Source organism: Bradyrhizobium sp. HKCCYLRH3097 (assembly GCF_051167875.1).
GTDB lineage: Bacteria > Pseudomonadota > Alphaproteobacteria > Rhizobiales > Xanthobacteraceae > Bradyrhizobium.
Map to the genome: position 1 here is coordinate 115343 of NZ_JBNPTX010000002.1, position 57671 is coordinate 173013.

The 57671-nt window shown below is 65.7% G+C and carries 50 protein-coding genes and 2 tRNA genes (2 of these 52 running past the window's edge); 30 read left to right on the plus strand and 22 right to left on the minus strand.

Annotation, left to right across the window (positions count from 1 at the left end; genetic code table 11):
- The 6 genes in view from ACQR0U_RS06140 to ACQR0U_RS06165 are tightly spaced (at most 50 nt apart) and all read left to right on the plus strand, a layout consistent with a single transcriptional unit that may run on beyond the window.
- Nucleotides 1-685 carry the end of an efflux transporter outer membrane subunit gene (locus tag ACQR0U_RS06140; RefSeq protein ID WP_315712618.1) on the plus strand. It extends 770 nt beyond the left edge of the window, so the window shows 685 of its 1455 coding nt (coding positions 771-1455); its start codon lies off the left edge, out of view; the stop codon is at nt 683-685.
- Nucleotides 675-2075: an efflux RND transporter periplasmic adaptor subunit gene (locus ACQR0U_RS06145; RefSeq protein WP_315711857.1), complete on the plus strand. Its 1401-nt coding sequence runs from the start codon at nt 675-677 to the stop codon at nt 2073-2075. Before ACQR0U_RS06140 ends, ACQR0U_RS06145 begins: the two co-directional genes overlap by 11 nt.
- A gap of 29 nt (nt 2076-2104) precedes the next feature.
- Complete coding sequence (locus ACQR0U_RS06150; protein ID WP_434843056.1) at nt 2105-5233, plus strand: efflux RND transporter permease subunit; 3129 nt, start codon at nt 2105-2107, stop codon at nt 5231-5233.
- On the plus strand, nt 5233-8337 hold the full coding sequence (locus ACQR0U_RS06155; RefSeq protein ID WP_434843055.1) for an efflux RND transporter permease subunit: 3105 nt from the start codon (nt 5233-5235) through the stop codon (nt 8335-8337). The genes ACQR0U_RS06150 and ACQR0U_RS06155 overlap by 1 nt, the downstream gene beginning before the upstream one ends.
- 39 nt (nt 8338-8376) lie before the next feature.
- Entirely contained in the window at nt 8377-9114 is a 738-nt protein-coding gene (locus ACQR0U_RS06160) for a tRNA-uridine aminocarboxypropyltransferase (protein ID WP_434843054.1), read from the plus strand.
- Nucleotides 9115-9164: 50 nt separating this feature from the next.
- Nucleotides 9165-9338: a hypothetical protein gene (locus ACQR0U_RS06165; protein ID WP_316170212.1), complete on the plus strand. Its 174-nt coding sequence runs from the start codon at nt 9165-9167 to the stop codon at nt 9336-9338.
- Between the two features lie 50 nt (nt 9339-9388).
- Here ACQR0U_RS06165 and ACQR0U_RS06170 read toward each other — a convergent pair.
- A tRNA-Cys gene (locus ACQR0U_RS06170) sits at nt 9389-9462 on the minus strand.
- A 453-nt stretch (nt 9463-9915) separates the two neighbouring features.
- Here ACQR0U_RS06170 and ACQR0U_RS06175 point away from each other — a divergent pair.
- Together ACQR0U_RS06175 and ACQR0U_RS06180 are read left to right on the plus strand one after the other, a co-directional pair.
- Nucleotides 9916-10491, plus strand: a complete 576-nt coding sequence (locus ACQR0U_RS06175) for a ubiquinol-cytochrome c reductase iron-sulfur subunit (protein ID WP_316170213.1) — start codon at nt 9916-9918, stop codon at nt 10489-10491.
- Between the two features lie 91 nt (nt 10492-10582).
- Nucleotides 10583-12316, plus strand: coding sequence for a methanol/ethanol family PQQ-dependent dehydrogenase (locus ACQR0U_RS06180; RefSeq protein WP_316170214.1), 1734 nt, complete (start codon nt 10583-10585; stop codon nt 12314-12316).
- A gap of 114 nt (nt 12317-12430) precedes the next feature.
- Here ACQR0U_RS06180 and ACQR0U_RS06185 read toward each other — a convergent pair whose 3' ends face one another.
- The 6 genes from ACQR0U_RS06185 to ACQR0U_RS06210 form a co-directional block, all read right to left on the minus strand.
- A complete protein-coding gene (locus ACQR0U_RS06185) occupies nt 12431-12610 on the minus strand; it encodes a hypothetical protein (protein WP_315711867.1) in 180 nt (59 codons plus the stop codon).
- A gap of 369 nt (nt 12611-12979) precedes the next feature.
- Complete coding sequence (locus ACQR0U_RS06190) at nt 12980-13384, minus strand: response regulator (RefSeq protein ID WP_315711868.1); 405 nt, start codon at nt 13382-13384, stop codon at nt 12980-12982.
- Nucleotides 13362-13826, minus strand: a complete 465-nt coding sequence (locus ACQR0U_RS06195; RefSeq protein ID WP_315711869.1) for a response regulator — start codon at nt 13824-13826, stop codon at nt 13362-13364. Before ACQR0U_RS06195 ends, ACQR0U_RS06190 begins: the two co-directional genes overlap by 23 nt.
- Nucleotides 13827-14056: 230 nt before the next feature.
- On the minus strand, nt 14057-14902 hold the full coding sequence (locus tag ACQR0U_RS06200) for an EamA family transporter (protein ID WP_316170215.1): 846 nt from the start codon (nt 14900-14902) through the stop codon (nt 14057-14059).
- Between the two features lie 15 nt (nt 14903-14917).
- Nucleotides 14918-15421 (minus strand): NUDIX domain-containing protein, encoded by a 504-nt coding sequence (locus ACQR0U_RS06205; RefSeq protein ID WP_315751108.1) that lies wholly within the window; start codon nt 15419-15421, stop codon nt 14918-14920.
- A 168-nt stretch (nt 15422-15589) separates the two neighbouring features.
- Nucleotides 15590-15664 (minus strand) — tRNA-Asn (locus ACQR0U_RS06210).
- Between the two features lie 257 nt (nt 15665-15921).
- Between ACQR0U_RS06210 and ACQR0U_RS06215 the strand changes: the two genes are divergently transcribed.
- The 5 genes from ACQR0U_RS06215 (at nt 15922) to ACQR0U_RS06235 (ending at nt 22871) form a co-directional block, all read left to right on the plus strand.
- Nucleotides 15922-16107, plus strand: coding sequence for a hypothetical protein (locus tag ACQR0U_RS06215; RefSeq protein WP_316168012.1), 186 nt, complete (start codon nt 15922-15924; stop codon nt 16105-16107).
- Between the two features lie 133 nt (nt 16108-16240).
- Nucleotides 16241-16906 carry a protein-L-isoaspartate O-methyltransferase family protein gene (locus ACQR0U_RS06220; RefSeq protein WP_434843053.1) on the plus strand — a complete coding sequence of 222 codons (666 nt, stop codon included), beginning with the start codon at nt 16241-16243 and terminating at the stop codon, nt 16904-16906.
- A 282-nt stretch (nt 16907-17188) separates the two neighbouring features.
- A complete protein-coding gene (locus ACQR0U_RS06225) occupies nt 17189-18574 on the plus strand; it encodes a TolC family outer membrane protein (protein WP_315711873.1) in 1386 nt (461 codons plus the stop codon).
- A 379-nt stretch (nt 18575-18953) separates the two neighbouring features.
- A complete protein-coding gene (locus ACQR0U_RS06230; RefSeq protein ID WP_315711874.1) occupies nt 18954-19697 on the plus strand; it encodes a PopZ family protein in 744 nt (247 codons plus the stop codon).
- Between the two features lie 309 nt (nt 19698-20006).
- Nucleotides 20007-22871 (plus strand): valine--tRNA ligase, encoded by a 2865-nt coding sequence (locus tag ACQR0U_RS06235; RefSeq protein WP_434843052.1) that lies wholly within the window; start codon nt 20007-20009, stop codon nt 22869-22871.
- A gap of 108 nt (nt 22872-22979) precedes the next feature.
- On the opposite strand, the gene ACQR0U_RS06240 is transcribed toward ACQR0U_RS06235, so the two are convergent.
- Nucleotides 22980-23603: a DNA-3-methyladenine glycosylase gene (locus tag ACQR0U_RS06240; protein WP_434843051.1), complete on the minus strand. Its 624-nt coding sequence runs from the start codon at nt 23601-23603 to the stop codon at nt 22980-22982.
- A 135-nt stretch (nt 23604-23738) separates the two neighbouring features.
- Between ACQR0U_RS06240 and lipA the strand changes: the two genes are divergently transcribed.
- Entirely contained in the window at nt 23739-24698 is a 960-nt protein-coding gene (lipA, locus tag ACQR0U_RS06245; protein WP_434843050.1) for a lipoyl synthase, read from the plus strand.
- 10 nt (nt 24699-24708) lie between these two features.
- The gene (locus ACQR0U_RS06250) at nt 24709-25182 is read left to right on the plus strand and encodes a type II toxin-antitoxin system RatA family toxin (protein WP_316225488.1); all 474 of its coding nucleotides are present in this window, start codon (nt 24709-24711) and stop codon (nt 25180-25182) included.
- Nucleotides 25183-25555: 373 nt separating this feature from the next.
- On the opposite strand, the gene ACQR0U_RS06255 is transcribed toward ACQR0U_RS06250, so the two are convergent.
- Nucleotides 25556-26818, minus strand: coding sequence for a methyl-accepting chemotaxis protein (locus ACQR0U_RS06255; protein WP_316200443.1), 1263 nt, complete (start codon nt 26816-26818; stop codon nt 25556-25558).
- 861 nt (nt 26819-27679) lie between these two features.
- On the opposite strand from ACQR0U_RS06255, the gene ACQR0U_RS06260 reads away from it, so the two are divergent.
- A complete protein-coding gene (locus ACQR0U_RS06260; RefSeq protein WP_315751115.1) occupies nt 27680-28237 on the plus strand; it encodes an HD domain-containing protein in 558 nt (185 codons plus the stop codon).
- 248 nt (nt 28238-28485) lie between these two features.
- Nucleotides 28486-28833 (plus strand): DUF1127 domain-containing protein, encoded by a 348-nt coding sequence (locus ACQR0U_RS06265; protein ID WP_434843049.1) that lies wholly within the window; start codon nt 28486-28488, stop codon nt 28831-28833.
- Nucleotides 28834-28869: 36 nt separating this feature from the next.
- Here ACQR0U_RS06265 and ACQR0U_RS06270 read toward each other — a convergent pair whose 3' ends face one another.
- The 4 genes from ACQR0U_RS06270 to ACQR0U_RS06285 form a co-directional block, all read right to left on the minus strand.
- Complete coding sequence (locus ACQR0U_RS06270) at nt 28870-29838, minus strand: alpha/beta hydrolase family protein (protein WP_316185072.1); 969 nt, start codon at nt 29836-29838, stop codon at nt 28870-28872.
- A 243-nt stretch (nt 29839-30081) separates the two neighbouring features.
- Nucleotides 30082-30414 carry a hypothetical protein gene (locus ACQR0U_RS06275; protein ID WP_315827593.1) on the minus strand — a complete coding sequence of 111 codons (333 nt, stop codon included), beginning with the start codon at nt 30412-30414 and terminating at the stop codon, nt 30082-30084.
- A complete protein-coding gene (locus ACQR0U_RS06280) occupies nt 30415-31026 on the minus strand; it encodes a CinA family protein (protein ID WP_315711887.1) in 612 nt (203 codons plus the stop codon).
- Between the two features lie 66 nt (nt 31027-31092).
- Complete coding sequence (locus ACQR0U_RS06285; RefSeq protein WP_434843047.1) at nt 31093-32274, minus strand: bifunctional 2-C-methyl-D-erythritol 4-phosphate cytidylyltransferase/2-C-methyl-D-erythritol 2,4-cyclodiphosphate synthase; 1182 nt, start codon at nt 32272-32274, stop codon at nt 31093-31095.
- 455 nt (nt 32275-32729) lie between these two features.
- Here ACQR0U_RS06285 and dusB point away from each other — a divergent pair, with 455 nt between their 5' ends.
- The 7 genes from dusB (at nt 32730) to hflX (ending at nt 42153) form a co-directional block, all read left to right on the plus strand.
- Complete coding sequence (gene dusB / locus ACQR0U_RS06290) at nt 32730-33683, plus strand: tRNA dihydrouridine synthase DusB (protein WP_434843087.1); 954 nt, start codon at nt 32730-32732, stop codon at nt 33681-33683.
- On the plus strand, nt 33680-34867 hold the full coding sequence (locus ACQR0U_RS06295) for a two-component system sensor histidine kinase NtrB (RefSeq protein ID WP_315751120.1): 1188 nt from the start codon (nt 33680-33682) through the stop codon (nt 34865-34867). Before dusB ends, ACQR0U_RS06295 begins: the two co-directional genes overlap by 4 nt.
- Before the next feature lie 9 nt (nt 34868-34876).
- On the plus strand, nt 34877-36319 hold the full coding sequence (ntrC, locus tag ACQR0U_RS06300) for a nitrogen regulation protein NR(I) (RefSeq protein ID WP_315711890.1): 1443 nt from the start codon (nt 34877-34879) through the stop codon (nt 36317-36319).
- A gap of 175 nt (nt 36320-36494) precedes the next feature.
- Nucleotides 36495-38840 carry a sensor histidine kinase NtrY-like gene (locus ACQR0U_RS06305; RefSeq protein WP_315711891.1) on the plus strand — a complete coding sequence of 782 codons (2346 nt, stop codon included), beginning with the start codon at nt 36495-36497 and terminating at the stop codon, nt 38838-38840.
- Nucleotides 38841-38857: 17 nt separating this feature from the next.
- Nucleotides 38858-40228 carry a sigma-54-dependent transcriptional regulator gene (locus ACQR0U_RS06310; RefSeq protein WP_315711893.1) on the plus strand — a complete coding sequence of 457 codons (1371 nt, stop codon included), beginning with the start codon at nt 38858-38860 and terminating at the stop codon, nt 40226-40228.
- A 269-nt stretch (nt 40229-40497) separates the two neighbouring features.
- On the plus strand, nt 40498-40746 hold the full coding sequence (gene hfq / locus ACQR0U_RS06315; protein ID WP_006613906.1) for an RNA chaperone Hfq: 249 nt from the start codon (nt 40498-40500) through the stop codon (nt 40744-40746).
- Between the two features lie 27 nt (nt 40747-40773).
- Entirely contained in the window at nt 40774-42153 is a 1380-nt protein-coding gene (hflX, locus tag ACQR0U_RS06320) for a GTPase HflX (RefSeq protein WP_315711897.1), read from the plus strand.
- A gap of 64 nt (nt 42154-42217) precedes the next feature.
- On the opposite strand, the gene ACQR0U_RS06325 is transcribed toward hflX, so the two are convergent.
- The 3 genes from ACQR0U_RS06325 to ACQR0U_RS06335 are packed head-to-tail and all read right to left on the minus strand — an operon-like array spanning nt 42218 to nt 47050.
- Nucleotides 42218-43951, minus strand: a complete 1734-nt coding sequence (locus ACQR0U_RS06325) for a thiamine pyrophosphate-requiring protein (protein ID WP_434843046.1) — start codon at nt 43949-43951, stop codon at nt 42218-42220.
- Nucleotides 43952-43967: 16 nt separating this feature from the next.
- Entirely contained in the window at nt 43968-45653 is a 1686-nt protein-coding gene (locus tag ACQR0U_RS06330) for an FAD-dependent oxidoreductase (RefSeq protein WP_434843045.1), read from the minus strand.
- A gap of 23 nt (nt 45654-45676) precedes the next feature.
- Nucleotides 45677-47050 (minus strand): MFS transporter, encoded by a 1374-nt coding sequence (locus ACQR0U_RS06335; RefSeq protein WP_434843044.1) that lies wholly within the window; start codon nt 47048-47050, stop codon nt 45677-45679.
- A 129-nt stretch (nt 47051-47179) separates the two neighbouring features.
- Between ACQR0U_RS06335 and ACQR0U_RS06340 the strand changes: the two genes are divergently transcribed.
- Nucleotides 47180-48082 (plus strand): LysR family transcriptional regulator, encoded by a 903-nt coding sequence (locus ACQR0U_RS06340; protein ID WP_434843043.1) that lies wholly within the window; start codon nt 47180-47182, stop codon nt 48080-48082.
- Here ACQR0U_RS06340 and mazG read toward each other — a convergent pair whose 3' ends face one another.
- Nucleotides 48083-48925: a nucleoside triphosphate pyrophosphohydrolase gene (gene mazG / locus ACQR0U_RS06345; protein ID WP_316191248.1), complete on the minus strand. Its 843-nt coding sequence runs from the start codon at nt 48923-48925 to the stop codon at nt 48083-48085.
- Between the two features lie 134 nt (nt 48926-49059).
- Between mazG and queC the strand changes: the two genes are divergently transcribed.
- On the plus strand, nt 49060-49776 hold the full coding sequence (gene queC, locus ACQR0U_RS06350) for a 7-cyano-7-deazaguanine synthase QueC (RefSeq protein ID WP_316191247.1): 717 nt from the start codon (nt 49060-49062) through the stop codon (nt 49774-49776).
- 52 nt (nt 49777-49828) lie between these two features.
- Here queC and ACQR0U_RS06355 read toward each other — a convergent pair whose 3' ends face one another.
- The 4 genes from ACQR0U_RS06355 to nthA all read right to left on the minus strand — a co-directional run bounded on the left by ACQR0U_RS06355 (nt 49829) and on the right by nthA (nt 52463).
- The gene (locus ACQR0U_RS06355; RefSeq protein WP_316172032.1) at nt 49829-50599 is read right to left on the minus strand and encodes a hypothetical protein; all 771 of its coding nucleotides are present in this window, start codon (nt 50597-50599) and stop codon (nt 49829-49831) included.
- A gap of 183 nt (nt 50600-50782) precedes the next feature.
- Nucleotides 50783-51169: a nitrile hydratase accessory protein gene (locus tag ACQR0U_RS06360; RefSeq protein ID WP_315751545.1), complete on the minus strand. Its 387-nt coding sequence runs from the start codon at nt 51167-51169 to the stop codon at nt 50783-50785.
- On the minus strand, nt 51166-51828 hold the full coding sequence (nthB, locus tag ACQR0U_RS06365; RefSeq protein WP_315711914.1) for a nitrile hydratase subunit beta: 663 nt from the start codon (nt 51826-51828) through the stop codon (nt 51166-51168). The genes ACQR0U_RS06360 and nthB overlap by 4 nt, the downstream gene beginning before the upstream one ends.
- On the minus strand, nt 51828-52463 hold the full coding sequence (nthA, locus tag ACQR0U_RS06370; RefSeq protein WP_315751547.1) for a nitrile hydratase subunit alpha: 636 nt from the start codon (nt 52461-52463) through the stop codon (nt 51828-51830). The genes nthB and nthA overlap by 1 nt, the downstream gene beginning before the upstream one ends.
- A gap of 278 nt (nt 52464-52741) precedes the next feature.
- Between nthA and ACQR0U_RS06375 the strand changes: the two genes are divergently transcribed.
- On the plus strand, nt 52742-54202 hold the full coding sequence (locus ACQR0U_RS06375; RefSeq protein ID WP_315751548.1) for a GH1 family beta-glucosidase: 1461 nt from the start codon (nt 52742-52744) through the stop codon (nt 54200-54202).
- A gap of 164 nt (nt 54203-54366) precedes the next feature.
- A complete protein-coding gene (locus ACQR0U_RS06380) occupies nt 54367-55386 on the plus strand; it encodes a hypothetical protein (protein ID WP_316206949.1) in 1020 nt (339 codons plus the stop codon).
- Between the two features lie 82 nt (nt 55387-55468).
- Here ACQR0U_RS06380 and ACQR0U_RS06385 read toward each other — a convergent pair whose 3' ends face one another.
- The gene (locus ACQR0U_RS06385) at nt 55469-56290 is read right to left on the minus strand and encodes a hypothetical protein (RefSeq protein WP_315711919.1); all 822 of its coding nucleotides are present in this window, start codon (nt 56288-56290) and stop codon (nt 55469-55471) included.
- Between the two features lie 322 nt (nt 56291-56612).
- Between ACQR0U_RS06385 and ACQR0U_RS06390 the strand changes: the two genes are divergently transcribed.
- Both ACQR0U_RS06390 and ACQR0U_RS06395 read left to right on the plus strand, forming a co-directional pair.
- The gene (locus ACQR0U_RS06390) at nt 56613-57467 is read left to right on the plus strand and encodes a DUF2167 domain-containing protein (RefSeq protein WP_315711920.1); all 855 of its coding nucleotides are present in this window, start codon (nt 56613-56615) and stop codon (nt 57465-57467) included.
- A protein-coding gene (locus tag ACQR0U_RS06395) for a site-2 protease family protein (RefSeq protein ID WP_315751551.1) crosses the window boundary here: on the plus strand, nt 57464-57671 show its 5' portion. Its footprint extends 518 nt past the window's final position; 208 of the gene's 726 nt are visible here — the first part of the coding sequence; the start codon lies at nt 57464-57466; its stop codon lies beyond the right edge, outside the window. The genes ACQR0U_RS06390 and ACQR0U_RS06395 overlap by 4 nt, the downstream gene beginning before the upstream one ends.

The window sequence follows — 57671 nt, forward strand, 5'->3', positions numbered from 1 at the left end:
GGCCGTGCTGGTCGCGCGATCGCCCGAAGGCATTCGGGTCATTGGCGGCTCGCTCGATCAGATCAGGACTCCGCGGGTCACGCCTGGTCTGCCGTCGGAGATCCTGACGCAGCGTCCGGACATCCGCCGGCAGGAGGCCCAATTGGCATCGGCAACGGCCAATGTCGGCAGCGCGCGGGCGCAGTTCTTTCCGAGCATCCAGCTCACGGGCAACGGCGGCTACCAGAGCGCGGCACTGGTGTCGCTGTTTCAGCCGCATGCGGCGTTCTTCAGCCTCGCCGGCAGCCTGACCCAGCCGATCTTCGACGGCGGCCGGATTCTGGGCAACTTCGAGAACGCCAAGGCGCGGCAGGATGAACTGCTGCAGACCTACCGCAAGACCGTGATCCAGGCCTTCACCGACGTCGACAATGCGCTGTTCTCGATCAAGCAGACCACGATCCGACTGCAATTGCAGCGCCAGGTCGTCGCCGCCTCGCGGCGTGCGTTCGAATTGTCGGAGCAGCAGTTGCGCGCGGGAACTGCCGACATCGTGACCGTCTTGAATACGCAATTGACACTGTTCCAGGCCGAGGACGCGCTATCGCAGGCGCAACTGGCGCGCCTGCAGGCGTTTGTGAGCCTCTACCAGGCGCTCGGCGGCGGCTGGGAGCCGCGCATGGAGAAGTCGGCCGATGCTCTTTAAACCGGACGAGAAGGGAGCAGCGGCAGTGAAGCGCGCGCGGTCCAGCGTGGCACGGCGACTGGTGTCGATCGCGATCACGCTGCTGATCCTCGGCGGCCTCGGCTATATCGGCTGGTCGGCGATGCAGCAGAAGCAGCAGGCCAATAACCGCTTCGCGCGGCCCGACCTTCCCGTTCCGGTCCTGGCTGCCTCGCCTGCCATCAAGGACGTGCCGGTCTATCTCGACGGCGTCGGCGCGGTGCGCGCGCTGAACACGGTCACGGTGCGCTCGCAGGTCGACGGCAAGCTGATCGCGGTCAATTTCGTCGAAGGGCAGGACGTCAAGAAGGGCGACGTGCTCGCGGAGATCGATCCGGCGATCTATCAGGCGCAGTACGATCAGGCCGTTGCCAAGAAGGCGCAGGACGAGGCGCAACTCGCCAACCAGAAGCTCGACCTCGCCCGCTACGAGCAGCTCGCAGCCAGCAATGCCGGCTCCAAGCAGCAGGCCGATACGCAGCGCGCGGTGGTGGCGCAGCAGCAGGCGCTGATCAAGGCGGATCAGGCCGCGATCGACAATGCGGCGACGACCTTGAGCTACACCAAGATCGTGGCGCCGCTCTCCGGCCGCGCCGGCCTGCGCCAGGTCGACCAGGGCAACATCGTTCATGCCTCTGACGCGACCGGCCTCGTCGTCATCACGCAGCTGCAGCCGATTGCGGTTCAGTTCAGCCTGCCCCAGCAGCAGATCATGCGCGTCAATGCGGCCGCCGCCAAGGGACCGCTCGCCGTCGACGTGTTCGGCAATGACGGCGTCACCGTCATTGACACCGGCACGTTGCGGGGCATCGACAACCAGGTCGATCAGACGACGGGCACGCTGAAGCTGAAAGCAGAATTCCCCAACGGCAGATTTCAGCTTTGGCCGGGACAGTTCGTCAATGTCCGCCTCAAGGTCGAGACCCTGTCGCAGGCGATCACGGTGCCGACGTCGGCCGTGCAGCGCGGGCCGGCAGGTACGTTCAGCTACGTGATCGGCGAGGGCGACATCGTCTCTGCGCATCCGGTGGCGGTCGTGCAGCAGAATGAGAGCGAGGCCGTGATCGCGAGCGGCTTGAGCCCGTCGGACCGTGTGGTGACGACAGGCTTTGCCAACCTCGCCGAGGGCGTCAAAGTGGTGGTCGGGCGCGCCGAGCAGACGCCGCAGGCCGATCTGGCGCCACGCAAACGCGGCCGCAATCCGCAAGCGAAGGATCAAGGCAAGGACCAGGCCAAGGAGGGCGGAGCTCCGCCTGACGGCGCGAAGGACGGCGAGCCGCGTCGCAGGCCTCAGGCCGCGGGCCAGACCGATGCCGGTGCAGCGCCCCAGGGAGGGAGTGAAGCAGGTCGCGGCGCGAAGGCGCAGCCATGACGCGACCGCAAGAGTGACGAGCAGTCGCGATGAGCGTCTCCGAACCCTTCATCCGCCGTCCTATCGCGACCTCGCTGCTCGGCGTCGCGCTGCTGATCGGCGGCCTGCTCGGCTATCTCGCGCTGCCGGTCTCGGCGCTGCCGCAGGTCGACTTCCCGACCGTCCAGGTGACGACGCAACTGCCGGGCGCCAGCCCCGATGTGATCGCCTCGCTGATCACGGCGCCGCTGGAGCGCCAGCTTGGCCAGATCCCGTCGCTCTCGGCGATGAACTCGACGAGCTCGTTCGGCGTCAGCCAGATCTCGCTGCAGTTCGATCTCGGACGCGACATCGATGGCGCCACGCAGGACGTCCAGGCGGCGATCAATGCCGCCGCCGGCGTCTTGCCGAAGTCGCTGCCCTATCCGCCGACCTACGCCAAGGTCAATCCGGCCGACGCACCGGTCATGACGCTCGCGCTGACCTCGGACACGATCTCTTTGCGCGCGATGAGCGACATGGCCGACACGATCCTGGCGCAGCGGCTGAGCCAGGTCTCCGGCGTCGGCCGCGTCTCGGTGCTCGGCGGACTCAAGCCCGCGGTGCGCGTGCAGGCCGACCTGGCGCGGCTCGCCGCCTATGGCATCTCGATGGAGGACCTGCGCGCCGCCATCGCAGGCGCCAACGTCTCCGGTCCCAAGGGATCGCTCGACGGTGCCCAGCAGGCCTATCTGATCACGGCCAACGACCAGATCGGAGCCGCCGACGCCTACAAGCCGATCATCATCGCCTACCGCAACGGCTCGCCGGTCACGATCGGCGATGTCGCAACGATTATCGATGGTCTGGAGAACGATCGGACCGGCGGCTGGTACCAGGGTGTCCCTGCGGTCATCCTCGACATCCAGCGCCAGCCGGGTGCCAACGTCATCGAGGTCGTCAAGCAGATCCGTGCCGAGATCCCGAAGCTGCAGCGCACGCTTCCCGCCGGCGTGAAGCTCGCCATCGTCAGCGATCGCACCGTGACCATCCGCGCCTCGGTGCACGACGTGCAGTTCACGCTGGTGCTCAGCGTGGTGCTGGTGACGCTGGTTGTGCTGCTGTTTCTGCGCTCGCTGCGCGCCACGATCATCGCCGGCGTTGCGCTGCCGCTGTCGCTGATCACGAGCTTCGGCGTGATGTACTTTGCCGGTTTCAGTCTCGACAATCTCTCGCTGATGGCACTCACCATCGGCACCGGCTTCGTCGTCGACGACGCCATCGTGATGATCGAGAACATCGTGCGCCACATGGAAAATGGCGAGAGTGCGATGAACGCCTCGCTGCGCGGCGCGCGCGAGATCGGCTTCACCGTGATCTCGCTGACCGTATCGCTGATGGCGGTGTTCATTCCGCTGCTGTTCATGTCCGGGCTTGTCGGTCGCATGTTCCGCGAGTTCGCGTTGACCTTGACGATCGCAGTCGTGACGTCGGCGGTGGTCTCGCTGACCCTGACGCCGATGATGTGCTCGCGGCTGTTGAAGCATGCCAGCGAGGAATGGGTGCTGCCGGGGCTGAACGCCATCAGCCGCATCATCGACCGCACGGTGGCGGTCTATCACCGCAGCCTGCTCTGGGTGCTCGACCGCCAGACCGAGACGCTCGTCGTGACCTTCGCGACCTTGGCGGCGACCTTGGCGCTCTACGTCGTCGCGCCCAAGGGCTTCCTGCCGCTGCAGGATACCGGCTCGATCACGGCGGTGACCGAAGCCGGCCCTGACGTGTCGTTCGCCGAAATGAAGAAGCGCCAGGCGGACGTCGCCGCCGCGATCCAGGCTGACCCCGACGTCGTCGGCGTCGTCTCGGTGATCGGCGCCGGATCGGTCAATCCGACCACCAATGTCGGCCGTCTCGTCATGACCTTGAAGCCACTCGGCGAGCGGCAGGACGGGGTCGCCGAGGTGATCGACCGGCTGAAGCAGAAGACCTCGGGCGTGCCCGGCATGACCGTGTACTTCCAGCCGGTCCAGGACGTCCAGATCTCGACCCAGGCGAGCCGCTCGCAGTACCAGTACACGCTGACTGGTGCCGATGCCGCCGAGGTGTCGAAATGGGCGAGGCAGCTTGTCGGAGAAATGCGCCGCGACCCTCTATTCCGCGACGTCTCCTCCGAAGCCCAGGAGGGCGGCCTGCGCGCGGAGCTGACCATCGACCGCCAGCGCGCCGGCCAGCTCGGCGTCAGCCTGCAGGGCGTCACCGACACGCTCAATGACGCCTTCGCGCAGCGGCAGATCTCGACGATCTACGGCCAGGCCAACCAGTACCGCGTGGTGCTGGAGGCGCTGCCGATGTATCAGCGCGACCCGTCGGTCCTGTCGAAGCTCTATCTGCCCGGCGCCGGCGGCCAGGTGCCGCTCTCTGCGGTGGCAAGCCTCATGCGCACCACGGCGCCGCTGGCGATCTCGCATCAGGCGCAGTTTCCGGCGGTGTCGCTGAGCTTCAACCTCGCGCCCGGCGCGGCGCTCAGCGAGGCGGTCGACGCGCTTCATGCGACCGAGAACCGCATCGGCATGCCCGGCAGCATCATCGGCGTCTACTCGGGCGATGCCGCCGAGTTCGCCAAGTCGCTGGCCGGCCAACCCTGGCTGCTGCTCGCGGCCGTGGTTACGATCTACATCGTGCTCGGCGTGCTCTATGAGAGCTACATCCATCCGATTACGATCCTGTCGACGCTGCCATCCGCCGGCGTCGGCGCCATCCTGGCCCTGATGCTGTTCGGCCAGGATCTCTCGGTGATCGGCCTGATCGGCATCATCCTCCTGATGGGCATCGTCAAGAAGAACGCGATCATGATGATCGACTTCGCGCTCGAGGCGGAGCGTCACGAGAACCGCACCCCCTACGACGCCATCGTGCAGGCGTGTCTCCTGCGCTTCCGCCCGATCATGATGACGACCCTGGCCGCGCTGTTCGGCGCGCTGCCGCTGGCGATCGAGAGCGGCACCGGCTCGGAGCTGCGCTTTCCGCTCGGCATCTCCATCATCGGCGGCCTGCTGCTCAGCCAATTGCTGACGTTGTACACGACGCCGGTCATCTATCTCGCGCTCGACCGCATCAATCGTCGCTTCGAGCGCGCGCTGCCGTCGGCGCCGGACCTGCCGTCGCCGCCGATCGCAGGTGCGACCGAAGGCATCCAGTGATGGCCTCGATCTCCGAGCCGTTCATTCGCCGGCCGGTCGGCACCACGCTGCTCTCGATCGGTCTGTTCCTGGTCGGGATCGTCGCCTATATCTTCCTTCCCGTCGCACCGGTGCCGAACGTCGACTTCCCCGCGATCTTCGTCAGCGCGTCGCGCCCGGGTGCGGACCCGTCCGTCATGGCGGGGACGGTCGCGGCGCCGCTGGAGCGGCGACTCGGCGAGATTGCGGGCGTCAACCAGATCACCTCGACGAGCTCGCTCGGCACCACCAACATCCAGATCCAGTTCTCGATCGGCCGCGACATCGACAAGGCCGCGCGCGACGTGCAGGCAGCCATCAATGCCTCGCTGTCGGACCTTCCGAGCGACCTTCCGGCGCTGCCGCGGTTCCGCAAGGCGAACACGGCCGCGGCTCCCGTATTCGTTCTCGCCCTGACCTCGAAGACGATGACGACGAGCGCGATGTACGACGTCGCCGACACCGTGCTGGCGCAGCGGCTGTTCCAGGTGCCCGGCGTCGGTAACGTCACTGTCAGCGGCGCCGATCAACCCGCCGTGCGCATCGCGCTCAATCCGGTCTCGCTCGCCAATGCCGGCATTTCGACCGACGATGTCCGGACGGCGATCGTCAATGCCAATCCGATCGGACCTGTCGGCATCTTCGAGGGCGGCCGCCAGAGCGAGACCATCGCCATCAACCGGCAGATGCGCAGCGCGGCCGAATTCCGCGACATCCTGATCAAGAGCAGCAATGGCAGCTTCGTGCGGCTGTCGGATGTCGCCGACGTCGAGGATTCCGTACGCAACGTGCGTTCGATCGCCTGGTTCAACAAGCAGCCAGCGGTGCTGATCCAGATCGCCAAGCAGGGCGATGCCAACGTGATCGAGACGGTCGACCGTGTGAAGGCGCTGATCCCGGAGCTCAAGCAATGGCTGCCGGCGGGCATCGAGATCTCCACTCTGGTCGACCGCACCGGGACCATTCGCGCCTCGGTCGACGACATGCAGTGGACCTTGCTCGCGACCGCCGTGCTGGTGATGGTCGTCGTGTTCCTGTTCCTTCGCCGCCTGGTGCCGACGGTCGCGGCCGGCGTCTCGGTGCCGCTGGCGCTCGCCGGTACCTGCGCGGCGATGTGGCTCGCAGGCTTCTCGATCGACAATCTGTCACTGATGGCGCTCGCGATCTCCGTCGGCTTCGTCGTCGACGACGCCATCGTCATGATCGAGAACATGTACCGCAATCTCGAGCATGGCCTGTCGCCGATGCGCGCCGCGCTCGATGGCGCCCGCCAGATCGGCTTTACCGTGTTGTCGATCAGCCTTTCCTTGATTGCGGCTTTCGTGCCGTTGATCTTCATGGACGGCGTCGTCGGCCGTCTCCTGCGGGAGTTCTCGCTGACGCTGACCTTCGCAATCGTCGTGTCGACATTGGTGTCGCTGACGGTGACGCCGATGATCTGCGCGCACTACATCAAGGAGACGCTGTCCGATCGTGCCACCTGGTTCGACCGCATCGTCGAAGGCGCGCTGTCCGGCATGGTCCGCTTCTATGCCTGGACGCTGCGCGGCGTGCTGGTTTATCCGTTTCTCACCCTGATCGTGTTCTTCGCCACCATCGCGCTCACGGTGACGCTCTACATCAAGGTGCCCAAGGGCTATTTCCCGACCGACGATTCCGGCTTCGTCATCGGTGCGACGCGCGCCTCGGCCGACATTTCGTTCCAGTCCATGCTTGGTCTGCAGCAGCGGCTCGCTGACATCGTGATGGCCGATCCCGCCGTGGCCGGTATCGGCTCGACGATCGGGGGCGGCGGCGGGCCGGGTGGCGCGACGTCCAACCGCGGCACCATGTTCATCAATCTCAAGCCCCCGGCGGAGCGCGAGGGCGTCTCCACTGAGCTCGTGATCAACCGCCTCAGGCGGAGCCTCGCGACGGTCCCCGGCATTCGGCTCTTCATGTTCGCCGCGCAGGACGTGCGCACCGGCGGCCGTCAGAGCGATTCCGACTATCAGTACACGTTGAGCAGCCCAGATCTCGACCTTCTGCAGAAATGGGCGCCGATTGTCGCCAAGCGCCTGGAGACGGTTGACGGCATCACCGACATTTCCAGCGACCGCGATCCCGGTGGCCTGCAGCTCGCGCTGCGGATCGACCGACAAAAGGCGGCGAGCCTCGGCGTCCGCGTCCAGGATATCGACAACGCGCTCAACAACGCCTTCGCGCAACGCCAGATATCGATCGTCTACAGCCAGCGCAACCAGTACATGGTCGTGCTGGAGATCGACCCGAAATTCCAGACCGATCCCTCCAATCTCGACCGCATCTATGTGGCCGGGGCAGGGGACGCGCAGGTGCCGTTGTCGGCGCTGGTCAAGGCCGAGCGTGGCCTGTCACCGCTGGCGGTGTATCACTCGCAATCGTTCCCTTCGACCACCGTGTCGTTCAACCTGCTGCCGGACGTGCCCTTGCAGACCGCGACCGCCAACATCCAGCGCGCCGTCGACGAGCTGCACATGCCGGAGGGCATCCGCGGCAGCTTCGACGGCAATGCCGGGGACTTCAACAAGAGCAGCGGCCGCCAGCCGCTCTTGATCCTGTTCGCCCTGGCCGCGATGTATATCGTGCTCGGCGTGCTCTATGAGAGCCTGGCGCATCCGCTGACCATCATCTCGACCCTGCCGTCGGCCGGGCTCGGCGCGCTGCTCGCTTTGCAGGTCACCAACACACCGCTGACAGTGATCGCCTTCGTCGGCATCATCCTGTTGATCGGCATCGTCAAGAAGAACGGCATCATGCTCGTCGATTTCGCGCTCGAGGCCGAGCGCCAGCGCGGCATGTCCTCGGCCGATGCGATCTTCGAGGCCTGCCGGGTGCGCTTTCGCCCAATCCTGATGACGACCCTCGCCGCGCTGTTCGCCGGCCTGCCGCTGGTGATCGCGACCGGTCCGGGCACCGAGCTGCGCCGCCCGCTCGGCATCACCATCATCGGCGGGCTGCTGGTGTCGCAGATCCTCACCCTCTACACCACGCCGGTGATCTACCTGCTGATCGACCGGCTGCGCCGCCGCTCGACCCCGGAGCCGCTCGCCGCGTCCGCTGAATGAGCCGTTGTGGCCCTGTCCGCGGGCGCGTATAGCCGCCGCATGCCAGAACCACACGACCATCCGCCGCTCGCCACCGAGGCGCCGCCCGATTGCCCGCGTTGCCAGAAACCGCTGCCGCTGTGCATCTGCGACAGCGTCACACCGCTGGAGAGCCGGCTGGGGCTCCTGATCCTGCAGCATCCGCAGGAGCAGGATCGCGCGCTCGGCACCGCGCGGCTCGCCGCCCTGCATTTCAAGAACGCGGTGGTCAAGGTCGGGCTATCCTGGCCGAGCTTCGCCAAGGCACTGGGACGGCCGGTCGCCGATCCCGCGCGCTGGGCCATTCTCTATCTCGGCTCGGCGAAGGCGGCCGAGCTCGATCCCGAGAGCGAGGTGGTCGCGGTGACCCGCAAGGGTGAGGTCGCCGACAACCAGCGCGCCATCCTCAAGTCGATCGAGGGCGTGATCCTGCTCGACGGCACCTGGAGCCAGGCCAAAGCGCTGTGGTGGCGCAATCCGTGGATGCTGAAATGCCAGCGCGTGATCCTCGGGCCGCGGCAGCCGTCGCGCTACGGCCGGCTGCGCCGCGAACCGCGCCGCGACGGGCTGTCGACCATCGAGGCTGCCGGGATGCTGATGGCCGCGCTGGAACGGCGGCCGGAGATTGCCACGGCCCTCGACGCGAGCTTCGAGCGCATGCTGGCGCGGTATCGGGAGGTGGAAAAAGCGCAGCCGGAGCTCACGCCCCGCCCAAAGGCCCGCAAGCCGGATTGGCGCAACCGTAAACGGCGGGTTTAGGAACCGGAGGTACGCTTCTTGCATTGCAGCATGGAACGAGGATGAGAGCCATGCCGGAAGCAGAAAAGTCCAACGTGGTGCAGCTCCGGGATTACGCGCCCCGGCTGGCCGGCAGATCCGGCTCGGATCGGACGGGCGTCTCGGCCGGTGAACGAGGGGCAATTCTGACTTGGCCGCGCGCGCAGGTCAGCTATCCCGGCGGCATCGACGATCTGCCCATCTAGCGCCGGTTCGCGGCCCCAATGGGTAGTCCAACCGCTTGATCTTGATTGAGTGGAGGCCACGACCAGAATTGAACTGGTGTAAACGGTTTTGCAGACCGCTGCGTAACCACTCCGCCACGTGGCCCCTGTGGGCGGAGCAATATAGGCAATCTCTCGGTTAGGCAACCACTCTCGTCGCGAAGGCCGACGTCGTCGATCCGGGCCTTCGGCCAGCTGGAATTTCGATCCGCCCAGCCGCGTTTCGAACTGGTCGCATCGGGCACGGCAGCGCAGAGAGGGATTGTCGCGCCGCCCTCATCGCGAACCCTGGTCCACAACTCGCGTGGTCGCAATTCCAGACGGAGCTGGCGACACCGTCGCTCCCGATCGCTAGGAGCTTTCGCCGAACTGCTGCACCGGCAATGGCGCGCAGCAGCGACGATAGTTGAAGACATCGCGGCGAAATCGCGCAACGCGCCTTGATTTCGTCAGGTTGTGTAGTTCTAATTGTTCTATGTCAGGGTGCGTTGCGGGGAGCCGAGCTCTCTAGAACAGCACGCCCGCGACTCGCACACAACTTCACACGCAAAGATCTGTCATGGATGATCACCCGACACGCCGCTCGGTGGTTTTCGGCACGCTTGCCGCATGCGCAACGGTTGCCAGCGCGGCGGCCGATGACGACGATCCGCGCAAGGAGAAGCGGCCGCAAAAGGGCGACCTGCTCGTGTTCTCGGAAGGGGAGCGCGAAGGGCAGACGATCACGCCTGATGACTTGAAGATTGGCGAGCCACCGGTTCATGGGTGGCCGAAGGATCCAGCGAATGCGATCGTGCGTGACGGGTCGCGATTGAACGAGGTGCTGCTCGTCAGGCTCGATCCAAACGAACTCGACGAAGACACGCGTCAGCGTGCGGCCGAAGGCATCGTCGCCTATTCGGCCATCTGCTCGCATGCGGGGTGCCCGGTCACGGCCTGGATCAAGGCGACCGAGGGCAACGACGATGTTTTCAAATGCATGTGCCACAATTCCGAGTACGACCCGAGGCGCGGGGCGCAGGTCGTGTTCGGCCCCGCGCCCCGGCGGCTCGCCGCGCTTCCCCTCGTGCTCAAGGACGGCGCGCTCATGATCGCTGCGCCCTTCATTGGAAAGGTAGGTGGCCAACAGGGCTGATGAGATCCCATGTGCCTATCGGAACTCGCATCGTCTCGACACCCGTCACGACAACAAGTGAATCGAAAAACGAAGCAGGGGAGGTTTGTCCATGTCCACCGCGATCAAGCAATGGCTGCTATCGAGCACCGTGGCGTTCACCTGTCTCGCCGCACCGGCAGCCGTGGCCGGCCCGATCGACAACTACAGTCCTGTCACGCCCGCACGGCTCGAAAATCCCGAGCCAGGCAATTGGATGCTCTATCGTCGGACCTATGATGGCCAAGGCTATAGTCCGCTCGACCAGATCAACACCACGAACGTCAAGGACATGGTGCCGGTCTGGACCTTTGCCACCGGCGTCGTCGAAGGGCACGAGGCGCCGCCTCTGGTCAACAACGGCGTCATGTTCATCACGACGCCGATGGGGCAGGTGATCGCGCTGAACGCAAAGACCGGCGACCAGTACTGGCGCTACAAGCGCGAGCTCCCCGAGGATCTGTTCCAGCTGCATCCGACCAATCGCGGCGTCGGCCTCTGGCAGGACAAGCTCTACCTCGCCACGACGGACGATCATCTGGTCGCGCTCGACGCCCAAACCGGCAAGGTGCTTTGGGACAAGAAGGTCCAGGACTACAAGAAGGGACAATATCTCACGCTGATGCCGCTGATCGTCGACGGCAAGGTGATGGTCGGCGGATCCGGCGGCGAGTTCGGCGTCCGCGGCTATGTTGCCGCTTATGACGCCGAGGACGGCAAGGAGCTTTGGCGCACCTTCACGATTCCTTCCGAAGGCGAGCCCGGGCATGACACGTGGAGCGGCGACGACTGGAAGAATGGCGGCGGGTCTGCCTGGATGACCGGCACCTACGACAAGGACACCAAGACGGTGTATTGGGGCGTCGGCAACGCCGCGCCCTGGCCGGGGGGCCTGCACCCCGGCGACAATCTCTACACCAGCTCGGTGATCGCGCTGGATCCTGCGACCGGAAAGATCAAGACGCATTTCCAGTATCACCAGAACGACTCGTGGGACTGGGACGAGGTCGATGCACCGATGCTGGTCGACCTGCAGCGGGACGGCCGCAGCTTCAAGAGCCTGATCCATCCCGGACGCGACGCCATCTTCTGGGTGCTCGAGCGCACGCCGGAGCGAATCAACTACGTCAACGGCTGGAACTTCGTCCACACCGATGTCTGGAAGGGAATTGAGCCCGAGACGGGACGGCCGATCGTCGATCCCGCGCACAAGCCGACGCTCGGCAAGCGTGTCGACTTCTGTCCCTCGTTGTGGGGCGGCAAGGACTGGCCGTCCGCGGCCTACAGCCAGAAGACGCGCTTCGTCTACGTGCCGGCGAACGAGAATTTCTGCGGCGGCTTCACCGGGGAGAAGCTGCCGCTCGTTCCCGGCCAGCTCTGGCTCGGCACCAAGGCCGAGGACATCGGGCTCACGGTGCGGCCCGGTGCCGACCATTTCGGGGAGCTGCAGGCCTGGGATCCGGCGACAGGCAAGAAGGTGTGGTCGCACAATTTCCCGAAATCCCAGCTGTTCGGGTCGGTGACCGCGACGGCGGGCGATCTCGTTCTGGTCGGCGGCACCAACGACCGGATGTTCCGGGCGTTCCATGCCAAGACCGGTGAGCTGCTGTGGGAGCAGAAGACGAACTCGGGCATCATGGGCATGCCCGTCGCCTATGAGGCGGATGGCACGCAGTACATCGCCGTGCAATCCGGCTGGGGCGTCGATGCGCAGCGCATCCAGGATGCGCTCTCGAAAGGCGACATTGGTCTGGAGGACAACGTCCCGCAGGGCGGCGTCGTCTGGGTATTCGCAGTCAGGAAGTAGCGCCGGTGATCTGAAGGGCGGCGGCCTCGGCAGTCGCCATCTCAGAAAATGAAGACCGCGGCAGCGTTCCGGCGTGCCGATCCCTTGGCTTGCATGACGACAGAAGATCGCGCGTCAGCAGGCCGCGAACCAGCCGTCCGGAAACGGGATCAGCGGCCAGGCGCCCTGGTTGTCGTTGGCCGCCGTGGGGAAATGCAGAATTGAGAACAAGCGGGCCATGGAATCGGTCTCGGTCTCGGGCGCAATAGCGGTTCTCACAACGTCCATCAACAACTCGTATTCGGCTTCGCTCATCTCGCCCTCGCGCAAACTGCGAGCCACGATGGCGAAATTCCACTTTTTTCAAATTGAGCGGATCGTTCAAATTCTAACGATCGGGCACGACGGACCCAATTGGTTAGCGGTGCCCTTCGTTCCAAATATACCGCGGTCCGCTTTGTTCCAGTGTGAACGGGCTCACATCCCAAGGCTTCGCGTCGTCGGTGACCCGTCTGCCCGCGCGGCAGGTGATGCCGTGCAGCGATCACGATCCGGCCCGTAGCCGACCGGGAGCAAGAGATCCGCAACGCCTGCCGCGAGTCGCAGGCCGCTTCACTGGCAAAGGCCGAAGAGGCGACCCGCTCCAAACGTCCGGCTCGACGCAAGCGGCAGAATCGCTGGCGGTCAAACCGCGACGGCGAGAAGCTCGGTGTCCTGCACCAGAATGTCGCGCATCAGCTGCGACAGGTCTTTCGGCTTGAACGGCTTCGCCAAACGATGAAGGCCGACCATTCTGGGCGAGGGGCCGAGCAAATCAGGCGTCCCGCGTCCTGATTCCAGCACCATGCCCGACATCATCACGATGGGCATCGTGGGCCGGGCCGCCCGTGCAGCCCGGATGACCTCGTTGCCGTCCATGTCGGCCAAGTTGAGATCGATCAGAGCCGCGGCGAAATCATCGCGGGACACGGCATCCATGGCCAGCCGACCGTCGGTGACGGCAGTGACCGCGTAGCCCTCGCGAACCAGAAGGTGCTGGATGACACAGCAAACGCCGACTTCGTCATCAACGACCAGGATGTTCATCATGAGCCCTTCCTGACAGACGTGGATGAGGAGCGACGTGCCGCGCCTCGCTCAGAAGTCGTTGGCGCACCTCGATCGCACGATCGACCGCTTCGAGCAGATCGAGGATGTCGAACGGCTTCTGCAACGCTGCCGTCGCTCCGAGCTTGATTGCCATACCGAGGAAGTCTGGAGCACCCAGTTTCTTGTCGGTGAACGCGTAGCCGGAGATCGCGATGAACGGGACCGTGGGATCGAGCTTGATGAGCTCGCGAATGGTTGCGATGCCGTCCATGCCCGGCATGAACATGTCGATCACGACGGCATCGAAGGACACGCTGCCGATCAATCGAATGCCGGTCGGACCATCCGGCGCGAGAAACACGCAGAACCGCTTCTTCTTCAATAATGTTTCCAGCGCAGCGCGCGTGGCACAATCATCGTCAATAATGAGGACAGTAGGCATGGGCCACCTCAGTATCAGCAGGACTGAAGGACGCTCACGCTACAAGGACAATAGGCTGAGGCTCGAAAATGGCAAAGTAGTTAACACTGAATTAGTTGTCCCGATTCTGCAACTAGCGGTTTTACGGAACTTTCCTGTCCGGGCCGCAGGCCGGCCGCCTGTTGTGCATCATGCGATGAAGATGGAACTATGATTTCCGGGAGTGGATGGCTCCGGTTGTTTGAAGAATCTCAGTCCGGCTTGAGCAGGGCGACCGTGACCAGCCCCACTGCGATCAACGCTGCGCAGCAGAGCCGTCGCGGCGTTGCACGCTCCTTCAGGAACAGCACGCCGATCAGCGTCGCAAACAGGACGCTGCATTCGCGAAACGCGACCACATTGGCAATCGGATTGCGGCTCAAGGCCCAAAGGAATACCACGAATGACGTCAGCCCCAGGGTGCCTGCGATCAGCACCGGAAGCCAGGCGTCTCGGATCTCCACCACCAGAGCAGGTCCTCGCAGCATCATCGCGACGAGAAAGAACACGACACTGTCGAGCACGATCATCCAGACCGTGAACGAAGCCCAGCCTTCGGTCTGCCGGGTGCCTGCCGCATCGACGACCGAATAGCCGGCGACCAGTGCGGCGGCGCAGACCGCGGCCCAGAACGCACGGCGGTCGATCGGACCGTGGATTCGGTCGCGCGCCAGGCCGGTGATGCCGAGGACGATGACGGCAATTCCGATCAACTGCCCGCTCCGTGGCAGTTGCTGCAGACCCAGCGAGGCAAATAGCGTTGCGAACAGCGGAACGATGCCACGCGCGATCGGGTAGGCGCGTCCAAGCTCGGCCGAGCGGTAGGCCATTGCGAGGCTCGCCTTGTAGCCCGCGTGCAAGACCAGTGAGGCCACGATGAGCGGCCAGGTCGCGAGTGCCGGAACGGGAACGAGAAACAGGAAGGGCAGGATCAGGGCGCTGCTGACCAGACCCATGCCAGCGAGGAGGGAGAGGCCGCTGCCGGTCTTGACGATGGCATGCCAGCTCGCGTGAAGCAGACCGGCCATCAGCATGAGAATTGCGGCGACAGGATCCAACGACTCGAGTCCGGTTCAGCTTTCGGGCCGCCAGCTCGCGGCAGCGAAGTAGGGGGTGGGGTCGTGCTGGAGCGCCTGCCGCGAGATGATCCGGCTCGATGGCGACACCGGGAGCTGGTCCCATTCCCCACGATCGACGAATCGAAGGCTCGCGATCTCCTCGCCATCGGGCGCAAGCGCGCCGCCTTCGATGACGGCCTCGAAGGCGATCACCGTGTAGTAGGTCAGATCACCGTTGGGATAGCGGATGAGGAACTCCGGGCCCCCGAACACCCCGAGCAGGCGAATCGGCCGGACCACGAGCCCGGTCTCCTCGAAGCATTCGCGGGTGGCCGCGTCGGCCGGGTGCTCATTCGGATCGATGGCGCCGCCGGGCAACGTCCAGAGGCCCGTCTCCGCGTCGCGCCCGAGCAGAATGCGGCCCTGGTTGTCGAACACGGAGATGGAAACCGCTGTGGTCGCCAAAAGATCATGGCCGATCTTGCTGCGGACGGCTCTCAGATGATCGGAAATCGGCATCGCTGGTCGTCACTTGCAAGAGATGCGCCCCGCTTGCCCGACGCTCCATGCGCGGTCAAGGCAAGACAGCGAAGATCGGCGCACGTTCGCGGCCAATCGGCGGATGTCCCGCGTCACAAGAAAAAGAGGGATTGGGAGGATATATAGAACCATTCGGCATGGCCAGAATGGCTCCCCGGGCTGGATTCGAACCAGCGACCATTCGATTAACAGTCGAATGCTCTACCGCTGAGCTACCGAGGAACAGGCGAAGCAATGTTCGCGAATGCGGCTGCGTATAACAAAGCCGTTTCGCCTTGCATAGAACGAAATCGCATCTTTGCGACGATTGCGGGCTCAGGAATAAAATACCGAAATTTCAGATGGTTAGATTGATTTTGAACGCTTGCTGGGCAGCGGTCGCCCACAGTTCGATGACAGGAAATTCACTTGGAAGGGAGCAAACCGGCCCCGATAGTTTGCTGGAACCGGCCAGTGCCCGCGGTCATGGAGTGTCGTAGATGCCAAACACCGTCGTCCCATTCGCTGAAGCAGTCTCCGCGCCCTCGTTGATTCCCGACCAGGTCGAGCGTCTCAGCGATGACGAATGTCTCACGCGGTTGGCCGACATGATGACGCGCGGTGATTCCGAACATATTGACGAGATCGTGCAGTTGCTCGGGCGACTGGCCGTGGTGATCGAGTAGCCGGCGGTCGGCTCACTCACAGGCGGCGTCCCAGCGGCTCCGTTGAAACCCGCATGTTGCCTTTTCCAGGGCCTTGTACCAAAAGATTGCGCAGATCGTCCGCGGTCCATCCGCTTTGCTTGCAGGTCTGCTCATGTCTTCATTCGCGACGGCGCGCCAGAAAATGGTCGATGGTCAGGTCCGGACCAACGACGTCACCGATCACCGCGTGCTGGATGCGTTGTTGACCGTGCCGCGGGAAGCCTACGTTCCCGCAGATCGGCAGGCGCTGGCCTATCTCGACTTGGATCTCGACGTCTCCGAATCCGCCTCGGCCAAGCGGTATCTGATCAAGCCGATGCTGACCGGAAAGCTGCTGCAGGCTGCCGAGATCAAGCCAACCGACAGCGTGCTCGTGGTTGGATGTGCGACGGGCTATCTCGCCGCGCTGGCCGCCCGACTCGCGGGCAGCGTGACGGCGACTGAGGTCGACTCTGCGGTCGAAGGGCGCGCCAAGCAGCTGCTTGCCGCCGTCGATGGCTGCCCGGTTACGATTCGAGTCGCGCCGGCCGCGCAGGGTGATCCGGCGGACGGCCGCTTCGACGTGATTCTCCTCAATGGAGCGACCGAGGTCGCTGTGGACGGTCTTTGCCGTCAATTGAAGGAGGGCGGCCGCCTGGTCGGCGTCTTCGCCGCCGCGCGTCCCGCCCGCGCCATGATCTTTACGCGATCGCATGGTGATATCGGCAGCAGGGTTCTGTTCGATGCTGCGGCGCCGGTCATTTCCGGTCTCGAGCGGGTCCCCGAGTTCGTTTTTTAAGTCGTCCGACGAGGTCCTTAGCGACCCCTCTGAATTGCCGAGCCGCCCGTCGCGCAGCACGGCTTGGTGCGTCGTCTTCGCGGCCGCGGGCGGGCAAAATTCTGTTTTAAATCAGAAGTGTGGCCTGGATGCTGCACGTTGACAGTTTTCGATACGGGTTCCAGGCTTGGGTGGTTCCGTTGCGCTTGCATGGGGAATAAGGTGCGAGGTGCGCGGGAGTCTCTTCAACAGGTTACGGCCCGGCTCTGGCGTTCGAGCCGGTAACAAATGAATGGAACAGGGATGTTTGGGGTGAAGCTCGTCACCGCAGCGGCGGCTGTGGTCCTCGTGATGGCTTGTGCAGGCCCGACGCCAGCGCTGGCCGACACGATCGAGGCTGCGCTGGTGCGTGCCTATCAGAACAACCCGCAACTGAACGCGTCGCGGGCCCAGGCTCGTGCGGTCGACGAAGGCGTTCCGCAGGCACTCTCGGGGTATCGGCCGAAGGTCAGTCTGAATGCGACGGCGGGCATTCAGTATACGGATTTGCAAGCGGCACCCGCTACGCCGGCCGTGAACGGCGTGCAGAGGCCGCGAAGCGTCGGCCTGACGGTCAACCAGAATCTGTATAACGGTCAGCAGACGGCAAACGGCGTGCGCAAGGCTGAGGCGAACGTCTCGGCGCAACGCGAGGCTCTCCGCATTCTTGAGCAGCAGGTGCTGCTAGCGGCGGCCACGATCTATATGGACTATCTGCGCGATGCGGCGATCGTCGAGGTCCAGCGCAGCAACACGCGGGTGCTGGAGCAGACGCTCAAGCAGACCCGCGATCGGTTCAACGTCGGCGAGGTCACCCGCACCGACGTCGCGCAATCCGAGGCTCAGCTCGCCGCCGGCCGCACGCAGCAGCTCACAGCAGAGGCCCAACTAACGGCGACCCGCTCGAACTTCCGCCGAATCATCGGCAACGATCCCCAGAACTTGGCGCCGGGCTCTCCTGTCGACCGTTATTTGCCGGCGACCCTCCAGCAGTCGGTCGAAACGGCTCTGACGGAAAACCCGAACGTAACCTCGGCGATGTACGGCATCGACGTCCAGTATCTGCAGGTCAGGATCAACGAGGGTGCTCTGCTGCCGACCGTAAACGTCCAGGCTCAGGCGCAGCAGGGCTATGAGTCGAGCCTGCAATCCTATCGTGGGTTCAGCGCGTCGGCTGTCGCCTCGGTGAACGTCCCGATCTACAATGGAGGGGCGGAATACGCGCTGATCCGGCAGTCCAAGGAGTCGCTGGCGCAGCAGCGTCTGGTCCTGGAGCAGACCCGCGATCAGGCTCGCTCCGACGTGGTATCTGCCTGGGGCAAGCTGCTCGCGGGCAAGGCACAGGTGCAGTCGGCACAGGCCCAGGTGGCGGCCTCCGAGATCGCCCTCAATGGTGTCCGCGAAGAGGCCAAGGCCGGGCAGCGCACCACCCTCGACGTGCTCAACGCTCAGCAGGCGCTGGTCAACGCGCGGAATTCGCTGGTGAACGCCCAGCATGACCGCGTGGTGGCATCCTATACGGTGCTTCAGACCGTGGGGCGGCTGTCACCGCAGGTGCTGAACCTGCCGACGACCACCTACGATCCCAGCGTGCACTACCAGCAGGTCCGGGATAACTGGGCGGGTGTACGGACGCCGGATGGTCATTAGTACATTCTTAATATCGACCCTGATCCCTCGGTCCTTGGCCGGGGGATTTTTTTGTGGCACATGCTGTGGTTGTGACGAATGGGCGACGCTTGACAGGCGACCTCCGTGCTCCACCGGGTTCGCGGCGGGCGTTGCTTGCATTCATTTGTTGCCATGACATAGCCTCAAAATGGCCGCCGAACGATTCGGACTGCGTCGGAAGTTCTTCCAAGAATAGACTCCGACATGGGCAGTATCGTTCTGTTGTTTTGCATCGATCAGGCCTTGTCCGGAGACAAGTTGGCATGCCCGTTGAGAACTCCAAGCCACTTGGATCCGGCGCCCGGGACTTTTGCGCTGAGCCGGTTCGTGCGGCAGCGTTGCTGATTTGGAGTCGGAAATGACGCAGCCTGCGAAGGTCCAAGAACCCTCCATGGAGGAGATTCTGGCGTCGATCCGGCGTATCATTGCCGACGACGAGGGTAAGCCGCCGGCGGCAGACAAGGCCGCCGCGCCGGAGCCGGTCAAGGCCGAGAAGCCGGCGGCCCCGGCTGCGAAGCCGGTAATGAACGACATCCCACCTTCGAAGATCGCTGCTGCGGCTCCCGCCAAGCCCGCACCTCCGCCTCCCGCGCCGCCGGCGGCGTCCGCAAGCAACAACCAGGATGACATTGACGCATTGCTGGCGGGTTTGGATGAAACGACTCCGGTCGCAGAGGTTCGGCCGGCAGAACCCGAGCCCGAACCTGAAGTACTCGAGTTGACCGACGACATGGCAGTGGCCCCACCGACTCCCGCTCCAGCGCCAGCCCCCGCCGCGGCATCCTTCCGAAAGGTGGATCCGCGGGACGATATCGAGTTCATCGAGGCCGGGCGGCTCAATCAGAAGGCTGCCAGCTTCGAGTCCGCGTTCGAGCAAGTCACACCGAAGCAGCCGATCCTGGCCCCATCGACGGTGAACGCCGTCGAATCGGCGTTCAACGCGCTGGCCAATACGGTGCTGAGCAACAACGCCCGGACGCTCGAGGACCTCGTCAAGGAGATGCTGCGTCCGATGCTGAAATCGTGGTTGGATGACAATCTTCCGGCCCTGGTGGAGCGCATCGTCAAGGCCGAGATCGAGCGCGTCTCGCGCGGCCGCTGACGCCAGGACGGCACGATCTCGTGTTCCGTTCTGGAGTGAGCCGCGGCGGGCGGTAGACGCTATCCGTCAATGTTCGCCGCTGCTGTTGACTTGGCGCGCCGCGGCGGCTTTCTAGCCCTGTCAAGCTGATCCCTGCCGGACGGATCGAGAGGGCTCTTCCGGGAGCGCGGTCCGCGGTCGGACATCAGTCCGAAAACAGCCCAAGCACCAACAGCTTGCGCGAGCTTTTTCAGGTCATGTCACAAAAGGCCCGGACGAGTTCCGCGACATCCCGAATTGGACAGCCGGCCCCGCGCCGCTGGAAATGCCATGATCGATAAGAATTATCAGCCCACCGATCTCGAAGGTCGCATGTCCCTGGTCTGGGAGGATGCCCGCGCGTTCTCCGCCGGTCGCCCCGATCGGCGCAATGCGGATCCCTTCACCATCGTGATCCCGCCGCCGAACGTGACCGGCTCGCTGCACATGGGGCACGCGCTCAACAACACGCTGCAGGACATCCTGTGCCGGTTCGAGCGCATGCGGGGCCGCGACGTGCTGTGGCAGCCGGGCACCGACCATGCCGGCATCGCCACCCAGATGGTGGTCGAGCGTCAGCTGATGGAGCGCCAGCAGCCCGGCCGCCGCGAGATGGGCCGCGAAAAGTTCCTCGCGCGCGTCTGGCAGTGGAAGGACGAGAGCGGCGGCACCATCATCAACCAGCTCAAGCGGCTCGGCGCCTCCTGCGACTGGGGTCGCGAGCGCTTCACCATGGACGAGGGTCTGTCCAAGGCCGTCGTGAAGGTGTTCGTCGAGTTGCACCGTGCGGGCCTGATCTACAAGGACAAGCGGCTGGTCAACTGGGACCCGAAGCTGCTGACCGCGATCTCCGATCTCGAAGTCCAGCAGATCGAGGTCAAGGGCAACCTCTGGTACCTGCGCTATCCGATCGAGGGGACGACGTTCAGCCCGGAGGATCCCACGAGTTTCATCGTGGTCGCGACCACGCGTCCCGAGACCATGCTTGGCGATAGCGCGGTCGCGGTGCATCCGGACGACGAGCGCTATCAGCACCTCGTCGGCAAGCGCGTGATCCTGCCGCTGGTCGGGCGTGAGATCCCGATCGTTGCCGACACCTATTCCGATCCGGAGAAGGGCACCGGCGCGGTCAAGATCACGCCGGCGCACGACTTCAACGACTTCGAGGTCGGCCGCCGCCATGGCCTGCCGCAGATCAGCATCCTCGATCGCGAAGGCTGCATCGCGCTGGTCGACAACGAGGACTATCTGCGCGGCCTTCCCGAGGGCTCCGAGGAGTTTGCCAGGGAGTTCCACGGCATCGAGCGCTTCGCTGCGCGCAAGAAGATCCTGGAGCGGCTGGAGTCCTTCGGCTTCCTCGAGCGCGTCGAGCCGAACACGCACATGGTGCCGCATGGCGACCGCTCCGGTGTCGTGATCGAGCCATATCTGACCGACCAGTGGTATGTCGACGCCAAGACCCTGGCGCAGCCGGCGATCGCGGCCGTCAGGTCGGGCGCGACGACGTTCGTGCCACGCAATTGGGAGAAGACCTATTTCGACTGGATGGAGAACATCCAGCCCTGGTGCATCTCTCGCCAGCTGTGGTGGGGTCACCAGATTCCCGCGTGGTACGGCCCTGACGGCAAGGTGTTCGTCGCCGAGACCGAGGAGGAGGCCGTCGGCCACGCGATCGGCTACTACGTCGAGCAGGAGGTCATCACGGCGGAGCAGGGGCGCGAGATGGCGCTCGACCGCAACAAGCGCGAGGGCTTCATCACCCGCGACGAGGACGTGCTCGACACCTGGTTCTCCTCGGCGCTGTGGCCGTTCTCGACGCTCGGCTGGCCCGACGCCACGCCGGAGGTGAAGCGCTACTATCCGACCAACGTGCTGGTCACCGGCTTCGACATCATCTTCTTCTGGGTCGCCCGAATGATGATGATGGGCCTGCACTTCATGAAGGAAGTGCCGTTCTCGACGGTCTACATCCATGCGCTCGTCCGCGACGAGAAGGGCGCCAAGATGTCGAAGTCGAAAGGCAACGTCATCGATCCCCTGGCGCTGATCGACGAGCACGGCGCCGACGCGCTGCGCTTCACGCTGGCCGCGATGGCCGCGCAAGGTCGCGACATCAAGCTGTCGACCCAGCGCGTCGACGGCTACCGCAAGTTCGCCAACAAGCTCTGGAACGCCAGCCGCTTCGCCGAGATGAACGGTTGCACCGTGCCGGACGGCTTCGATCCGGGCTCCGCCAAGGAGACGCTGAACCGCTGGATCGCCCATGAGGCGGCCGCCGCCACGCGCGAGGTCACCGAGGCGCTGGAGGCGTATCGCTTCAACGACGCGGCCAATGCGATCTACCGCTTCGTCTGGGACGTCTATTGCGACTGGTATGTCGAGCTCTCCAAGCCGACCCTGCTCGGCGAGGACGGCCCTGCCAAGGCCGAGACCCGCGCGATGGTGGCCTGGGCGCGCGACGAGATCCTCAAGCTCCTGCATCCCTTCATGCCTTTCATCACCGAGGCGCTGTGGGAGTCGACCGCCAAGCGCGACAGTCTGCTGACCCTGTCACCCTGGCCGCACCGCACCGACAGGCCGACGGTCGCCGAGATCGCCGCGCTGTCGGCCGCCAGCTTCGGCGACCCTCTGGTGCCGCCGCTGCTGGTCTCGTTCGACGCCGCCAGCTTCAGGGACGAGGCGGCCGAGGCCGAGATCGGCTGGGTGGTCGATCTCGTCACGTCCATCCGCTCGGTCCGCGCCGAGATGAACATCCCGCCGGCGACTCTGATGCCGCTCGCGCTCGTCGGTGCCTCCGCCGAGACGAGGGAGCGCGCACCGCGCTGGAGCGAGGTCATCAAGCGCCTTGCGCGTCTCTCCGACATCTCCTTCGCCGATACGGCGCCCGAAGGCTCCGCCCAGCTCGTCGTGCGCGGCGAGGTCGCCGCGCTGCCGCTCAAGGGCGTCGTCGATCTCGCCGCCGAGCGCACCCGCCTTGGAAAGGAAATCGCCAAGGCCGAGGCCGATATCGAGCGCGTCGACAAGAAGCTCGGCAACGAGAAGTTCGTCGCCAACGCGCCCGAGGAACTGGTCGAGGAGGAGAAGGAAAAGCGCGAGGCGGCATTGGCGCGCAAGGCCAAGTTCCAGGAGGCGTTGTCGCGGCTTCAGGGCGCGTGACGTAGTCCTCTCTCCTTCGTCATTCCGGGGCGATGCGAAGCATCGAACCTGGAATCTCGAGATTCCGGGTCTGGTCCTTCGGACCATCCCGGAACGACGGCCAGCGGCTTAGCGCGGAAACCGCTTGCTCACGAACCTAGAGCCCTTGAGCCCGAACCGCCACAGCAGCTCGACCGCCTTGGTGATGCCGATGCGGACGCCGGTGACGACCTCTACATCCTCAGGTCGGGCGAACAGCTCGATCGGTAGAGCATCCAGCGCCAGGCCATTATGGGCGATCGTGATCCCCATCGCCTCGGTCAGCTTGCCCGGCCCCGAGCATAGTGCCCTGACATCCTCCAGTCCGCGCCGCCGCCGCATCTCGTCGATCCCGAAGGTCGGCTCGATCGCCCGGATCAGGACCGCGCTCGCCGAGCCCTCCACCTCGCAGACGAAGTTCATGCACCAGTGGATGCCGTAGGAGCGGTAGACGTAGGCGAAACCGGGCGGGCCGAACATCACCTGGTTGCGCGGCGTCGGGCCCCGGAACGAATGCGCCGCCGGGTCGGTGTGGTGATAGGCCTCGACCTCGACGATGGTCCCGCCGACGCCGTCGACCAGAAAGGTCGCCCCGATCAGCTCCGGCGCCACCGCGAGCACCTCGCGGGCGAAGAACGCCCGCGTCAGCCGCTTGGCCGCAGCATTGCGCCGGGGCCGTGAAACCCCGGGGGCTTTTGCCGGTTTTTGCGCCATTCTCAAGGAAATCCGCCGTGCTGAGCGCTGTTCCGCGCTGCCCATATCTGCCATGCCCTGGTATCCTCGGCCAGCCGGTTGCGGCGCGCCGCGGCACGGAATAGCTAGGGCGCAACAGAGGTTTGTGCGAATCCCATGGTCACCATCGTCGACATCAACGCGAACACGCCGCTGCGCCCCCGCCACCCCGAGAAGGCGAACCGGCCGGACTCGATCTCGCCGGCGAAGCCTGCCTGGATCCGCGTCAAGGCGCCGACCACCCGCGGCTACGCCGACACCCGCAACATCGTGCGCGAGAACGGCCTCGTCACCGTATGCGAGGAGGCCGGCTGCCCGAATATCGGCGAGTGCTGGGACAAGAAGCACGCCACCTTCATGATCATGGGCGACACCTGCACGCGGGCCTGCGCCTTCTGCAACGTCAAGACCGGCCTGCCCGAGGCGCTCGACGCCGGCGAGCCGGAGCACGTCGCGGAGGCGACCTTCAAGCTCGGCCTCGCCCATGTCGTCGTCACCTCGGTCGACCGCGACGATCTCGCCGACGGCGGAGCCGGCCATATCGCCGCGACCATCCGCGCCATCCGCGCGAAATGTCCGACCACCACGATCGAGGTGCTGACGCCCGACTTCCTGCGCAAGGACGGCGCGCTGGAGCAGGTCGTCGCCGCCAAGCCCGACGTCTTCAACCACAATCTCGAGACCGTGCCATCGCGCTACCTCTCGGTTCGGCCCGGCGCGCGCTACTTCCACTCGATCCGGCTGCTGCAGCGGGTCAAGGAGATCGACCCCACCATCTTCACCAAGTCCGGCATCATGGTTGGCCTCGGCGAGGAGCGCCACGAGGTGCTGCAGGTGATGGACGACCTCCGCTCGGCCGAGGTCGATTTCCTCACCATCGGGCAGTATCTGCAGCCGACCAAGAAGCATCGCGCCGTGATGCGCTTCGTCACGCCGGAGGAGTTCTCCGGCTATGAGACCGTCGCCTACACCAAGGGTTTCCTGATGGTGTCGGCGAGCCCGCTCACGCGCTCCTCGCACCACGCCGGCGAGGATTTCGCCAAGCTGAAGGCCGCGCGCGAAGCCATGGCGCGCTGATCGAGACGAGATGCCGAGATTTTCCAACAAGCGGCGCGTGCCGCACACGGCCGAGCAGATGTTCGACCTCGTCGCCGATGTCGAGCGCTATCCGGAGTTCGTGCCGCTGTGCGAGAAGCTGGTGGTGCGCCAGCGCAGCCAGAAGCCTGACGGCATCGAGGTCGTCGTCGCCGACATGACGGTGTCGTTCAAGCTCGTGAAGGAGACCTTCACCAGCCGGGTTACGCTGGATCGGGCCAAGCGCAACATCCTGGTCGAGTATGTCAGCGGGCCGTTCTCCAGCCTGGAAAACCGCTGGAGCTTCGAGCCGCGCGAGCAGGGCGCCTGCGAGGTGACGTTCTTCATCGCCTATGAGTTCAAGAGCCGTATGCTGGCGATGCTGATGGGCTCGATGTTCGACACCATCTTCGCGCGCATGTCGGCGGCGTTCGAAAAGCGCGCCGATGCGATCTACGGCCGCAAGCCAGCGGTGTCGTCGACGTAAGTCTTTCTCCATGTCTTCCAGTGGTAGACGATAGAGGGCGCCTCACCCTCCGTCGTCATCCCCGCGAAAGCGGGGATCCATAACCACAGGACTGCTTGTGGCGGCAGGCAGGTAACTCCGAGCTCGTCTCACCACATCTGCTGCGGCGTATGGATCCCGGGTCGGCGCCTCCGCGGCGCGTTGCGCCGCTGCGGCTTGCCCGGGATGACAGCGGAGGGTGAGGCTGGCGGCCTGCCAACTCACAGCAAGTTGCACCCACGAAGCCGTGGCCAGCGCAACTTGGCTTCAAAATCCTATCCACGCTTCAAACAGCTGCTCCGCGACATCGCCGCGGAGCCGTGCAATTGCGGACACGTCGAGCCGCGATCGAACCCTACGCCGCCTGCACGGCGGTCAAAAAGTCCTTCACCTTGCCGCGCAGCTCGTCGGCGTGCTTGGCGAGCTGGCCAGCTGCCCCCAGCATCTGCCGCGCTGCGCCGCCGGCCGATTCCACCGTCTGGCTGACCGAGCCGATGTTGGTGGCGACCTCGCGGGTGCCGCTGGCGGCCTGGCTGACCGAGCGGGCGATCTCCTGCGTCGCGTGGCCCTGCTGGTCGACCGCGGTCGCAATGGTCTTGGCGATCTCGCTGATCTGGCCGATGGTGCCGCCGATGCCCTGGATCGCAGCCACGGTGTCGCTGGTGGCGCGCTGCATCGCGCTGATGTGCGCGCTGATCTCGTCGGTCGCCTTGGCGGTCTGGCTCGACAGGCTCTTCACCTCCGAGGCCACGACGGCGAAGCCGCGGCCGGCATCGCCGGCGCGTGCCGCCTCGATCGTCGCGTTCAGCGCCAGCAGGTTGGTCTGGCTCGCGATCGCGTTGATCATGTCGGTGACCGCGCCGATCTTGGCCGCGGCGTCCGCCAGGCTGTTGACGAGATCGTTGGTGCGCGAGGACGCCTCGACCGCCTCGGCGGCGATGGTCGAGGAGGTCGCAACCTGACGGTTGATCTCGCTGACCGAGGTCGACAGCTCCTCGGTGGCGCCGGCCACCGACTGCACGTTGGACGAGGCGGAGTTCGACGCCGACGCCACCAGCGCCACGCGTTGCGCGGCCTGATCCGCGGTCGTCGTCAGCGAGGCCGCCGTGGTCTCGACCTCGCGCGAGGCGCCGGAGATCGCATTGGCGATGGCGCCGACCGAGGTCTCGAAATCCTTGGCGATCCGGTCGAGCGCGCGCTTCTTCTCCTCGCGAGCGGCGACGAGGTCGGAGAGATCGCGGCGGAAGCTCATGACGTAGGTCTGGCCCTCGACCTGGGTCGGCACCAGCGTGATCTGGACCAGCGCCGGGCTGCCGTCGGCGCGCTTGGTGGTCCACTCGAACGTCGCGTGGCCCTCGCGCCTGGCCTTGGCATCCATCTCGCGCACCACGTCGGCGGAGCGCTTGCCATCGGGCTGGAACTCCGGCGCCATGGTCGCCGGCGAACGCGACAGCAGGTCCTGCTTGCTGCGGAAGCCGCCGAATCGGACCGCGGTCTCGTTGCAGGCGATGATCTTGCCTTCGGACATCACCAGGATGGCGTCGCGATGACGTTCGAACAGCTCCGTCATCAGGAGGTTATGCGTGCGATCAGCCGACTTGCCGGAGAAGAAAGCCATGGGGTCCCGAATCCACTGTCAGAGAAGAATGCGCGAGACGTAGCAGGACAAAATTAACCAAAACCTTTAGGCCAGGGCGGCGCGTACGATAATCGTCGGGGATGACTGGCCGGACTGTGAGGGACGGCATCCAGCGGACGAGCAGCCGCATCCTCCGCGGCGCCATCGCGCCCGGGCTCTGGTTGTCAGCGAACCCTCTGAGATCACGAGGGCGCGGGGAATGCCGGGAGCTCGCCGCCCCCATGGCCCGCCTGCGAAAAAAATGCAGGCGGCAGGTACCACAGGTGCAGCCGAGACATCCCGGCATTCCCCGCGCGACGGTCTTCACGCTTATACGCAGTCTCCCCGGGGACCGGCTGTCTTGCCCCCGTGACCGGCGGATCATCATCTCCACCGGCGTGACACCAGCTTCGGGGTGTCAGGACGCTGCGACTTCACGTCCGCCAAGAGCCGTTCGTCCGCACGTCCAAGACGCGCTGCGGCCCCTCGGCGGCCATCGCCTTCCCACCTCGCGTGTCGTGACGATCGCGATACGCCCCTCGTGTCGAGGCGGGATGAGGGGAGGGAAACACGAATTCTGGAAAATAGAAACGAGAATATTTTCGTCGGTAGGGCTGGACAGTGAGTCGGACATTGAACGGATTGAGGAAATCAGTGTCTTGGCGCACGCCCTCGCGATGCGCTTCGATCGCAGCAAGGCACCGGAAACGGGCTCTCCGCTATTCCGCACGCCAGCTGATTTGCCCGACGGGTCGGCTAGGATGATGCTCGACGTGGTGCCCAATGATTGGAACAATGCCGATAATCCCCAACGACGAACCATCGGTCTGACCCTGCGTCAGCCAGAGAAGAAAGCATGCAATGTCACTCTCTCATCTCTACGACGAAGCGCTCGTCTATGCGACAAGGCTGCACCGGACCCAATTGAGAAAGGGCAGCAACGTACCCTACATCGCGCATCTGCTGAGCGTCTCCAGCCGCGTGCTGTCGGCGGGCGGCAGCGAGGTGCAGGCCATCGCGGGCCTGTTGCATGACGCCGCCGAGGACCAGGGCGGGCAGGCCACGCTGGATGAGATCCGCCGGCGTTTTGGCGATGGCGTCGCCGGGATCGTCGCGGACTGCACGGATTCCTGGGTCGATCCGAAGCCCGAATGGCGCCCGCGGAAGGAAGCCTATCTCGCCCGGCTGCCGCTCAAGCCGGTGTCATCGCTGCTGGTCTCGCTCGCCGACAAGGTTGACAACGCGGAAGCGATCGCGAGCGACCTTGATGAGGTCGGCGACGTCGTGTGGCAACGCTTCACCGGTGGAAGGGATGGCACGATCTGGTATTACCGCACGCTGAGCCGGATTTTCGATGAGGCTCTGCCTGGACCGTTGGCGCGGCAACTTGCGCGGACCGTCGGTGCTTTTCCGTCCTGAGCAAATTTGGGGGAGGCCGCTCGGCCTCGCATCCATTCGATGGATGACAACCTCAGATGGATCGGCTATAGAGCCGGCCATGATCACCGCCGCCACCCATCGTTTTGGTCGCATCACGCACCGTAGCTCGCTGGCGGCGGGAGGATCGCGCTCAATCTGACGATTTGCAGCATTTGATCCGAACAGCCGCCAGGGACCTGGCGGCTTTTTTGTTGCCGGCAGGTTCTTCATTTGAAGGGGAGCCCGCCATGCCGAGCACGACCGACGATCCGAGGGTCATCGCCATCGAGGAGCGTATGCTCCGCGGCGCCTCGCGATCGCCGGGGCTCTGCGCGCTCGGTCGTGATCCCTTGTCGCGCCATCCCATCTCGCCCAGGCCGGGCGCCAAGATCTACTACTTGGCGCCACCGGCTCCCCATCAAAGCTGCGCCGACCTCAAGCCCGCGTCATTGTTGCGGCTCTGGTGGGAGCGCTGGCGCGAGCGCCGCCGCTTTGCCCGGGAGTTGCCGCGGATCGCCGACGAGGTGCTGCAGGACTACGGCCTGACACGCGACGAGGCGCGGCGGCTGTGCCGGCGCCCGTTCTGGCGCGCTTGAGAGCGACGCGGCGGAACGCAGGTTCTGCCACGGATCCTACTTGCCCAGCTTCTCGGAGAAGAACCTGACGACCTGGGCGTCAAACTCTCGGTGAAACGCCGCGCGGTCGAAATCCGCAGGCGTATCAGCACAGATGCGCGGGACGGCGGCCGCGAGCTCCGCGGAGCACGGCGCGAGGAAAGCAAAATGCGCGGCGGACACGGTGTGGACCTCGGGCGTGCCGGGAAGGCTCGCGGTTACGCGGGCGGTCCCTTCCGGATCGACCCCGTTGCCGCCGAGCTCCGAGCGCCAGACCTGGAGGGGAATCTTGATGCTCGCGAGATTTGCTCGCGTGAATCCGACCGTGTGGGCGGCGTCGGCCAGCACGGCCGCCTTGATCCTCTCGTCGTGCGGCCAGCTTCTGGGAAACTCGCCATTGCGGACCTGCTCGCAGAACGGGTTCTGTTGCGTGCAGTAGTGCGCCACCCTTTGAAAGTCGGGGTCGACGCCGGCGAGAACGGTTCCGGTGTAGCCACCGCGCGAAAAGCCGAAGAAGCCGATCCGGTCCGGATCAATCGCGGCTCTGCTTGTCCAATCGTTCAACATGAAATCGATCAGATGCATGATGTCCTGCGGCCGTGAGAGCCAGACCGACAGGCTGTCGCGCTGCGCCAGGTCACCGACACTGTCGCCGGGATGGTTGATCGCCGCGACGATGAATCCCGCGTCCGCCAGCGCTTCCGCAACATCGTGGTTTCCACCGATCCAGCCGCCGCGACCGTGGGACATGACGACCAATGGCAGCTTCGTGCCGTTGATTGGACAATTCTTTACCCCGGGCAGTGTCTCCAGCCCTGGGATCGCGAGGCTTCCAACCGGCACGCTACCGGCGTCTGCGGCGCAAGGCGTCCAGATGATGCCGTGGAATCCGTGATCGACCTCCAAGAGCTGCAAGCCAGCGGCTTGGGCGGAGGAGGTCAGGAGCAGGAGGACGAACGAGAGGGCAGCGAATGTGCGGTCTAGCAATATGATCTCCTCCTGACATGTAGCTCGGCGCGCTCTCGCGAGGGGTGCGTCGATCAAGTTCGCGGTGCGCGATGGTCTAGCGAGCTTGTCATGCTGTCAGGAGCGCTTCGCGTCCGTCGTCGCGATGTCCTTGACGGTTCAACGCCAGCCCAAGCTTGATTCATGACAACATTGTTAAATCACGCTTTCGAGATCGTGCGGCAACTCTCCGTTTATCATCATTGCGAGGCGCACTTTCGATGCTCAATTGATCGTGCCTTCAGCGTAACCGATCAGGAGGAATTCAAAATCGGCACATTGCAGAGATAGCAACTGCGATTCGTCATCGACCACCTCGAAGCGTATTCTCTCCTGCTGCCAATGACCGATGTCCCTGACGTCCAGACGGAAACCGTCCATGCGGTCCAGGTGTCCGATCCTGACCTCGACCGCGCCGATGAAGCGCAATTCCAGCCGCGGTTCGGTTCGCGATCGATCCGTCAGGAGCACCAGCTCGACGATGCAGGTCGGTAGAACTGGATCGCGTCGCTGCGCCCGCGATGACGATGCGGCGAGAGCCGCGCGCGTCACTTCCAACTACGTCCGGGGCCGCCTCGGCCGCTTGACCGGATGCAGCCGCGGCGTGCGGGCCACGCGCGGACGTAGTCGCGTCGCCGCCGCGCGTTTCGGCTTGGCAGCGACCTGTGGCCGCGCCAGCTCCATCAGCAGGCGCAGGGCTTCCAGCACCGAGCGCGTGCGCACGGTGCTGCGGCCGATGGCGCCGAAGCGGTGTTCGCGGTGGGTGATGCGGCCGTCGCGGGCGGCGACGGCGAAATGGACCAGGCCGACCGGCTTGCCGGGGGTGGCGCCGCCGGGGCCGGCGATGCCGGTGATGGCGACGGCGAGGTCGACGTCGGCGCGCTCCAGGGCGCCGACGGCCATCTGGATCGCGGTCTCCTTGGAGACGGCGCCGAAGGTCTGCAGCGTCGAAGCCTCGACGCCGAGCATGGCGCGCTTGGCCTCGTTCGAATAGGTGACGAAGCCGCGGTCGATGACGTCGGAGGAGCCGGGGATGTCGGTCAGGGCCGCGGCGACCAGGCCGCCGGTGCAGGACTCGGCGGTCGCGATCATCAGCTTGCGCGACCGGCAGAGGTCGAGCAGCGAGCGGGCCAGCGCGCTGGTAGAGCCGATTTGACGTTCGCTGGCCATGGCTGCGTTGTCCTCATCCGACCGTCAGATCGAAAGCTCCATGAGCGGTGACAGGGTGGTGCGCCTCTAGGCGCTCCACGGCAGACGGATCGTCGCGCTCGCCGTCGCTGCGATGCCTTCCTCGCGGCCGGTGAAGCCGAGCCGCTCGCTGGTGGTGGCCTTGACCGCGATGCGCGAGATGTCGACGCCGGTGATCTCGGCGATGCGGGCGCGCATCTGGTCGCGCAGCGGGCCGATCTTCGGGCGCTCGCAGATCATCGTGACCTCGAGATTGGCGACCCGGCCGCCGCGCGCGGTCACGCGCTCGATGGCGTATTTCAAGAACTGGTCGGATGCGGCGCCTTTCCACTTCATGTCGGAGGGCGGGAAGTGCGAGCCGATGTCACCATCGGCCAGGGCGCCCAAAATTGCATCAACCAGAGCGTGCAGACCGACGTCGCCGTCGGAGTGGGCAAGGAACCCCTTGCTATGCCGCACACGCAGGCCGCACAGCCAGACATGGTCGCCTTCGCCGAAGGCGTGGACGTCGTAGCCGGTGCCGGTCCGGATGTCGCCGAGTTGCGCGGCAAGGCGCGCTTCCTCGCGCACGAAATCTTCCGGTGTGGTGAGCTTCATGTTGGCAACATCGCCCTCAAAGGTCGCGACGGTCAATCCCGCCCATTCGGCGATCGCCGCATCATCTGTGAACTCGGTGAGGCCGTCGCGCGCGGCGCGGCGGTGTGCCTCCAGGATCGTGTCGAACTTGAAGGTCTGCGGCGTCTGGGCGATGCGCAGCTTCGCGCGCTCCGGTGTCGCGGTGATGTCGCCGCCCGTGCCGACTTCCTTGATGGTGTCGGTGACCGGCACCACGGGAATCGCCGCGCCGGTCTTGCCGGCCGCTCGAATCGCGCGCGAGATCACGGCGGGCGTGACGAACGGACGCGCGGCATCGTGGATCAGCACGATGTCGGGCTTGTGCGGCGCCAGCGCTTCCAGGCCCGCGAGCACCGAGGCCTGTCGCGTCGCACCGCCATGCGCTGGGGCCTCGTGGCGCAGGCCGAAGACGGCTGCGTTGAAGATGTCGATGTCGTCGGGGTTCACCACCGGCTGGACCACCGCCACCTCGGGGTGATCGGCGAAGGCGGCGAGCGCGCGATGGATGACCGTGCGGCCGCCGATCATGCGATATTGCTTCGGACCGCCGGCGCCGGCGCGCAGGCCACGTCCGGCCGCGACGAGAATGGCTGCAGTCCGCTGAGAAGTCGTCATGGGAACAGGGTATCGATGCTGATGAGGATGATGGGGTTCGCGGCTTCTTACATCTGCAGAAGATGTTAAGCGAGCAGGATCACACGTCGCATGAGCGGCACCTGCGATCGCGACACAAGCGCCGGGATTCGCTGTCGCGTTGAGGGGAGGGGGGGCGATCGCCCTGCCGCCTGCGAGCACCTTGCTGAGCCATGCAAAAATCCGGCGGCTCGCGGGTTTACCATGACTGCCGAACAAGCATATTTTGCTGCACTGCACTTGAAATGCCGATCGTCTTGGCTAAAGTGTAGGCATGACGCTTGACTGCACAAGATTTGCGCTTGAGAGTGCAGCGCAGACGCGATGATGCGTCCAAAGAGCTTTAAGAGTCGTTCGTGACCGGTCCGGCCAAACCACAAGCCAAAGCCTTGAAGATAGGCGACGTTTCGCTCGCCAACCGGGCCATTCTCGCGCCGATGTCGGGGGTCACCGACGCGCCGTTCCGCCGACTCGCGGCCGAGCTCGGCGCCGGGCTGGTGGTGTCCGAGATGACTGCGAGCGACGATCTCGTGCGCGGGCGGTGGATATCCCGGTTGCGCTGCGAGGCGAGCGGCGTGGGGCCGCATGTGGTGCAGCTCGCCGGCTGCGAGGCGCATTGGATGGCCGAGGGCGCGAAGGTCGCCGAGGATGGCGGCGCCGAGATCATCGACATCAACATGGGTTGCCCGGCGCGGCACGTGACCGGCGGCCAGTCCGGCTCGGCCCTGATGCGCGATCTCGATCATGCGCTGACCCTGATCGAGGCGACGGTCGAGGCCGTCGATGTGCCCGTGACCCTGAAGATGCGGCTCGGCTGGGACGAGCGCAGCCTGAATGCGCCGGAGCTGGCGCGCCGCGCGCAGGCCGCGGGCGTGCAGTTGATCACCGTGCACGGCCGTACGCGGCAGCAGTTCTACAAGGGCGAAGCCGACTGGAGCGCGGTGCGCGCCGTGAAGGACGCCGTCGATCTGCCGGTCGTCGTCAACGGCGACATCACCAGCTATGAGGACGCGCGCGAGGCGCTCGACGCCTCCGGCGCCGATGCCGTGATGATCGGGCGCGGCGCGCAAGGCCAGCCCTGGCTGCCCGGCCAGATCGGCCGCCGACTCGAGGGCGGTGCGGAGGAGGGCGCGCCGGAGCTGGCGCAGCAGCTCAGTCTTCTCACCGCGCTCTATGACGAGATCTGCCGTCACTATGGCGCGCGTGTCGGCCCGCGCCACGCCCGCAAGCATCTCAGTTGGGGGCTCGACGTCGCCGCCCAGCACGCGCAAGCGCCGGCCGAAAAACTGAAGGTCTGGCGCGACCGTATCCTGACCTCCGAGCAGCCGTCCTTGGTGCATCGGGCGCTGCGCGAGGCCTTCGACGATTTTGCCTGGAGTGCAGCCGCATGAGCTCAGCCGCAGAACAGCGCAAGCGACTTCCCTCGGATGGCGACGCCATCCTCAACGCCCTGCCGAATCCGGTCCTCGTCATCGGCCCGGACGGCATGATCATGGACGCCAACATGGCGGCGGAATCGTTCTTCGATTCCTCCACCCAGTTTCTGCAGCGGCAGTCGCTGAAGAAGCTGGTGCCGTTCGGCTCTCCGCTGCTGGCGTTGATCGATCAGGTCCGCACCACCAGCGCGCCGGTCAACGAGTACAAGGTCGATCTGGGCACGCCGCGCACCGGCGCCGATCGGCTCGTCGACCTGCACGTCGCGCCGCTGCCGGAGCGGCCCGGCCATATCGTGGTGATGCTGCAGGAGCGCACCATCGCCGACAAGATGGACCGCCAGCTCACCCATCGCAGCGCCGCGCGCTCGGTGATCGCACTGGCCGCGATGCTCGCGCACGAGATCAAGAACCCGCTGTCGGGCATCCGCGGCGCCGCGCAGCTCCTTGAGCAGCAGGCCTCCTCCGAGGACCGCATGCTGACCCGGCTGATCTGCGACGAGGCCGACCGCATCGTCACTTTGGTCGACCGCATGGAGGTGTTCGGCGACGACCGCCCGGTGGCGCGCGGGCCCGTGAACATCCATTCCGTGCTCGATCACGTGAAGCGGCTGGCGCAGTCCGGCTTTGCCCGCAACATCCGCTTCGTCGAGGACTACGATCCGTCGCTGCCGCCGGTGCTCGCCAACCAGGATCAACTGATCCAGGTGTTCCTGAACCTGGTCAAGAATGCCGCGGAAGCGGTCGTCGATCTCGGCTCGGATGCGGAGATCCAGCTCACCACGGCGTTCCGCCCGGGCGTGCGCCTGTCGGTGCCCGGCAAGAAGTCGCGGGTGTCGCTGCCGCTGGAGTTCTGCGTCAGGGACAACGGCCCCGGCGTGCCTGAAGACCTGATGCCCAATCTGTTCGATCCGTTCGTGACCACCAAGCCGACCGGAAGCGGCCTCGGACTTGCATTGGTCGCGAAGATCGTCGGCGACCATGGCGGGATCATCGAGTGCGAGTCGCAGCCGCGCAAGACGACCTTCCGGGTGCTGATGCCGATGTACAGCGCAACCAAACAACCAGACCAAAGCCCAAACCACAGCCATGGCGATGACGTTTCGGGGACGCCGTTGCATGCCTCACAGGGATCAAATTGAGGACCACCTATGCCTGCAGGTAGCATTCTCGTTGCCGACGACGATACGGCCATCCGCACGGTCCTGAACCAGGCGCTGTCACGCGCCGGCTATGAGGTGCGGCTGACCGGCAATGCCGCGACGCTGTGGCGCTGGGTGAGCCAGGGCGAGGGCGATCTCGTCATCACCGACGTGGTGATGCCGGACGAGAACGCGTTCGACCTGCTGCCGCGGATCAAGAAGATGCGGCCGAACCTGCCGGTCATCGTGATGAGCGCGCAGAACACCTTCATGACCGCCATCAAGGCGTCGGAGCGCGGCGCCTATGAGTATCTGCCGAAGCCGTTCGACCTGAAGGAGCTGATCGCGATCGTCGGCCGTGCCTTGGCCGAGCCGAAGGAGCGTGCGGCGAGCCAGCCCGACGACGGCGAGTTCGAATCGATCCCGCTGGTCGGCCGCTCGCCGGCGATGCAGGACATCTACCGCGTGCTGGCGCGGCTGATGCAGACCGATCTCACGGTGATGATCTCGGGCGAGAGCGGCACCGGCAAGGAGCTGGTGGCGCGCGCGCTGCACGATTACGGCAAGCGCCGCAACGGCCCGTTCGTTGCGGTCAACATGGCGGCGATCCCGCGCGACCTGATCGAATCGGAACTGTTCGGGCACGAGCGCGGCGCCTTCACCGGTGCCAACACCCGCGCCTCCGGCCGTTTCGAGCAGGCCGAGGGCGGCACGCTGTTCCTGGACGAGATCGGCGACATGCCGATGGAGGCGCAGACGCGGCTGCTGCGCGTGCTGCAGCAGGGCGAGTACACCACCGTCGGCGGCCGCACCCCGATCAAGACCGATGTGCGCATCGTCGCCGCCTCCAACAAGGACCTGCGCATCCTGATCCAGCAGGGGCTTTTCCGGGAAGATCTGTTCTTCCGCCTCAACGTCGTGCCCCTGCGGCTGCCGCCGCTGCGCGAGCGCATCGAGGACCTGCCGGATCTCGTCCGCCATTTCTTCGCGCTGGCCGAGAAGGACGGGCTGCCGCCGAAGAAGCTCGATGCCGCGGCGCTGGAGCGGCTCAAGCAGCACCGCTGGCCGGGCAATGTCCGCGAGCTGGAGAATCTCGCCCGGCGTTTGGCCGCGCTGTATCCGCAGGACGTCATCACGGCGTCAGTCATCGATGGCGAGCTGGCGCCGCCGGCGGTGACCACCGGCTCGAACACGCCGACCTCGATCGACAATCTGGGCGGTGCCGTGGAGGCCTATCTGTCCTCGCACTTCCAGGGATTTCCCAACGGCGTGCCGCCGCCGGGGCTGTACCACCGCATCCTCAAGGAGATCGAGATTCCGCTGCTGACGGCAGCGCTGGCGGCGACGCGCGGCAACCAGATCCGCGCCGCCGATCTGCTCGGCCTCAATCGCAACACGCTGCGCAAGAAGATCCGCGACCTCGACATTCAAGTGTACCGCAGCGGCGCTTGACGGTTATTTGATACCTCTCCAGCGGGCTCGGACCCGCCTCAGGTGAGAATTAATGTAGACAAATCCGCGACGCGCTCCGGCGCCGCGGATTTGTCGCAATTTGGCAACAGCGTGGTAGGAATGCATCAGTCCGATTCCCGGACGTGCCGCGTTCAGCATCACCCACCTTGCCGGAATGACCAGCGCAGAGACATCGGCCACCCCCTTCGATGCGTCGTCCACCGAGGGCCGGCGCTGGACCTGGCGCACCTGGCTGGCGCCGGTGGCGGTGGCGCTGGCGCTGCTGTCGGCCTTCCTCACCTTCATCGTGCTGGTCGGGCTGACCCCGGTCGAGCCCACGACCGACGTGGTCAAGACCTTCTACCTGATCGACGCCGGAACGATCCTGGTCCTGGTCGGGATCATCATCCGCGAGGTCTGGCAGGTGGTGCAGGCCCGCCGGCGCGGCCGGGCGGCGGCACGGCTGCACGTCCAGATCGTCAGCCTGTTCTCGGTGATCGCGGTCCTGCCGGCGGTGCTGGTCGCCGTGGCGGCCAACGTCACCATCGATCGCGGCCTCGACCGGCTGTTCTCCGGACCAGCGAAAGTCGCGATCCAGAACTCGCTGACCATCGCGCGCGCCTACATGCAGGAGCACGCGCAGTTCATCCGCGGCGACATCATCGGCATGGCCACCGACATCGCACGCGCCAGGCCGCTGTTCGACCAGGACCGCGCCAGCTTCCGCGAGCTGCTCACCACCAGCGCCGCGTCGCGCAACCTGCCGGGCGCGATGATCATCGACAAGAACACCAACCCGATCGTCTGGGCCGAGACCGGCGGGGTGCAACTGGCCTATTCGCCGCCGGCGCCGGAGTTCCTCAACAATGTCCGGGAGGAGGAGCCCGAGATCGCGGTCCTGCCGGAGTCGAACTACGTCGCCGCGGTGATCCGGCTGCGCGCATTCAACGACACCTTCCTCTACGTCGCGCGTCCGCTCGATCCGCAGGTCGTCGAGCAGCTCAAGCAGACCGAGCTGTCGGTCGCCGAATACGCCCAGGTCGAGGCGCGCCGCTTCGGCATCCAGATCGCCTTCGCGCTGATGTTCGCGGTGATCGCGCTGACCATCCTGATGGCCTCGGTGCTGATCGGGCTGAACTTCGCCAACTGGCTGGTGGCGCCGATCCGGCAATTGATGAATGCCGCCAACACCGTGTCGACCGGCGATCTCAACGTCCAGGTCCCGGTGCATCGCTCGGAGGGCGATCTCGCCCAGCTCGGCCAGACCTTCAACAAGATGACGCAGGAGCTGCGCACGCAGCGCGACGAGCTGGTCAGCGCCAGCGAATTGATCGACAGCCGGCGCCGCTTCATCGAGGCGGTACTGTCGTCGGCCTCCGCCGGCATCATCGGCGTCGATGCCTCTGGCAGCGTCGGCATCCTCAACCGCTCGGCCGAGAAGCTGATCGGACATGCCGAGCAGGAGGTGCTCGATCATCCGCTCTCCGACGTGCTGCCCGAGCTCGACGACATGATGAAGACGGCGCGCGAGGGCAAGCAGCGGCTGGTGCAGGGTCAGATCACGATCCAGCGCGACGGCCACGAGCGCAATCTGTCGGTGCGCGTCACCGCCGAGCAGACCAACCAGGCGCGCGACAGCTACATCATCACGCTCGACGACATCACCGAGCTGGTGTCGGCGCAGCGCACCTCGGCCTGGGGCGACGTCGCGCGGCGCATCGCGCATGAGATCAAGAATCCGCTGACGCCAATTCAACTGTCCGCAGAGCGAATTCGCCGCAAATTCGGCAAGGTCATCACCGAGGACAAGGCGATATTTGAGCAATGTACCGAGACGATCGTGCGGCAGGTCGACGACATCAGGCGAATGGTCGACGAGTTCTCGCGGTTCGCGCGGATGCCGAAGCCGGTGATGGAAGGCGAGGACGTCGCCGACACCGTGCGGCAGGCCGTGTTCCTGATGAAGGTCGCGCATCCCGAGATCGACATCGAGACCGAGATCAAGCAGGACCCCTTGCGCGCGCAGTTCGATCGCCGCCTGATCTCGCAGGCGCTGACCAACATCATCAAGAACGCCACCGAGGCGATCGAGGTGGTGCCAGAGGCGGAGCTCGGCAAGGGCCGTATCGACGTGGTCGCCTCGCGCGAGGGCGAGGACGTGCTGATCGACGTCATCGACAATGGCATCGGCCTGCCGAAGGTGGCGCGGCAGCGGCTGCTCGAGCCCTATGTCACGACGCGCGCCAAGGGCACCGGCCTCGGGCTCGCGATCGTCGGCCGCGTGCTGGAAGACCATGGCGGCAAGCTCGAGCTGAAGGACGCGTCCGATTTCCGTCCCGGCCAGCGCGGCGCCTGGATGCGGCTGCGCTTTGCCGTCTCCGGCCAGGCCGCGAAGACGGGCGCGAAGGAGCAGGCGGCGGCGTCTGACAATGCGCAGAAGACCGAGGTTGGCGGCGAAACCGCTGACACGGTTCAAACGACCAATGATGAACCAAAAATCCAAGCCGCAACCGGCAGCTGACGAGACAGGCGTGACCCATGGCGAGTGATATTCTGATTGTCGACGATGAAGCCGATATCCGGGAGCTGGTCGCCGGCATCCTGGATGACGAAGGCTTCACGACGCGAACCGCGCGCGACAGCGATTCGGCGCTCGCGGAGATCACGAGCCGCCGTCCCAACCTGGTGTTCCTGGACATCTGGCTGCAGGGCTCCAAGCTCGACGGTCTGCAGCTCCTCGAGCAGATCAAGAAGGACCATCCCGACCTGCCGGTCGTGATGATCTCCGGCCACGGCAACATCGAAACGGCGGTCGCCGCGATCAAGCGCGGCGCCTATGACTTCATCGAGAAGCCGTTCAAGTCCGACCGGCTGATTCTGGTTGCCACGCGTGCGCTGGAGAATTCCCGGCTGAAGCGCGAGGTTCGCGAGCTCAAGCAGCTGGCGCCGACCGCGAGCAGCATGACCGGCCGCTCGCCATCGATGAACCAGTTGCGCCAGACCATCGAGCGCGCCGCCAAGGCCAACAGCCGCATCCTGATCGTCGGCCCTCCCGGCTCGGGCAAGGAGCTCGCCGCGCGTTCGCTGCACGCTCAGTCGCCGCGCTCCGAGGGCCCGTTCGTCGTCATCAACGCCGCCGCGATCACGCCGGAGCGGATGGAGGAGGAGCTGTTCGGCATCGAGCAGTCCAATGGCGAGCAGGCGCGCAAGACCGGCGCGCTCGAAGAGGCCCACGGCGGCACGCTGTTCGTCGACGAGATCGCCGACATGCCGCGCGAGACGCAGAACAAGATCCTGCGCGTGCTGGTCGACCAGACGTTCCAGCGCGCCGGCGGCACCACCAAGGTGCACGTCGACGTGCGCATCATCTCCTCGACCGCACGGAATCTCGAGGAGGAGATTGCCGCCGGGCGTTTCCGCGAGGACCTCTATCACCGTCTGTCGGTGGTGCCGATCCGGGTTCCGCCACTGTCGGAGCGCCGCGAGGACATTCCGGAGCTGATCGACTATTTCATGGAGCAGATTTCGGCCACGACCGGCCTGCCGAAGCGGCAGATCGGCCAGGACGCCATGGCCGTGCTGCAGTCGCACGTGTGGCCCGGCAACGTCCGTCAGCTTCGCAACAACGTCGAGCGCGTCATGATTCTGGCCGCCGGCGGACCGGAGGTGATCATCACCGCCGACATGCTGCCGCCGGATGTGGGATCGATGGTGCCGGCGATGCCGACCAGCAACAATGGCGAGCACATCATGGGACTGCCGTTGCGCGAGGCACGCGAGGTGTTCGAGCGCGACTATCTCATCGCCCAGATCAGCCGCTTCTCCGGCAACATCTCGCGCACGGCCGAGTTCGTGGGCATGGAGCGGTCCGCCCTGCATCGCAAGCTGAAGGCGCTCGGCGTCGGCTGAGGCTCCCGCTCGGCCAAACTTGCCGACTGGACGAATTTACATTGGAAAATTCGTCCATTTCCGGAATTTTACGGATGAATCCGGTCCTTTTGGAACCGGCCTCCTTGCAAGCGGCTTGCCTAATATGCTCGCCTGTCTTCTAATCCGGCATCCCATGGTCCCTCGAGGGGGATCTCAATGGACCATGGGCCACCTCGATGAATCCGGGGCCTGCGATCGGGTCATCGAAGGTTCAATAAGAAAAAGCACAAGACTGCGAGATAACAACAATGGCGGCCGACCGCGCACAAAACCTACAAGACACCTTTCTCAACCATGTCCGCAAGACCAAGACGCCGCTCACGATCTTCCTGGTCAATGGCGTGAAACTGCAGGGGATTGTCACATGGTTCGACAATTTCTGCCTGCTGCTCCGGCGCGACGGTCACTCGCAGCTCGTCTACAAGCATGCGATCTCCACCATCATGCCGGGCGCGCCGATCCAGTTGTTCGAGGGCGGCGAGGACGCGTCTGCGTGAGTGTGACCTGACGTGAGAGTGACCTGATTGGAACCCCGCGATCGCGAAGGGACCATCGGCCTGTCGAGGCCGGATGACAATAAGGGGACCGGGCTCGTCATCGTGGTCGGCCCCTACTTGCGAGCGCGCCGCGGCGACGATGGCGCGCAAGCAGGCCAATCCGACATGCGTGATTTCGAGGCACGGATCGACGAGGCGGCGGGCCTCGCGCGGGCCATCGACCTGACGGTGGCCGAGGCCATTCTCGCGCCGATCGGGCAAATCCGCCCTGCGACCTATCTCGGCAAGGGCAAGGTCGAAGAGATTGCCGGCGTGATCGCCGGCCATGGCGTCGAGCTGGTGGTGATGGATTGCGCGCTCTCGCCGATCCAGCAGCGAAACCTCGAGAAGGCCTGGAACACCAAGGTGCTCGACCGCACCGGCTTGATCCTGGAGATATTCGGCCGCCGCGCCAAGACGAAGGAGGGCGCGCTGCAGGTCGAGCTCGCGCATCTCAACTATCAGCGCAGCCGTCTGGTGCGGTCCTGGACCCATCTCGAACGCCAGCGCGGCGGCTTCGGCTTCATGGGCGGTCCCGGCGAGACCCAGATCGAGGCCGACCGCCGCCTGATCGGCGACCGCATCACGCGGCTCGAGAACGAGCTGAAGAAGGTCCAGGCGACACGGCGGCTGCATCGCGCCGGACGCCAGCGCGTGCCGTATCGCGTCGTGGCGCTGGTCGGCTACACCAATGCCGGCAAGTCGACGCTGTTCAATCGCCTGACGCGCGCCGACGTCCAGGCCGCCGACATGCTGTTCGCGACGCTTGATCCGACCTTGCGCGCGATCACGCTGCCGCATGGCGGCAAGGCGATGCTGTCGGACACCGTGGGCTTCATCTCCAACCTGCCGACGCAGCTCGTCGCCGCCTTCCGCGCCACGCTCGAGGAGGTGCTGGAGGCCGACGTGATCCTGCACGTCCGCGACATGTCGCACGAGGATGCCGAGGCGCAGCAGCACGATGTCGAGCTGGTGCTCAGCCAGCTCGGCATCGATCCCGAGGCCACCGACACCATCATCGAGGTCTGGAACAAGATCGACCGTCTCGACCAGGCAGCGCGCGAGAACCTCGCCAACATCGCCGGGCGTCGGCCGCCGGAGCGGCCATGCCTGCTGGTCTCGGCCCAGACCGGGGACGGCGTCGACGCGCTCCTGCAGACGATCGAGGACCGTCTCGCGGCGGCGCGGACCACGCTCGATCTCACCATCGACGCGGCCGACGGCGCCGGCATCTCCTGGCTGCATCGCAACGCCGAGGTGCTGGCCAAGGAGCTGAACGAAGGCCGCTACGACATGACCGTGCGCGTCGACGCCACCAAGCGCGACATCGTGGTCGAGCGCTATCACGGCGTGCCCCGCGTGGCGTGAGCCGCGCGCGACGTCGTTTGCCTCTCGTGCAGGATGTCATGCATCGCTGCGCCTATCCATCGGGCTACAAGGGCGTGATGTCGGCGTGCAGCACGGCGGCGCGCCCGCCGTCGAGGGCGGCGAGGCAGCGCTCGATCGCCGCATCGAGCTTGTCGGGATCGTCGACCCGCTCGCCATGGGCGCCGAATGCGCAGGCGATGTCGGCGAGACGACGCTGCTCGCCCTGGCGCCCGGTGCTGAGCCTAGAGAGGAAGGAGTCCGTGCGCTGTGCGGCGCCGTCCGGATAGACGCGCTGCACCGATGCCTTCACCGCCTGCCATCCGTTGTTGTCGAGGATCACGGTCAGGATTGGCAGCTGATACTGCTGCGCTACGGCGTAGACGGAATCCGGCGCAGCGAAATGGTAGGCGCCGTCGCCGACGACCTGCACGACGCGGCGTGACGGATTGGCTAGCTTGAGTCCGAGCGCCATGCCGCCGCTGAAGCCGAGGCCGCCGCCGGCCAGGCCCACATAGGTCATCGGCTTGGTGCGGCGAAGCTGCTGTTGCAGGATTGGCGCGTTGCGGACCGCCTCGTTGAGGACGATGTCGTCCTCCAACAGCAGCGCCTGCAACCGCGCAAACAAATAGGCCGGGTTGATCGCTCCGATCCGGCCCTTCTGTGCAGCTGCAGATATCCGTTTCGCCTGCGCGGCCTCGCGTGCCGGCTGCCAGCTCGCGATCCGGTCGCGCACTCTCGTGAGATAGGCGTCGTCGCCACGGGCAACGATGATCTCCAGGACCTGCCGAAGAATGACAGCCGAATCGCCCTGAATGCGGAGGTCGGTGGCAAATCCCCACATCGGGATGTCCGCCTTCAGGGCGTCGATGTCGATCTGGATCCAGCGCAGCCGATCGGCCGCCTTCAGCGTCTGCGGAATGAAGGGGACGTCGATGTCGATGAGCAGTCCGAGATCGGCGCCAGCAATAAGCGCGGCGGGGTCGGCGCCCGCAAAGCAAGGGGAGTCCTGGCAGATGTTCATCGTGATGGGATTGAACTCGGCGACCCGGATTCCGCAGACCAGCGCCAGTCGCTCCAGCACAGAGACGGCCTCGGCGCTGCGTCCGAGGTATGCGGTCACTGCGATCGGATTATCCGCCTTCATCAGCGCGTCCGCGATCGCCTGCGCGCGTTCCGGCTCGATGCCTCCCGCTTTGACGCTGCCATAGCGCGCGGCCGGGTAGGCCGGCATCGCCTGTTCGTCCCAGGTCTCGGCAAGGGTTTCTCGCGGCAGCATCATGTAGACCGGGCCGGGCGGATCGCTGTGCATGAACGCGGCAGCGCGGGCCACCGCCTCCTTGACGACGACGCCCGACGGCAGCGTGTATTCCCATTTGACATAGGGCCGCACGACGCTGCCCTGATCGAAGCTCTCCTGCACGAAGTGGACGTAGGTGTCACGTCCTCCCGGCAGCTCGCCATGCAGCGCGAACGGAGCCCGCCCAGCGAACAGCAGCACCGGCAGCCGGTAGCGAAAGGCGTTCTGAATGGCCATGCACGCGTTCGCCGTGCCGGCATCGACGTGGACGAACACGGCCTGGCCGCGGCCGGTCGCGCTCGCATGGCCCATCGCCATGTGCACCGCGACCACCTCGTGGGGGCACAGGATCACCTCGGGGTGCCGTCGACCTTCGCTGTCCCAGCGTGCAAGTTCCTCGATCAGCGAGACATGATCGGTGCCGAGATTGGCAAAGATGTAGTCGATGCCGATCTCGACGAGCGCCTCGAGGAAGTAGTGCGCGGTGGTGTGGCGTGTCATGGCGCGCTGGCGAGGATCAGGCGACGACGACATTGTCACGGCGCACGGCCTCAGGCCGGGTTGGGAGGCCGCGCAGGCGGTCCAACAGGTCGTCGGGCTCCTGAGGTGCGGCAGCGCCGCGCCAGGCGATGTGCGAATCCGGTCGCACCACGAGCAGGCTGTCAGCGAAGTCGTAGCCGGCCTTGGCCCGGTCGACGTCGACGAGCGTCAAGGGAACGCCCTGGCGGGCTGCGGCCTCGACCAGCGCCTCGGCATTGATGGTTGGATCGAACCGGACCAGCGTATAGGCCGGGCCGAGCGCGTCGAGCAGCGAGCGGCCATCGGCGAGCCACACGTGCGGGGCGCGTGCGCCCGGCACGGTCGACGCGGTGAAATGGCCCATGCCGTAGGGCGGCGGCGTCTCGCCATCGTACGAAATGGCCGGTGACCGGTCGTAGTAGTAGCCGAAGTTCAGGCCGGCGCAGCAATATTGCTGCACGTTGAGGTCGTAGGCGGCCTGTCCCACCTTGCGGCGCGCCTCATCGCCCACGGGGCCGTCCATTTCGACTTCGGCAGGCACGCTGCGTCGTTGGCTCATCACGGCGAGCGCATGGTTCATCGCGAAGTGCGACACCTGCTCGGTGATCGGCTGCCGCTCCGCCTCATAGGCGTCCAGCAGGGCAGGGGCAGCCCAGCCGTGCAGCACGCCGGCGAGCATCCAGCACAGGTCGACCGCATCGGCGATCCCGGCATTCATGCCGTAGCCTGCATAGGGAATCCACAGATGCGCCGCATCGCCACAGATGAAGGCACGGCGATCGCGAAAGCGATCCGCCACCAGGCGGCGTCCGATCCAGTCCTCCTTGCTGATGACCTCGTACTCGAAGCGGTCGTCGACACCGAGAATGGTGCGCAACGCCCAATCGCGATCGACACTGTCGAATTCGACTTCCTCGGCCGCGAGGTGGTTGTGGATCAGCCAGTTGTCGCGGCCGTCGATGGAGACGGTGGTGCCGCAGCGCCGCGGGTTGAGCGACATCGTCATCCAGGCCGGCTTCTGGGTGATCAGGTCCTTCAGCGCAGGGGCATGGATGTAGGTCGACTGCACCCGCTGCACGACATCGGTGCCGCTGAGCCGCGCACCGATCAGCTTGCGCACCGCGGAGCGGCCACCGTCGCAGCCAATCAGATAATCGGCCGAAATGGTGATGTCCCGGCCGGCGTCGAGATCGCGTGCCCGCGCGATCACGCCGTTTTCATCCTGGTCGAACCGATCGACCTCGACGCGGTTGAGAATCGTGATGCCGCGTTGCGCCTCGGCGCAAGCGAACAGGATGGGCTCGAGATAGATCTGGTTGATGCGATGGGGCGGCTCGGGCGTCGGCCAATCGGTGTCGGGTCCACCGGTCGCCGTATAGCGGTCCTTGCGGGACGGAATCGGGATGCGCGTCAGCTCGCGACCGACGACCGCGGTGCGATAGGCGCAGTCGTTGGGAAAGTCGGCCGGCAGGCCGCCTTCGCGCACTTGCTGGACGATGCCAAGGCGGCGGAACACCTCCATCGAGCGCGCGGAGACGTGGTTGCACTTCACGTTGGGCGGCTCTCCGGCGCGCCTGATCTCCGCGACCACGACCTCGATGCCGCGCGAGGCGAGATCCATGGCGGCGGTCAGTCCGACCGGACCGGCGCCCACGATGAGCACCTGGGTTTGAATCGTCTTCATGTCAGTTCTCTTCTGCTCTGAACCTAGGCACGCTCGGCTGTCGAAAGCGCATCCCGCTGCGTGCCGTCGGCGGTCGGAAGACTGCCGCGCATGCCGAGGACGGCAAGGCCCAAGATCACCAGTGCCGAGAACAGTTGCGGCACCGCGCTGGCCTGAAACAGCGAGGAGACGTCCCATTTCGCCGCGAGCATCAACCCGCCGATCGTGACGCCGAGGATCGAGCCGAAGCGGCCGATGCCCAGTGCCCAGCCGATGCCGGTGCCGCGGATGTAGGTCGGATAGATGCGCGCCGCGTAGGCGTTGCAGCCGATCTGTCCGCCGATCACCGCGACGCCGGCAATGAAGACGGCCGGCACGAGAACCGGCAACGAGGCTCCCGCGATACCGATGGTGATGATCGAGAGGAAGCCGGCAACGTAGGTCGCGAACAGGACGCGATCGAAGCCGAACTTTTCGATCAGCAGGCCGAGCCCGACGGTGCCAAGCATGCCGCCGAGCTGGAAGGCGATGCCGACGGCGATCGCCGCCTGGACGTCAAGCCCGACACCATGTGTGAGCGTCGGCAGCCAGCTGTTGAGGAAATAGATGTCCATCATGTTCATGAAGAACATCACCCACAGCAGCAGGGTCGGGAGCAGGCGCCGCTTGGTGAACAACTGCGGCAGCAGGAAGCCCTTGCCGCTCTCCTCGATGATCGTAAAGCGCGCGTCGGCGGGGAGGCGGTCCGACGGATCGATCCGCCTCAGCAGCGCGCGCACGCGATCATTCTTGTTGTCGTCGAGAGCCAGCAGCGAGAGCGATTCCGGCAGCCAGATAATGAGGACCGGACAGAGGATGAGCGGCAGAATGCCGCCGATGAGAAAGATGATCTGCCAGCCATAGGCGGTGATGAGCTTCGCCGCGACCGCTCCGCCGATCGCCGATCCGAGCGACACCGTCATGAACATCAGCATGATCAACAGGGTCCTGCGACGCTGCGGCGAATATTCGCCGGTCAGAGCGATCGTGTTGGGCAGGACGCCGCCGAGCCCGAGGCCGGTGAGGAACCGAATGATGACGAGGTCGGATACGCTGGTGGCCTGGGTGGTCGCCAGCGATCCAAGCGCGAACACGAGAACCCCGGCGACGACGAGCCATTTGCGCCCGAGATAGTCGGCCAGCGCGCCGAACACCAGCGAGCCGATCATCACGCCGAACAGGGACGCACCGAACACGGGCCCCAACGCGCCCGGCGCCAGATGCAGGTCCTTGCTGAGGGCAGGGGCGACGAAGCCGAGCGCCTGGGCATCGAAGCCGTCGAGCCCGACGACCAGCGCGCACAGGCAGATCACCCTGATCTGGAAGCCCGACAGCGGCCGCTCGTCGACGTAGCGCGTGAGATTGATCGCTTGCGTCAAATGTCCCTCCCCATGTGCTTGTTGTTGCCTGGCGCGCTTCGCAGCAGCCGCCGGCTGTTTGCAAATATGTTGCATGATCAAACTCTTTCGATTAGCCACAAAATTCTCATTCATTCATGAGGAAAGCTAATGCCCCCGACCTTGCGGCAATTGGAGGCCCTGGTCCTGGTGTATCGGCTCGGCAGCATCACCAGGGCGGCCGCCGAGCTGCGCGTCACGCAGTCGGCGATCAGCCTGCTGATCCGGCAGATCGAGGAGAACTTTCAGCTCAAGCTGTTCGATCGCACGACGCGGGCGCTGCACCCGACGGCGGCCTGCCGTGAGGCGATCACCGCCGCGGAACGCATCCTGGCGGGGACGCAGGGGCTGTCGCAGCGGATGCGCGACCTTGCCGAGATCAAGGCCGGCCGAATTTCCATCGCGGTCTCAGCGGGCGTCGCGTCGGCGCTGCTGCCACGCGTGTTTGCGACGTTTCGATCGCGCCATCCCGAGGTGAGGATCGATCTGCGCGATGTCGCGCCTGACGAGCTGCTCGCGATCGTGATGGCCGGGCATGCGGAGTTCGGTCTCGGCAGCGTCGAGGACGAGGGCGTGCCGGAGGTCCGGATTGACACCCTGATGCAAAGTCCGCTCTCGGCCATCGGCATCAAGGACGGCCGGTTCGAGAAGCACCGCCGTCTGACCTGGGACGGCATCATGAGCTCCGATCTGATCACGATGCGTCACGGCACGCGCATCCGCCGTCAGATCGACGAAGCGCTGGCGCAGACGGGGCGGGCGCTGAAGCCGGCGTGGGAGGTGTCGCTGATCACGACCGCGCTGGCGCTCACGGCGGAGGGCGCCGGCATCAGCATCCTGCCCGCGCACATGCTGCCGAAGGCTCAATTTCCGACGCTTGCCGCGATCCCGCTGTCGCAGCCGACGATCCATCGGCATGTCTCGCTGCTGAGCCGAGCCGACTTTGGATTGTCGCCGGCCGCGCAGCGCTTCGTCGAGATCGCAAAGGCCGTGCTGTCGCGCAAGGGCGGCTGATCACGGCTTCGGAGACGGGGGGCGCTCCTTCTCCAGTCGCTTCGCCTCATTCCACAATTCGTCCATCTCGTCGAGCGACGCTTCTTCGAGTGTACGGCCCTTGGCCGTCAGCGCCTGTTCGATGTGCGCGAAACGGCGCTCGAACTTGACGTTCGTGCCCCGCAACGCGGTCTCCGGATCCACCTCGGCATGGCGGGCAAGATTGACCAGCGCGAACAGGAGATCGCCGGTCTCCTCGGTCAGCTCGGTCGCATCCTTGTTGTCGAGCGCGGCCTCGATCTCGTCGGCTTCCTCGCGGATCTTCTGCAACACCGCGCGCGGATCGTTCCAGTCGAAACCGACGGTCGCCGCCTTGCGCTGCAGCTCCATCGCGCGCACCAGCGCAGGCTGTCCGGCCTTGACGCCTGACAGCAGCGAGGACTTGCCCGTCTCCGCCTCGGGCGGCCGTCGCGCGGCGCGCTCGGCCTTCTCCTCGGCCTTGATGCGGTCCCATGTGCCTTTGGTCGGCTGAGTGACGTTGCCGTCCTTGTCCGGGAACACATGCGGATGGCGGCGGATCATCTTCTTCGTGATGCCCTCGACGACGTCGCCGAATGCAAACGCGCCTTGTTCTTCGGCGATGCGGGCGTGATAGACCACCTGCAGCAGGAGATCGCCGAGCTCCTCGCGCAGATCGTCGAGATCGTCGCGCGTGATCGCGTCGGCCACCTCATAGGCTTCCTCGATGGTGTAGGGCGCGATGGTCCGGAACGTCTGCTCGATATCCCACGGGCAGCCGGTGACCGGCGTGCGCAGCGCCGCCATGATCTCGATCAGGCGTGAGATGTCGCGGGAGGGGATCATGGGCAGGTCCTGACAGCATCGTTCGATCGTGTCCTGTATGCCCCAAGCCGCGCGCGGCTCCCAGCAAAAAGGGCGATTACGCGGGATCGCTCCGCGGGTTGGCCCGACCCGTCGATGATGCTAAGCGGGGGGCCATGAGTGAGCAGGACATGACAGCCCTGGTGCTGTTCTCGGGCGGGCAGGATTCCACGACGTGCCTGGCCTGGGCGCTCGACCGCTTCGCGCGCGTCGAGACGATCGGATTCGCCTACGGCCAGCGCCATGCGATCGAGCTCGCCTGCCGCGACTGGCTGGTCGAGGGCATCGCGCGCCTGCGTCCCGACTGGGCGGCAAAGCTCGGCGACAGCCACACGCTGGACATTCCAACGCTGGCTGCGATCTCCGAGACGGCGCTGACGCGCGACGTCGCGATCGAGATGGGCGCTGACGGCCTGCCCAACACCTTCGTGCCGGGCCGCAATCTGGTGTTCCTGACCTTTGCGGCGGCGCTCGCCTATCGCCGCGGCATCCGCCACATCGTCGGCGGCATGTGCGAGACGGACTATTCGGGCTATCCGGACTGCCGCGACGAGACCATCAAGGCGCTGCAGAGCGCGCTGAGCCTGGGCATGGCGCGCGCGTTCGAGCTGCACACGCCGCTGATGTGGCTGTCGAAGGCCGCGACCTGGCAGTTGGCGCATGATCTCGGCGGCACCGGGCTCGTGGACCTGATCCGCGACCGGTCGCACACCTGTTATCTCGGCGAGCGCGGCGCGCGGCACGATTGGGGGCACGGCTGCGGACAGTGTCCCGCCTGCGAGCTGCGCGCCAAAGGATGGCGCGAATACATCGCGGCGGGCGGGCCATCCTGAATCGGAAGCGGGGCCTTCGGGCCCCGCGGAGAGTTGCGCGACAGGCGAGCGCTCAGGCGGCTTCGTTGTCCGACGGCTCACGCTGGCTGACGATGACGAGATCCGCATCGGCGAGGTCGTGGCCGTCATCGGCCTCACTGGCTGCGGCGGAGGCCGCCTGCGCGACGAGGCGCGCGGTGATGTCGTGATTGGCGTCCTTGCCGCTCTTCTCCCAGGCAGGCGCGTTCAGCACCACGATGTCGTCGTCGTGGGCGGCACCGTCGTGATCGGCGGGCACGATCGACGGCGACTTCACCGGCTTGTCGACGATACGCAGGGTCGGGGCCTCGGCCTCGACCGGCTCCGCTGCGGCCGGTTCGTCCTCGGCCATTTCTGCCTGCTCCGGCGCCGGGTCGACGGCCTCTTCGGCGGGAGCATCCGTGTCGGCGCTCGCAGCGCTGGCCACCGCCTCGGCGGCTTCGGCAGGCTGTTCGGCGGCCGCGGCAAGGCTCTCTGTGGCCGGCGCATCATCATGCGGCGCGAGGCCGAGATGCTGCGAGATCTCCTTGATCACGCGGTCGATCGCCACCAGCACGCGATATTCCGGGATCGAGGCCATGTGCTGCTCGAACCGGTTGCGCGCATATTGCAGCGAGTCGATCACGTCGGTGGCGATGGAGGAGCCCGACGCTTCGGTGCCGTGCAGGGCTCCGGCGGCCTTCTCGGTCGAGCTCTCGATCAGCAGGAAGGCCTCGTACTGCGGAATCGATTTGAGCTTCTCGTGATAGTCCTGACGCACGCCGGCGAGCGTGTCGACGATGGTGGCGAACTCTGGCGCGGGCATTTTCAACGTCCCCTCAACTTCGGCAAAGAAGATGCGGGACGCTACGGACGCACTGATGAATGTTCAATTTCGAACGAATACGGCTGTTCGCGGCATGAATAGCCGGCCGTTAAGACCGCACCATCAAAAGCAGGATCGCCCGCTCACCGGGCATTAAGCATCCTCGCGACCCTTGCGAAACGCTCAGCCGGCAAAATCCTCGGGCCGGAGCTCGATGGGCTTGCCATGTGGGGTGCGATCGGCCGCGTGATCCCAGGCGTCGCGGTAGCGCGCGAGCGCATCGGCGGAGGTGACGCCCTTCTCGGCGACCAGACGTTCGAGCGTCGCCAGCCAGTGTCGATAATACGTATCGCCGCAATCGGCGTCGCCGGCCGCTTGCGCGCGTGAAATCTCCTGGGCGAGCGCGGCGGCCCATTCGGGCCAGGTGAACAGCCCGCGGGCGTGCAGCGTGACGGCCATCGCGAAGGCGTGCGCTTCCCACGGCTCGCGAAATACGGGCCCGCTGTCATCGACAGGAATGCCGGGCAGGGCGCGCGTCGCCGCGACCGCCGCCTCACGGTCCGGTTTCATCGGGCTGGCTCCAGATAGGGCTCGAAAGCGTCGACCGTAACCTCCAGCAGCGGATCGGGCGCATCGGCCCACAGCTCGGCGCCGCTGAACGCCACCGTGTAGAGCCATTGCGGATCTTCGCCGCCGCCATGGGCGTTGCTGTCCGGAAACACGTGCATGCCTCTGACCGCCGCGACGCGGCCGAGATGGCCCCGCACGTAGCGCGGCAGCCGTGTGTGCGTCGACGGATGGATGTCCTTGGCCCGTACACTGTCGCCGACGGCGAACAGCGCCGGCTGCGTCGCCACGCGTTCGGTCGGGCCACCGCGACGCAGTGTCGGCGCGACGGCATCTGCAGTGAGGATCTTGGCGACGGGCTTGGCCGGATGCAGCACCTTGCCGGCGGCGATCTCATCGGCGTCGACCAGATGCCGCTCCTGCATCAGCCGTTCGAGGCCCGCGAGCCAGATCTGGTAGTAGCTCATGCCGAGGTAGTCGTCTGGGGGACGGTTCTCGCGCGCGAACCGCGACATGTCGATGTTCCAGCCGCCGGGGGTCGCCATCGCCAGCGTCATGGCGAACGCGCGGCGCTCCCATTCGGCGTGAAACACCGGCTCGTTCGGCTCGGGGCGGACCGGGCCGAAGCCGGCGACGCCGCCCATGTCATGCGCACCATCCATCAGCGGCCGACCTCGTGCGGCTGCTTCGGCAGCCCGGTGCCGATCATGCTGTCGCGCGTGACGAGCTCGGCGAGCCGCTCCGCGCTCCAGCCGTCGGTCCCCGCGGGACGCATCGGCAGCACGAAATAGCGGACCTCGGCCGTCGAATCCCACACCCGGATCTTCGTCGTCGGCGGCAAGTCGAAGCCGAAATCCTTCAGGACGCCGCGCGGATCCTTCACCGCCTTGGCGCGATAGGGCGCCGACTTGTACCAGACCGGCGGCAGGCCGAGCACGGGCCACGGATAGCAGGAGCACAGCGTGCACACGACCATGTTGTGCAGATCCGGCGTGTTCTCGACCGCCACGATGTGCTCGCCCTGGCGGCCGGCATAGCCGAGCTCACCGATCGCCGGCGTGGCGTCGGCAAGAAGGCGTGCCCGATAGGCCGGATCGGTCCAGGCCCGCGCCACGACCTGGGCGCCGTTGCGGGGACCGACCTTGCTCTCATAGGTCTCGATGAGCACGTCGAGCGCAGCGGGATCGATATATCCCTTCTCGGTCAGGATGCTTTCGAGCGCGCGGACCCGCAGATCGGTCTCGGACAGGTCCGAGTGATCGTGCGGATGGTCGTGATGGTGGCCGTGATCCGTCATGGTACAACCATAGGCGTAATCGGGCACCGCTGTCGAGCCGAGGACGTTACAAACCGACGGTGCGAGCAGTCGCGTTTCAACGCTGCCGCAGCCGTGCGGCGGTCACAATGCCGGGCGCGGCGCCGTCGGTCATTGACGCGCCGATTCCGGACGCAGATGTGATCGAGGCCGCTCCCTTGCCGCCACCTCGGGCTGTTCAAATCGGAGCGCAGATATGGTTCGTGATGCTTTCGCCGTCCCGATCGGGCACGATAGCAACAGAGGTTTGAGGTTCATCAATGCCGAACGACGTCTCCCGCCGTGATCTTGCAAAGCTGGCCGGGCTGGCCGCCCTCGGGGCGGCCAATGGCCCGGCGCAAGCGGAGGAGGGCGCGGTGAAGGAGGATGCCGGGCGGCGGTTTCCCGCCGATTTCGTGTGGGGGACGGCGACGTCGTCGTACCAGATCGAGGGCGGGGCCACGGCCGATGGCCGTGGGCCGTCGATCTGGGACGTGTTCACGCATTTGCAGGGCAACATCGAGGACGGCAGCACCGGCGACGTCGCCTGCGATCACTACAACCGCTACAAGGACGACGTGCGGCTGATCAAGGAGCTCGGCTGCCGGGCCTATCGGTTCTCGATCGCCTGGCCCCGGCTGTTTCCCGACGGGGGGCTGACTCCCAATCCGAAGGGCCTCGACTTCTACAACCGCCTCGTCGACGAGCTCCTGGCCAACGGCATCACGCCGTACGCAACGCTGTATCATTGGGATCTGCCGCAGGCGCTGCAGGACCGCGTCGGCGGCTGGCTCTCGGTCGACACGGCCAGGGCCTTTGCGCACTATGCGGGCTACGTCGCCGAGCATCTCGGCGACCGTGTGAAGACCATCTTCACCATCAACGAATGCGGCCGCTTCGTTCCGTTCGGCTATGGCCTCGGCGTCGACGCGCCCGGGCTGAAGCTGCCGCAGCAGCAGGTCAACCAGGCGCGCCATCACGTGGCGCTGGCGCACGGTCTCGCCGTCCAGGCCATCCGATCCGGCGGGCGCGCCGGCATGCGCGTCGGCATGGCCGAGAACATCACGGCCTGCCTGCCGGCGATCGACACGCCGGAGAACATCCGCGCCGCCGAGATCGCGACGCGCGAATTGAATGCCGGCTTCCTCAACGTCATCCTCGAGGGGCGCTACACGGAGGGTTTCCTGGCGTGGTCCGGCAAGGATGCGCCGAAATTCACCGCCGACGAACTGAAGATCATTTCGGCGCCGGTCGATTTCGTCGGCCTCAACATCTACGCGCCGCAAGCGTATGTCGTCGCGTCGGACCGCGCGACCGGATTCGACGTGCTGCCGATGCCGTCCTCGTTCCCGCACATGAGCTCACCCTGGCTGCTGGTCGGTCCGGAGACGGCCTATTGGGTGCCGAAGCTCGCCGCCAAGATCTGGAATCTCCAGACCATCTACATCACCGAGAACGGCACCTCCTCGGACGACAAGCTGACCGCCGATGGCAAGGTCCACGACCTCGACCGCGTGATGTATCTGCGCAACTATCTCGCCCAGCTGCAGCGCGCAACGTCCGAGGGCGTGCCCGTGAAGGGCTACTTCCTGTGGAGCCTGCTGGACAATTTCGAGTGGGTGTTCGGCTACAAGCAGCGCTTCGGCATCTATCACGTCGACTTCGACACCCAGGTGCGCACGCCCAAGCTCAGCGCGTCGTACTACCATCACGTGATCAGCCGCAACGCCGTGAGCGCGTGAAGCGCCGCGACGCCACCCGGGGTCCCGCCGGGCGCAGTCCGCGCCATTCAGGCGGCCGATGTGCCGTCGGCATCCGACGCATTGAGTGTCGGCGCGCCGGCCTTCACGTCGCGATTGCAAATCCATGATGCGGAAAGCACACCTCGTGCGACTCTTTTGCGCGCATGCCGTTTTCGTGGCGAAAGCTGGCTGCAGATGACGTAAACCGGCAATCTGCCGGCCCCTCAAGCGAGTTTTCCAGCATGCAAGTTTCCGTTGTTTGTCCGCCAGCCGTCCGCGCGGGCGTTCTGTTCTGCGTCCTCGGAGTGATCGCTGGCTCCAGCGCCTGGGCCCAGGGAGCCGCGAACGATGCGGCCAAGCCCGCCACGGAGCAGTCTGCCGCGCCGACGGCCGAAAAGCCCGTAGAGTCCGAGCCGAAACCCGCGGTTGCTCAAACCAGGCCCGCCGAGCAGCCCTCGGATGCCGCCGGCAAGCTTGCGGCCGAGCCTAAGAAGACGGCCGAGAAGCCCGGCGAGCCAGCCGCTGCGGACACCAAACCCGTTCAGGCCACAGACAGCGCGAGCCAGCAGCCGGCGGACAAAGTATCAACCGAAAAAACCGCGACGGATGCTGCGGCCGAGAGCAAGCCGGCCGAGGCCAAATCCGAGACCAAGGTCGAACCGAACTCCGGCACCGACGTCGGCCAGAAGCCGGCCGTGACCGAGTCGAAACCGGCAGAGCCCGCTCCGGCCGTTCAGCCCGCCGCCGTCGCCAAGGACGCGCCCGCACCGGAGAAAGCCGAAGAGAAGGCTGCGGAGAGCAAGCCCGCAGCCGCGGCGCCCGCCGAAAAGCCGGCTGCCGCCGCCGAGGTGAAGCCCGCGGTTGCGCCGGCCGAGCCCAAGACATCCGCGCCGCCGGCCGCAGTTTCTTCCGCGGCCACGCCGGGGAAGGCGGCTGCGAAGCAGGACACCGCGTCCCCGTCGGCCAAGCCCGGACGGCACGGCCACGCGCATGCCCAACATGCCGAGGACGACGCCAAGCCCGCCAAGCGCGAGCAACGCGTCCGCAAGCCCAAGAGCGAACAGAAGAGCGAAATGAAGCGGGAGGCGAAGAGGCGGGGTGTGAACTGCAAGAGCTTCCGCACCTATGACGCGGAGAAGGGCATCTACCGCGGCTACGACGGGCGCGTTCACACCTGCTCGTAACGGGCCGATAAGGGGCCGATCGGCAAGCGCGCGGATCGGCGGCGGCCAAGACCGCCACCGGTGAGCACGGCCGATCACACCATCAACGCGGCATCGGCGGCTGAATGCCCGAGGTGTTGCGGGTAAAGAGTGTCCCGAACGTCGAGCCCTGCGGCTGCGCCGGCTGCGGCCGGGCCATTCCCGTGGTGGTCCGCTGCTGCGGCGTCACGATGATCTGCTGGGGCGGGCCTGGGGGCACCGTGCCGCGTGCCTGCACCGACTGGTTGGACATTCGTGACACCAGACGCATCAGCTGATCCTGGCCGGCTTGCAGCTGCTCGATGGCGCGGGTGTGATCGCGGCTGGCCTGATCCTGCGTCGACTTGATCTGTTCGATGCCCTGCTGCAGATCGGCGATGTCACGCGCCATCCTCTGCATCAACGTCGCGGGCTCGCGGGGGCCGGTGGTGTCTTCCGCTCCCCTCAGCGAGGCATTCGACATCATGGCATCCTCGCTACCCTGCTGGGCTGACGCCTCGTCCTGCGGAGCTTCGCTGGCGCCCGGCATCCAACGGTCCATCAGCGAGGTGCCGGCGTCGCGCTGCGACCAGGCGACCGAGCCACCGACCAGCACGACCAGCAGAGCGAGACCCACGGCGTTGCGCCCGCGCAGCCTGCCGAGCGGTGCCTTCATCCGCGCCCAGCGGCTGGCCCCGGCGTCTGCCGCCCCGCTCGTGCTCGCTGCCGCCGCGGCATCCGCCGCCACGCCGGGCCTCTCGATCGCCGCGAGCCGCGTATCGATCCGGGTCAGCACCTCACGCAGGACCCGCCGGTACAGTTGATCATAGCTTGTCTTCTCGGGCTTCCCAGGGGCGAGGCCGATCTCGCTCTGATCAATCTGTTGCACGTTCTGTGTGGACTGCATTGCTGATCCCCAAACCCTTGGCCCGCCGCCGACGCCGATGTTCTCTTTGAATTTTCAAACGTGACTCGACCCGCCGCTTTGGCCGAAAGCAAGACAGCGTCGTGACGAGGAGGGGGCCTTTTCGGACCATCTCTCCCTCGCTGCAGCGCCAGTCGATCGCTTCGAGAGGCCTGAATCGCCCTCTTGTTGCGCGCTGCCGAGCCTTCGAGGTACTATCCGACCGATGTTCTTGGGGGGATTGGGGCCGGTGCAAAGCTTGATTGTCATTGCGCGCGCAATGTTGTGCGCAGCGTTCGTCGTCCTGTCCGCTCACGCGCAGGCCGTGCCTCTGGATGAGGCCACGCGCAAGGCTGAACTGATGGCGGCCTGGCAGGCGGCGAGCCAAGCGGGCACCGACGGACCAAGCGACATCGTGCTGATCGACCAGGGCACGCTGAAGCTGCCGGCCGACTACTTCTACGTCCCGAAGAACGAAGGCCTGCGGGTCCTTCGCGCGCTCGGCAACGTCGTCAACGACGCGACCTTCGTCGGGCTGGTCGTCGGCAGACGCCAGAACGACGACTGGATGGTGGTCATCAAGCACATCAAGGAAGGCTACATCAAAGACGACGACGCCAAGAGCTGGAACGCGGACGATCTGCTGAGCAACCTTCGCGCCGGCGCCGACGAGGCGAACAAGGACCGTGCGGCGCGCGGATTTCCGGAAATGGCCGTGGTCGGCTGGGTCGAGCCGCCGGCCTACGACGCCACGACGCATCGTCTCGTCTGGTCGCTGCTCGCCAAGGAGAAGGGCCAGCCCGACGATGCGCCGAAGAACGTCAACTACAACACCTACGCACTCGGGCGTGACGGCTATTTCAGCCTGAACCTCCTGTCCGGCTCGGAGCGGATCGCGGGCGACAAGGCGGTGGCGCACGAGCTGCTGTCCGATCTCTCCTACAATGCCGGCAAGCGTTATGAGGATTTCAGTGCCAGCACGGATCGGATCGCCGAATATGGATTGCTGGCGCTGGTCGGCGGCGTTGCCGCGAAGAAGCTCGGGCTGCTGGCGCTGGCCGGTGCGTTCGTCCTGAAGTTCGCCAAGATCATCATCTTCGCCGTCGTCGGCGCCGGGGCCGCTGTCATGAACTTCCTGCGCCGCAAGCCGCGCGGCGACAACGCGGGCGGGCCGACGTGAAGGCTCTCCTGCTGATCCTGTTCTCCGGCCTGAAATGGGGGAAGCTCGCCATGAGCGGCGGCACGATGCTGCTGTCGCTGGTCGTCTATGCCGGCATCTGGGGCTGGCGCTATGCCGCCGGCTTCATTGCGCTCCTGTTTGCCCATGAGATGGGACACTACGTCGCCGCACGTCAGCGCGGCCTCGACGTCGGCGCTCCCGCCT

Coding starts and splice junctions, on each gene's coding strand:
- ACQR0U_RS06310 (WP_315711893.1), top strand. CDS start 38,858: ATGGCGAGTGATATTCTGATTGTCGACGATGAAGCCGATATCCGGGAG.
- ACQR0U_RS06220 (WP_434843053.1), top strand. CDS start 16,241: ATGTCTTCATTCGCGACGGCGCGCCAGAAAATGGTCGATGGTCAGGTC.
- ntrC (WP_315711890.1), top strand. CDS start 34,877: ATGCCTGCAGGTAGCATTCTCGTTGCCGACGACGATACGGCCATCCGC.
- hfq (WP_006613906.1), top strand. CDS start 40,498: ATGGCGGCCGACCGCGCACAAAACCTACAAGACACCTTTCTCAACCAT.
- ACQR0U_RS06230 (WP_315711874.1), top strand. CDS start 18,954: ATGACGCAGCCTGCGAAGGTCCAAGAACCCTCCATGGAGGAGATTCTG.
- ACQR0U_RS06340 (WP_434843043.1), top strand. CDS start 47,180: ATGCCCCCGACCTTGCGGCAATTGGAGGCCCTGGTCCTGGTGTATCGG.
- ACQR0U_RS06150 (WP_434843056.1), top strand. CDS start 2,105: ATGAGCGTCTCCGAACCCTTCATCCGCCGTCCTATCGCGACCTCGCTG.
- ACQR0U_RS06385 (WP_315711919.1), bottom strand. CDS start 56,290: ATGCAGTCCACACAGAACGTGCAACAGATTGATCAGAGCGAGATCGGC.
- ACQR0U_RS06280 (WP_315711887.1), bottom strand. CDS start 31,026: ATGGCCAGCGAACGTCAAATCGGCTCTACCAGCGCGCTGGCCCGCTCG.
- nthA (WP_315751547.1), bottom strand. CDS start 52,463: ATGACGGATCACGGCCACCATCACGACCATCCGCACGATCACTCGGAC.
- ACQR0U_RS06235 (WP_434843052.1), top strand. CDS start 20,007: ATGATCGATAAGAATTATCAGCCCACCGATCTCGAAGGTCGCATGTCC.
- ACQR0U_RS06295 (WP_315751120.1), top strand. CDS start 33,680: ATGAGCTCAGCCGCAGAACAGCGCAAGCGACTTCCCTCGGATGGCGAC.
- ACQR0U_RS06355 (WP_316172032.1), bottom strand. CDS start 50,599: ATGCCCGCGCCAGAGTTCGCCACCATCGTCGACACGCTCGCCGGCGTG.
- ACQR0U_RS06240 (WP_434843051.1), bottom strand. CDS start 23,603: ATGGCGCAAAAACCGGCAAAAGCCCCCGGGGTTTCACGGCCCCGGCGC.
- ACQR0U_RS06380 (WP_316206949.1), top strand. CDS start 54,367: ATGCCGTTTTCGTGGCGAAAGCTGGCTGCAGATGACGTAAACCGGCAA.
- ACQR0U_RS06225 (WP_315711873.1), top strand. CDS start 17,189: ATGTTTGGGGTGAAGCTCGTCACCGCAGCGGCGGCTGTGGTCCTCGTG.
- nthB (WP_315711914.1), bottom strand. CDS start 51,828: ATGGATGGTGCGCATGACATGGGCGGCGTCGCCGGCTTCGGCCCGGTC.
- ACQR0U_RS06285 (WP_434843047.1), bottom strand. CDS start 32,274: ATGACGACTTCTCAGCGGACTGCAGCCATTCTCGTCGCGGCCGGACGT.
- ACQR0U_RS06360 (WP_315751545.1), bottom strand. CDS start 51,169: ATGAAACCGGACCGTGAGGCGGCGGTCGCGGCGACGCGCGCCCTGCCC.
- ACQR0U_RS06160 (WP_434843054.1), top strand. CDS start 8,377: ATGCCAGAACCACACGACCATCCGCCGCTCGCCACCGAGGCGCCGCCC.
- ACQR0U_RS06375 (WP_315751548.1), top strand. CDS start 52,742: ATGCCGAACGACGTCTCCCGCCGTGATCTTGCAAAGCTGGCCGGGCTG.
- ACQR0U_RS06330 (WP_434843045.1), bottom strand. CDS start 45,653: ATGAAGACGATTCAAACCCAGGTGCTCATCGTGGGCGCCGGTCCGGTC.
- ACQR0U_RS06165 (WP_316170212.1), top strand. CDS start 9,165: ATGCCGGAAGCAGAAAAGTCCAACGTGGTGCAGCTCCGGGATTACGCG.
- ACQR0U_RS06260 (WP_315751115.1), top strand. CDS start 27,680: ATGTCACTCTCTCATCTCTACGACGAAGCGCTCGTCTATGCGACAAGG.
- queC (WP_316191247.1), top strand. CDS start 49,060: ATGAGTGAGCAGGACATGACAGCCCTGGTGCTGTTCTCGGGCGGGCAG.
- ACQR0U_RS06325 (WP_434843046.1), bottom strand. CDS start 43,951: ATGACACGCCACACCACCGCGCACTACTTCCTCGAGGCGCTCGTCGAG.
- ACQR0U_RS06185 (WP_315711867.1), bottom strand. CDS start 12,610: ATGAGCGAAGCCGAATACGAGTTGTTGATGGACGTTGTGAGAACCGCT.
- ACQR0U_RS06175 (WP_316170213.1), top strand. CDS start 9,916: ATGGATGATCACCCGACACGCCGCTCGGTGGTTTTCGGCACGCTTGCC.
- mazG (WP_316191248.1), bottom strand. CDS start 48,925: ATGATCCCCTCCCGCGACATCTCACGCCTGATCGAGATCATGGCGGCG.
- ACQR0U_RS06255 (WP_316200443.1), bottom strand. CDS start 26,818: ATGGCTTTCTTCTCCGGCAAGTCGGCTGATCGCACGCATAACCTCCTG.
- ACQR0U_RS06250 (WP_316225488.1), top strand. CDS start 24,709: ATGCCGAGATTTTCCAACAAGCGGCGCGTGCCGCACACGGCCGAGCAG.
- ACQR0U_RS06145 (WP_315711857.1), top strand. CDS start 675: ATGCTCTTTAAACCGGACGAGAAGGGAGCAGCGGCAGTGAAGCGCGCG.
- dusB (WP_434843087.1), top strand. CDS start 32,730: ATGTCGGGGGTCACCGACGCGCCGTTCCGCCGACTCGCGGCCGAGCTC.
- ACQR0U_RS06205 (WP_315751108.1), bottom strand. CDS start 15,421: ATGCCGATTTCCGATCATCTGAGAGCCGTCCGCAGCAAGATCGGCCAT.
- ACQR0U_RS06180 (WP_316170214.1), top strand. CDS start 10,583: ATGTCCACCGCGATCAAGCAATGGCTGCTATCGAGCACCGTGGCGTTC.
- lipA (WP_434843050.1), top strand. CDS start 23,739: ATGGTCACCATCGTCGACATCAACGCGAACACGCCGCTGCGCCCCCGC.
- ACQR0U_RS06155 (WP_434843055.1), top strand. CDS start 5,233: ATGGCCTCGATCTCCGAGCCGTTCATTCGCCGGCCGGTCGGCACCACG.
- ACQR0U_RS06215 (WP_316168012.1), top strand. CDS start 15,922: ATGCCAAACACCGTCGTCCCATTCGCTGAAGCAGTCTCCGCGCCCTCG.
- ACQR0U_RS06305 (WP_315711891.1), top strand. CDS start 36,495: ATGACCAGCGCAGAGACATCGGCCACCCCCTTCGATGCGTCGTCCACC.
- ACQR0U_RS06265 (WP_434843049.1), top strand. CDS start 28,486: ATGCCGAGCACGACCGACGATCCGAGGGTCATCGCCATCGAGGAGCGT.
- ACQR0U_RS06195 (WP_315711869.1), bottom strand. CDS start 13,826: ATGCCTACTGTCCTCATTATTGACGATGATTGTGCCACGCGCGCTGCG.
- ACQR0U_RS06190 (WP_315711868.1), bottom strand. CDS start 13,384: ATGATGAACATCCTGGTCGTTGATGACGAAGTCGGCGTTTGCTGTGTC.